General features: G+C 62.3%; 40 protein-coding genes. 17 read left to right on the top strand and 23 right to left on the bottom strand.

The window, feature by feature from the left end; genetic code table 11:
• Window positions 1-365 precede the first annotated feature (365 nt).
• Both metE and JFT44_RS26590 read right to left on the bottom strand, forming a co-directional pair.
• Complete coding sequence (gene metE / locus JFT44_RS26595; RefSeq protein WP_057959871.1) at window positions 366-2,654, bottom strand: 5-methyltetrahydropteroyltriglutamate--homocysteine S-methyltransferase; 2,289 nt, start codon at window positions 2,652-2,654, stop codon at window positions 366-368.
• Window positions 2,655-2,773: 119 nt separating this feature from the next.
• Window positions 2,774-3,547 (bottom strand): M12 family metallopeptidase, encoded by a 774-nt coding sequence (locus JFT44_RS26590; protein WP_076964783.1) that lies wholly within the window; start codon window positions 3,545-3,547, stop codon window positions 2,774-2,776.
• Between the two features lie 285 nt (window positions 3,548-3,832).
• On the opposite strand from JFT44_RS26590, the gene JFT44_RS26585 reads away from it, so the two are divergent.
• From JFT44_RS26585 to JFT44_RS26560, 6 genes are all read left to right on the top strand, one after another.
• A complete protein-coding gene (locus JFT44_RS26585; protein WP_057438683.1) occupies window positions 3,833-4,930 on the top strand; it encodes a carboxynorspermidine decarboxylase in 1,098 nt (365 codons plus the stop codon).
• A 29-nt stretch (window positions 4,931-4,959) separates the two neighbouring features.
• Window positions 4,960-6,204, top strand: a complete 1,245-nt coding sequence (locus tag JFT44_RS26580) for a saccharopine dehydrogenase family protein (protein ID WP_057438684.1) — start codon at window positions 4,960-4,962, stop codon at window positions 6,202-6,204.
• A 1,630-nt stretch (window positions 6,205-7,834) separates the two neighbouring features.
• Window positions 7,835-8,185, top strand: coding sequence for a DUF6124 family protein (locus tag JFT44_RS26575; protein ID WP_198831415.1), 351 nt, complete (start codon window positions 7,835-7,837; stop codon window positions 8,183-8,185).
• Window positions 8,186-8,307: 122 nt separating this feature from the next.
• Complete coding sequence (locus JFT44_RS26570; protein WP_057438686.1) at window positions 8,308-8,814, top strand: sigma-70 family RNA polymerase sigma factor; 507 nt, start codon at window positions 8,308-8,310, stop codon at window positions 8,812-8,814.
• Complete coding sequence (locus tag JFT44_RS26565; protein WP_076964782.1) at window positions 8,811-9,770, top strand: FecR domain-containing protein; 960 nt, start codon at window positions 8,811-8,813, stop codon at window positions 9,768-9,770. The genes JFT44_RS26570 and JFT44_RS26565 overlap by 4 nt, the downstream gene beginning before the upstream one ends.
• A 100-nt stretch (window positions 9,771-9,870) precedes the next feature.
• On the top strand, window positions 9,871-12,315 hold the full coding sequence (locus tag JFT44_RS26560) for a TonB-dependent receptor (protein ID WP_076964781.1): 2,445 nt from the start codon (window positions 9,871-9,873) through the stop codon (window positions 12,313-12,315).
• Between the two features lie 72 nt (window positions 12,316-12,387).
• Here JFT44_RS26560 and JFT44_RS26555 read toward each other — a convergent pair whose 3' ends face one another.
• Window positions 12,388-13,572, bottom strand: coding sequence for a sugar transporter (locus tag JFT44_RS26555; RefSeq protein WP_057959876.1), 1,185 nt, complete (start codon window positions 13,570-13,572; stop codon window positions 12,388-12,390).
• Window positions 13,573-13,659: 87 nt separating this feature from the next.
• Window positions 13,660-14,658, bottom strand: coding sequence for a bile acid:sodium symporter family protein (locus JFT44_RS26550; protein WP_076964780.1), 999 nt, complete (start codon window positions 14,656-14,658; stop codon window positions 13,660-13,662).
• An 84-nt stretch (window positions 14,659-14,742) separates the two neighbouring features.
• Between JFT44_RS26550 and JFT44_RS26545 the strand changes: the two genes are divergently transcribed.
• Window positions 14,743-15,531 (top strand): helix-turn-helix transcriptional regulator, encoded by a 789-nt coding sequence (locus JFT44_RS26545; protein WP_076964779.1) that lies wholly within the window; start codon window positions 14,743-14,745, stop codon window positions 15,529-15,531.
• Between the two features lie 548 nt (window positions 15,532-16,079).
• On the opposite strand, the gene JFT44_RS26540 is transcribed toward JFT44_RS26545, so the two are convergent.
• A complete protein-coding gene (locus JFT44_RS26540; protein ID WP_076964778.1) occupies window positions 16,080-17,108 on the bottom strand; it encodes a LacI family DNA-binding transcriptional regulator in 1,029 nt (342 codons plus the stop codon).
• Between the two features lie 213 nt (window positions 17,109-17,321).
• Here JFT44_RS26540 and JFT44_RS26535 point away from each other — a divergent pair, with 213 nt between their 5' ends.
• Both JFT44_RS26535 and JFT44_RS26530 read left to right on the top strand, forming a co-directional pair.
• Window positions 17,322-18,653 carry an MFS transporter gene (locus JFT44_RS26535; protein ID WP_076964777.1) on the top strand — a complete coding sequence of 444 codons (1,332 nt, stop codon included), beginning with the start codon at window positions 17,322-17,324 and terminating at the stop codon, window positions 18,651-18,653.
• A gap of 13 nt (window positions 18,654-18,666) precedes the next feature.
• Complete coding sequence (locus tag JFT44_RS26530) at window positions 18,667-20,022, top strand: amidase (RefSeq protein WP_076964776.1); 1,356 nt, start codon at window positions 18,667-18,669, stop codon at window positions 20,020-20,022.
• Window positions 20,023-20,064: 42 nt separating this feature from the next.
• Here JFT44_RS26530 and JFT44_RS26525 read toward each other — a convergent pair whose 3' ends face one another.
• The 7 genes from JFT44_RS26525 to JFT44_RS26495 form a co-directional block, all read right to left on the bottom strand.
• On the bottom strand, window positions 20,065-21,300 hold the full coding sequence (locus tag JFT44_RS26525; protein WP_076964775.1) for a Zn-dependent hydrolase: 1,236 nt from the start codon (window positions 21,298-21,300) through the stop codon (window positions 20,065-20,067).
• A complete protein-coding gene (locus JFT44_RS26520; RefSeq protein ID WP_057438692.1) occupies window positions 21,297-21,788 on the bottom strand; it encodes an L-2-amino-thiazoline-4-carboxylic acid hydrolase in 492 nt (163 codons plus the stop codon). The genes JFT44_RS26525 and JFT44_RS26520 overlap by 4 nt, the downstream gene beginning before the upstream one ends.
• Before the next feature lie 116 nt (window positions 21,789-21,904).
• The gene (locus tag JFT44_RS26515; protein WP_076964774.1) at window positions 21,905-23,044 is read right to left on the bottom strand and encodes a branched-chain amino acid ABC transporter substrate-binding protein; all 1,140 of its coding nucleotides are present in this window, start codon (window positions 23,042-23,044) and stop codon (window positions 21,905-21,907) included.
• Between the two features lie 84 nt (window positions 23,045-23,128).
• Complete coding sequence (locus JFT44_RS26510; protein WP_076964773.1) at window positions 23,129-23,845, bottom strand: ABC transporter ATP-binding protein; 717 nt, start codon at window positions 23,843-23,845, stop codon at window positions 23,129-23,131.
• Entirely contained in the window at window positions 23,838-24,611 is a 774-nt protein-coding gene (locus tag JFT44_RS26505) for an ABC transporter ATP-binding protein (protein ID WP_029292970.1), read from the bottom strand. Before JFT44_RS26505 ends, JFT44_RS26510 begins: the two co-directional genes overlap by 8 nt.
• Window positions 24,608-25,708, bottom strand: coding sequence for an ABC transporter ATP-binding protein (locus JFT44_RS26500; RefSeq protein WP_057438695.1), 1,101 nt, complete (start codon window positions 25,706-25,708; stop codon window positions 24,608-24,610). Before JFT44_RS26500 ends, JFT44_RS26505 begins: the two co-directional genes overlap by 4 nt.
• Entirely contained in the window at window positions 25,705-26,652 is a 948-nt protein-coding gene (locus JFT44_RS26495) for a branched-chain amino acid ABC transporter permease (RefSeq protein ID WP_057438696.1), read from the bottom strand. Before JFT44_RS26495 ends, JFT44_RS26500 begins: the two co-directional genes overlap by 4 nt.
• Before the next feature lie 198 nt (window positions 26,653-26,850).
• Here JFT44_RS26495 and JFT44_RS26490 point away from each other — a divergent pair, with 198 nt between their 5' ends.
• From JFT44_RS26490 to JFT44_RS26475, 4 genes are all read left to right on the top strand, one after another.
• Window positions 26,851-27,756 carry a LysR substrate-binding domain-containing protein gene (locus JFT44_RS26490; protein WP_076964772.1) on the top strand — a complete coding sequence of 302 codons (906 nt, stop codon included), beginning with the start codon at window positions 26,851-26,853 and terminating at the stop codon, window positions 27,754-27,756.
• A gap of 229 nt (window positions 27,757-27,985) precedes the next feature.
• The gene (locus tag JFT44_RS26485; RefSeq protein WP_057959884.1) at window positions 27,986-28,438 is read left to right on the top strand and encodes a thiol-disulfide oxidoreductase DCC family protein; all 453 of its coding nucleotides are present in this window, start codon (window positions 27,986-27,988) and stop codon (window positions 28,436-28,438) included.
• 67 nt (window positions 28,439-28,505) lie between these two features.
• A complete protein-coding gene (locus JFT44_RS26480; protein ID WP_076964771.1) occupies window positions 28,506-28,934 on the top strand; it encodes a hypothetical protein in 429 nt (142 codons plus the stop codon).
• 151 nt (window positions 28,935-29,085) lie between these two features.
• Window positions 29,086-29,529 (top strand): hypothetical protein, encoded by a 444-nt coding sequence (locus JFT44_RS26475; RefSeq protein ID WP_057438703.1) that lies wholly within the window; start codon window positions 29,086-29,088, stop codon window positions 29,527-29,529.
• 103 nt (window positions 29,530-29,632) lie between these two features.
• Here the strand turns inward: JFT44_RS26475 and JFT44_RS26470 are convergent, their stop codons facing one another.
• The 11 genes from JFT44_RS26470 to JFT44_RS26420 all read right to left on the bottom strand — a co-directional run bounded on the left by JFT44_RS26470 (window position 29,633) and on the right by JFT44_RS26420 (window position 41,223).
• On the bottom strand, window positions 29,633-30,610 hold the full coding sequence (locus tag JFT44_RS26470; RefSeq protein ID WP_076964770.1) for a LysR family transcriptional regulator: 978 nt from the start codon (window positions 30,608-30,610) through the stop codon (window positions 29,633-29,635).
• A 51-nt stretch (window positions 30,611-30,661) separates the two neighbouring features.
• Entirely contained in the window at window positions 30,662-31,591 is a 930-nt protein-coding gene (locus JFT44_RS26465) for a peptidylprolyl isomerase (RefSeq protein ID WP_076964769.1), read from the bottom strand.
• Window positions 31,588-32,064 (bottom strand): YbjN domain-containing protein, encoded by a 477-nt coding sequence (locus JFT44_RS26460; protein WP_057959892.1) that lies wholly within the window; start codon window positions 32,062-32,064, stop codon window positions 31,588-31,590. Before JFT44_RS26460 ends, JFT44_RS26465 begins: the two co-directional genes overlap by 4 nt.
• Window positions 32,065-32,086: 22 nt before the next feature.
• Window positions 32,087-32,713, bottom strand: a complete 627-nt coding sequence (locus JFT44_RS26455; RefSeq protein ID WP_076964768.1) for a DNA repair protein — start codon at window positions 32,711-32,713, stop codon at window positions 32,087-32,089.
• Between the two features lie 17 nt (window positions 32,714-32,730).
• Window positions 32,731-34,422 carry a putative porin gene (locus JFT44_RS26450; protein ID WP_076964767.1) on the bottom strand — a complete coding sequence of 564 codons (1,692 nt, stop codon included), beginning with the start codon at window positions 34,420-34,422 and terminating at the stop codon, window positions 32,731-32,733.
• Window positions 34,423-34,462: 40 nt separating this feature from the next.
• Window positions 34,463-35,167 carry an energy transducer TonB gene (locus JFT44_RS26445; RefSeq protein WP_076964766.1) on the bottom strand — a complete coding sequence of 235 codons (705 nt, stop codon included), beginning with the start codon at window positions 35,165-35,167 and terminating at the stop codon, window positions 34,463-34,465.
• Window positions 35,164-35,583 carry a biopolymer transporter ExbD gene (locus tag JFT44_RS26440; protein WP_057438708.1) on the bottom strand — a complete coding sequence of 140 codons (420 nt, stop codon included), beginning with the start codon at window positions 35,581-35,583 and terminating at the stop codon, window positions 35,164-35,166. The genes JFT44_RS26445 and JFT44_RS26440 overlap by 4 nt, the downstream gene beginning before the upstream one ends.
• 11 nt (window positions 35,584-35,594) lie before the next feature.
• Window positions 35,595-37,394: a DUF2341 domain-containing protein gene (locus JFT44_RS26435; protein ID WP_057438709.1), complete on the bottom strand. Its 1,800-nt coding sequence runs from the start codon at window positions 37,392-37,394 to the stop codon at window positions 35,595-35,597.
• Between the two features lie 25 nt (window positions 37,395-37,419).
• Entirely contained in the window at window positions 37,420-39,009 is a 1,590-nt protein-coding gene (locus JFT44_RS26430) for a ShlB/FhaC/HecB family hemolysin secretion/activation protein (RefSeq protein ID WP_076964765.1), read from the bottom strand.
• A gap of 62 nt (window positions 39,010-39,071) precedes the next feature.
• Window positions 39,072-39,674 (bottom strand): transposase, encoded by a 603-nt coding sequence (locus JFT44_RS26425; protein WP_057438711.1) that lies wholly within the window; start codon window positions 39,672-39,674, stop codon window positions 39,072-39,074.
• Between the two features lie 1,069 nt (window positions 39,675-40,743).
• A complete protein-coding gene (locus JFT44_RS26420) occupies window positions 40,744-41,223 on the bottom strand; it encodes an Lrp/AsnC family transcriptional regulator (protein WP_057959148.1) in 480 nt (159 codons plus the stop codon).
• 160 nt (window positions 41,224-41,383) lie between these two features.
• Between JFT44_RS26420 and JFT44_RS26415 the strand changes: the two genes are divergently transcribed.
• The 4 genes from JFT44_RS26415 to JFT44_RS26400 all read left to right on the top strand — a co-directional run bounded on the left by JFT44_RS26415 (window position 41,384) and on the right by JFT44_RS26400 (window position 47,416).
• Window positions 41,384-43,198 (top strand): tyrosinase family protein, encoded by a 1,815-nt coding sequence (locus JFT44_RS26415; RefSeq protein ID WP_083743139.1) that lies wholly within the window; start codon window positions 41,384-41,386, stop codon window positions 43,196-43,198.
• Complete coding sequence (locus JFT44_RS26410) at window positions 43,195-44,928, top strand: hypothetical protein (RefSeq protein ID WP_057959146.1); 1,734 nt, start codon at window positions 43,195-43,197, stop codon at window positions 44,926-44,928. The genes JFT44_RS26415 and JFT44_RS26410 overlap by 4 nt, the downstream gene beginning before the upstream one ends.
• Window positions 44,929-44,999: 71 nt before the next feature.
• A complete protein-coding gene (locus JFT44_RS26405; protein ID WP_076965322.1) occupies window positions 45,000-46,598 on the top strand; it encodes a hypothetical protein in 1,599 nt (532 codons plus the stop codon).
• Complete coding sequence (locus JFT44_RS26400; protein ID WP_090412746.1) at window positions 46,595-47,416, top strand: hypothetical protein; 822 nt, start codon at window positions 46,595-46,597, stop codon at window positions 47,414-47,416. The genes JFT44_RS26405 and JFT44_RS26400 overlap by 4 nt, the downstream gene beginning before the upstream one ends.
• Window positions 47,417-47,690: the final 274 nt, after the last annotated feature.

The raw sequence follows: 47,690 nt of genomic DNA, 5'->3' as shown, positions 1-47,690 counted from the left end.
CATGGCCGATGCATTCCTTATCGGCGCTTTGGTGAAGGGGTGGGACGAAGTCTCCCACGGTCTGTACTGGCTAGAGTCAGATGCTGGCTTTTAGTCCCACCACCCCTACAAGTCTAACCATACAAGCTGGCTTGCCTGCGATGGCGGTGGGTCAGTTGCCAGAAGCAGTGAATGGGCTGTCGCTATCGCGGGCAAGCCCGCTCCCACAGGGGTCTGCGTGTGGTAGAGAATTTGGGTACCGCCACAATTCAAATGTGGGAGCTGGCTTGCCTGCGATGGCGGTGGGTCAGTTGCCAGAAGTAGTCACTGGACTGCCGCTATCGCGGGCAAGCCCGCTCCCACAATGGGATTTGTGTCAGCCGCAGTTACGCCCATTCAGCGCGCAATTGCCGGGCAGCTGTAACCATGTGAATCAACGCCGCTTCCGTCTCCGGCCAGGCGCGGGTCTTCAGGCCGCAGTCGGGGTTGACCCATAGGCGCTCGGCCGGGATGCGCTGGGCGGCTTTGCGCAGCAGGTTGGCCATTTCCGAGGCGTCGGGCACCCGGGGTGAGTGGATGTCGTAGACCCCCGGGCCGATGTCGTTCGGGTAAGCGAAGGCTTCGAACGCGTCCAGCAGTTCCATGTCCGAACGGGAAGTCTCGATGGTGATCACGTCGGCATCCATCGCCGCGATGGACTCGATCACGTCGTTGAATTCGCTGTAGCACATATGGGTATGGATCTGGGTTGCGTCACGCACACCCGAGGCGCACAGGCGGAACACTTCGGTGGCCCAGTCCAGGTAGTGCTGCCACTGGGCCCGGCGCAGGGGCAGGCCTTCACGGAACGCCGCTTCATCAATCTGTACGATCTTGATGCCCGCCGCTTCCAGGTCCACCACTTCGTCACGGATCGCCAGCGCCAGTTGCCGGGCCTGCACTTCGCGGCTCACGTCTTCGCGGGGGAATGACCACATCAGCATGGTCACCGGGCCGGTCAGCATGCCCTTCATGACCTTGTCGGTCAGGCCTTGGGCATAGCGGATCCACTCCACGGTCATGGCTTTCGGGCGGCTCAGGTCGCCGAAGATCACCGCCGGTTTCACGCAGCGAGAGCCATAGCTCTGCACCCAGCCAAAGCGGGTAAATACATAGCCGTCCAGCTGTTCGGCAAAGTACTCGACCATGTCGTTACGTTCGGCTTCACCGTGCACCAGCACGTCCAGGCCAAGGTTTTCCTGCACTTCAACGGCGTGCTTGATCTCGCTGTGCATCGCCTCGACATATTCGGCCTCGCTTAACTTGCCGGCCTTGAACGACTGGCGCGCCAGGCGGATCGACGCGGTCTGCGGGAACGAACCAATGGTGGTGGTCGGGAACAGCGGCAAGTCGAGGCCGGCGCGCTGCTGGGCGATGCGCTGGGCAAACCGCGACTGGCGCTGGCTGTCCTTGGCGGTGATAGCCGCCACGCGGGCCTGGACCGCCGGTTTGTGGATACGCGGCGAGGCCCCGCGGGCCGCTTGCACGGCGCGGCTTTGGGCCAAGGCAGCAAGCACGTTCGGCGCTTCGGGCTGGTTGATGGCCTGGGTCAGCACCGCGACTTCTTCACACTTTTGTACGGCGAAGGCCAGCCAGCTTTTCAGCTCGGCGTCGAGCTTGTCTTCACGCCCCAGATCCACCGGGCTGTGCAGCAGCGAACAGGACGGCGCAACCCACAGGCGATCACCCAGGCGTTCATGGGCGTGCTGCAAGGTAGCCAGGGCATTTTCCAGGTCGCAGCGCCAGACGTTCCGACCGTTGACCACCCCCAAGGACAGCACCTTATAGGCCGGCAGACGGTCGAGAATCGTCGGGTACTGGTCAGGTGCGCGCACCAGGTCAATGTGCAGGCCATCGACCGGCAAGTTGGCCGCCAGGCCGAGGTTTTCTTCGAGCCCGCCAAAGTAAGTGGCGACCAGTTTTTTCAGCGGGTCACGCTGGATCAGGTTGTAGGCGCGTTCAAACGCGTTTTTCCAGTCCTGGGGCAGATCCAGCACCAGGATCGGCTCGTCGATCTGCACCCATTCCACGCCCAGGTCCGCCAGGCGCTGGAAGATCTGCCCGTACAGCGGTAGCAGGCGGTCGAGCAGGTCGAGCTTGTCGAAGTCACCGCCCTTGGCCTTGCCCAGCCACAGGTACGTCAGCGGCCCGATCACCACCGGCTTGACGGTGTGCCCCAGGTCGCGGGCCTCCTGGACTTCTTCGAACAATTGGTCCCAGCCCAGGTGGAACTGCTGGTCCGCGCTGAATTCAGGCACCAGGTAGTGGTAGTTGGTGTCGAACCACTTGGTCATTTCCTGGGCGTGGGCACCGCCGCAGCAGCTGTCGCTGACGCCACGGGCCATGGCAAACAGGGTCTTGAGGGTGGCATGCCCGTCAGCCGGGCGGAAACGCTCGGGGATCACACCAAACATCAGCGAGTGGGTCAGCACCTGGTCGTACCAGGCAAAATCCCCAGCCGGCAGCAACTCGATGCCGGCCTGTTTCTGCAAGTCCCAGTGGGTCTTCCGCAATTCACGGCCGACGGCGCGCAGACCGGCTTCGTCCAGCTCACCCTTCCAAAACGCTTCCTGCGCTTTTTTCAGTTCACGATCGCGTCCAATGCGCGGAAATCCAAGGGAATGAGCGACAGCCATGACAAAAACTCCAATGTGTTGGTATGGGAGCTATTGTCGGCAGCGGGTCATAATGAGACAAACTCATTTTACTGTAGATGATCACGAATATCGCTCATGATCGACCTGCCCCAGGCGTTTTATGGAGACGGCTGAACGTGACGGAAGTCCCACCAACTGGCAGAAACTGGTTTTTTCTTGACCTCGGGTGGATAGAGCGAGCGGACAAAGTTGATATCACCCTCGGAGAGCTCATTGTTGTCCCCAATAGCATCTCCACTGTTGAGCCAGGATGAATTGAAACCATAATGCATGATGGATTTACGATCATAGTCAGATGACACAACATCGGAAACCAACGGCCCAAAATTCGCTTTTAGTTCTTTCTCCCCACCTTTATCCATGTAGGTTTTCTTGACTTCGGACCAATTGATATCCAAATCATTGTTTTCGTGCTGATGTTCATGTTGCAACCCCAAAACATGACCGAACTCATGCTGGATCGTACCGGCGTTATAAGCATTCGGCCCACCCTTGAGGCCGATGACCATTGTAGGTTTGTCGGGCGGTACATAGAGCGAGCGGGTACCCAAGTACGAATGCCCACCGGAAATATCGTTGTCTGCGGCAATCCGGATATCCCCGTCGGCGGCGTCAGTGAACTCAAAGTGCAGATTGACGTGAGGCGCCCATTTGTTGATGTTGGCTTTGGTAAACTCTTCTTGCGCTTTACTCATGCCCATCAGGGAAATTCTTATGACTGAGTGTTGTGGCCATAACGCCGAAGCTGACGCCACCCCACGCTTTTGCCTGGAAGACGCAGCAACCTCCCCCTTGGCAGTTTGATCGGCGTTCTCGTTGGGCAGGTAGTCCGGTGGATAGACAGATAAGTGAGCGTTCAGTTGGACAGTCAAAGTCGTAGCTCCAGCAGCGATGTATTTCCCATTACGTCGTAATTCGGCGCTATAGGTTCCACTGGGGCCATGACAAGGGTTTACGCGTGACGATCAAGCGTGCGCCTGGCGACTAAACCACTGCCTGACCGCCTGGCCACAGGGTTATGGACCCATTTGCTGACCAATACCTGAGTGGCCTGTAGGCCCAAGCCTGCAAATTCCGCTGACTAACCTTTCGATCCTGAGCAAGTGCGGGCACAATGCCTGTCCTTTTTTGGCAGGCTCCGCCGCAGGCTCTGAAAAATGATCAAAACCCCGTATTACCTCATCGACAAACAGAAGCTTCTGGTCAACATGCAGAAGATCGCCTACGTGCGCGAGCAGTCCGGCGCCAAGGCGCTGCTGGCGCTCAAGTGCTTTGCCACCTGGTCGGTGTTCGACCTGATGCAGGAATACATGGACGGCACCACGTCCTCGTCGCTGTACGAGCTCAAGCTCGGTCGCCAGAAGTTCGAAGGTGAAGCCCACGCCTATAGCGTGGCCTGGGCCGACGATGAGATCGAGGAGATGCTCGACAACTGCGACAAGATCATCTTCAACTCCATCAGCCAGCTGCAGCGCTTTGCCGAGCGCAGCGAGGGCAAGACCCGCGGCCTGCGCGTCAACCCGCAAGTGAGCAGCTCCGATTACCTGCTGGCTGACCCGGCGCGCCCCTTCAGCCGTCTGGGCGAGTGGGATCCGGTGAAGATCGAAGGCGTGATCGAGCAGATCTCCGGCTTCATGTTCCACAACAACTGCGAGAACGGTGACTTCAACCTGTTCGACCAGATGCTGAACACCATCGAAGAACGTTTCGGCGCACTGCTGCACAAGGTCAACTGGGTCAGCCTCGGCGGCGGCATCCACTTTACCGGCGAAGGCTATGCCATCGACGCGTTCTGCCAGCGCCTCAAGGCCTTCTCGCAGAAGTACGACGTGCAGGTGTACCTGGAACCCGGCGAAGCAGCGATCACCAACAGCGCCTCCCTGGAAGTGACCGTGCTCGACACTCTGTACAACGGCAAAAACCTCGCCGTGGTCGACAGCTCCATCGAAGCCCACCTGCTGGACCTGCTGATCTATCGCCTCAACGCCAAACTGGCGCCAAGCGATGGCGAACACACCTACATGGTGTGCGGCAAGTCGTGCCTGGCCGGTGATATCTTCGGCGAATATCAATTTGATCAGCCGCTGGCCATCGGCGATCGACTGTCGTTCATCGACACGGCAGGCTACACCATGGTCAAGAAAAACTGGTTCAACGGCCTGAAAATGCCGTCCATCGTAGTGAAACAACTCGACGGTACAGTCGAAGTGGTTCGTGAATTTGGTTACGACGACTACCTGTCCAGCCTTTCGTAAAGCGGACAGATAAAGGAGAGATAAAGCAATTGAAAAAGAACGTTCTTATCATTGGTGCAGGAGGTGTCGCCAAGGTGGTGGCCCACAAGTGCGCGCAGCACAACGACGAACTCGGTCGTATTGCTATCGCGTCGCGCAACATCTCCAAATGCCAGGCCATCATCGACAGCGTCAAGGCCAAGGGTAGCCTCAAGGTACCCGCGCAGATCCAGGCCTTTGCCCTGAACGCCCTGGACGTGGAAGCGACCAAGGCACTGATCCGCGAAACCGAATCGCAGATCGTCATCAACGTCGGCTCCGCCTTCCTCAACATGTCGGTACTGCGTGCCTGCATCGATACCGGCGTGGCTTACCTCGACACCGCCATCCACGAAGAGCCGGGCAAGGTCTGCGAGACCCCGCCGTGGTACGGCAACTACGAGTGGAACCACCTGGAGGAATGCAAGCAGAAGAACATCACTGCGATCCTCGGTGTGGGTTTTGACCCAGGAGTGGTCAACGCCTATGCGGCGCTGGCGCAACAACAGCATTTTGACCGCATTGATTCGATCGACATTCTCGACGTCAATGCCGGCAGCCACGGCAAATATTTCGCCACCAATTTCGACCCGGAAATCAACTTCCGCGAATTCACCGGGCAGGTGTGGAGCTGGCAGAACAGCCAGTGGACCAGCAACACCATGTTCGAAGTAAAACGTACCGACGACCTGCCGGTAGTGGGTTCACAGAACCTGTACCTGACCGGCCACGATGAAGTGCACTCGTTGTCGAAAAACCTCGACGTGCCCAACGTGCGGTTCTGGATGAGCTTTGGCGAACACTACATCAATGTGTTCACCGTACTGAACAACCTCGGCCTGCTCTCCGAGAAACCGGTCACCACCGCCGAAGGCCTGGAAGTGGTGCCTTTGAAACTGGTCAAGGCCGTGCTGCCTGACCCGTCCTCGTTGGCACCGGGCTACACCGGCAAGACCTGCATCGGCGACCTGGTCAAGGGCACCAAGGATGGCCAGCCACGCGAGCTGTTCATCTACAACGTGGCCGACCACGAAGACGCCTTTGCCGAAACCGAAAGCCAGGGCATCTCCTACACCGCCGGCGTACCACCGGTAGCCGCTGCGCTGCTGGTGGCCCGTGGCGAGTGGGACGTGCAACGCATGGCCAACGTTGAAGAACTGCCAGCCGAGCCGTTCCTCAAGGCACTGGACGTGATGGGCCTGCCGACCCGTATCAAGGACGAAAAAGGCGACCGCGCCTGGGATGCTATCGCCTGATAGCGTCTTGATTGACGGATCGCTCCCACGTCCTGTGGGAGCGATCAAAAACATTGCCCGGATCGTTGCATGGGCGGATATCAATGTTGCCAGTGCCTAAGCTATCGCAGGCAAGCCAGCTCCCACAGGGTTTATCGGTGTTTGCAGGATCTGCGCACATTCACGTGGGCGTCCTACAGCGAACTCGTCATGCCAGCTGGCCCAAATTAATGTGGGAGCTGTCGAGCCCCAGCGAGGCTGCGATGGCGGCAGTATTGCTGGCATTGATGCTGGCTGACCCACCGCTATCGTAGCCTCGCTAAAGCTCGACAACTCCCACAGGGTTTATCGGTGTTTGCGAGATCTGCGTCTTTGAACGCTGGAGCTCTGGAGCGAGCACGCTATTAACGCTGCCCCAAAACAATGTGGGAGCTGTCGAGCCCCAGCGAGGCTGCGATGGCGGCAGTACTGCTGGCATTGATGCTGGCTGACCCACCGCTATCGTAGCCTCGCTAAAGCTCGACAACTCCCACAGGGTTTATCGGTGTTTGCGAGATCTGCGTCTTTGAACGCTGGGGCTCTGGAGCGAGCACGCTATTAACGCTGCCCCAAAACAATGTGGGAGCTGTCGAGCCCCAGCGAGGCTGCGATGGCGGCAGTATTGCTGGCATTGATATTGGCTGACCCACCGCTATCGTAGCCTCGCTAAAGCTCGACAACTCCCACAGGGTTTATTGGTGTTTGTGGGATCTGCGCACCTTAACGCGGGCGTCCTACAGCGAACACGCAATGCCAGCTGACCCAAATTAATGTGGGAGCTGTCGAGCCCCAGCGAGGCTGCGATGGCGGCGGTACTGCTGGCATTGATATTGGCTGACCCACCGCTATCGTAGCCTCGCTAAAGCTCGACAACTCCCACAGGGTTTATCGGTGTTTGTGGGATGTGCGCACCTTAACGCGGGCGTCCTAAAGCGAACACGCAATGCCATCTGGCCCAAATTAATGTGGGAGCTGTCGAGCCCCAGCGAGGCGGCGATGGCGGCAGTATTGCTGGCATTGATGTTGGCTGACCCACCGCTATCGTAGCCTCGCTAAAGCTCGACAACTCCCACAGGGTTTGTCGGTGTTTGCGGGATCTGCGCACCTTAATGCTGGCGTCCTACAGCGAACACGCAATGCCATCTGGCCCAAATCAATGTGGGAGCTGTCGAGCTCCAGCGAGGCTGCGATGGCGGCGGTACTGCTGGCATTGATGCTGGCTGACCCACCGCTATCGTAGCCTCGCTAAAGCTCGACAACTCCCACAGGGTTTATTGGTGTTTGTGGGATCTGCGCACCTTAACGCTGGCGCACCAGATGCTTCCTACATCCGTTTCAGGTTGTCCCTCGGAAAGGTGCTGACTAACCTTCCCGTTGCCGCTGCCAAATCAGCGGCCGGATTTGACCGTCCGACCAAACCAGTACGCTACAGCACCCCAGACCTATTTCAGGCGTTTTTCTTATGTCTGATGTATCGTGTCGCGGCAGCTGTGCGCGGGATACCTTCGGGTATGCCGGAATCACTGGTTTCCGGTCGGTCAACCCGCGTACAGCTGCCACCCTACTCGTTTGACCGCGAACGGTGGCAGCTCCACCTACCAGGAGCTTCACCATGATCAAACACAGCCCCAACCCCCCACCCAGCTACGATGCCAGTCTTCTGCGCGATGCGGTGGATCGTGCGATCAACCACTATCTGCACCCCGAGCCCCCCACCCCAACCGCTCAACCCAGCGACCCGGCGTCAGCAGCATTATTTACCGTGCGCACCGACCTGGACGCCGAAACCCTGCTGATCAATGCCTCGCAAGACCTGGCGTCGATCAACGTGATCGCCACGCACCTGGCCTTTGAAGTCGACGGTACGCACCGCAGCGTGGCGCTGGGCCTTTGCCGGATGCTCGAAGGCGTGCAGCTAATGGTCGACCAGGCGCTGGATGGCTGCGCACAACCGGCCCTGTAGAGCTGGAATGCCGTTTTATGTAGGAGCGAGCTCGCTCCTACAACTACCGGTTGTTGCACCCCCCCTCGCACAAAAGGTAGTATTGAGAACGATTCACAATACCACCCTGAGAAAGTCGACCCGTGCAGTCACCTCCAATCCGCAAGCTGGGCTTCTTTTTCAACGACCATCACCGTTGGCTGCTGCAACATATCCAGCATCGCGTGCGTAACCATGCCGATGCCGAAGACACCGCCGCCGATACCTTCTGCCAGATGCTCGCCGCCCGGGTCGACCCCGACAGCATCGAGCAACCCCGGGCCTATCTCTCGACCATTGCACGCCGGCTGATTTTTGATCGTTACCGCCGTAGCCGTCTGGAAACCGCCTACCTGGAACGCCTGGCCGCTGCCCCCGAAGCCTTGGCGCCCTCCCCCGAAGACCAATTGCAACTGATCCAGGCCCTGGTGGCGATTGACCGTGCCCTCGACGGCTTGCCGCTGATCGTCAAGGCCACGTTCCTTTATAGCCAGCTGGACGGCATGAGTTACGTGGCGATTGCGCGCAAGTTGCAGTTGTCCGAGCGCACCGTCAGCCGCTACATGAAACAGGCCCTGCGCCAGTGCTACCTGGCCGAGCTGGCCCCGTGAGCAAGGCGCGCCTGGACCCGGTCAGCGAGCAGGCCATCGACTGGATGGTGCGCCTGCGCGCCGGCAAACCGGATGCGCGGATGCAGGAGCGCTTCAATGCCTGGCTGGCCCTGGACCCGGCTCACGCCCAGGCCTGGGCCCGTTTGCAGGAGCGCCTGGGCGGCTCGTGGAACACCCTGCGCACCCTCGAAAAACGCCTGCCCGGTGAAGCGCGGCAAGTGCTGTTGCAGCCCCATGGTTCGCGGCGTGACGTGCTGCGCGCCATCGGCGGCCTGGGACTGCTGGGCGGCGGCCTATGGCTGGCGGCGCGCAGCCCGCTGGGCGACAACCTGTTGGCCGACCTGCACACCGCGCGCGGCCAGCGCCAGACATTCACCCTGGCCGATGGCAGCCGCCTGAGCCTGAATGCGCAGAGCGCGGTGGATGTGCAATTCGACCCACACCAGCGCCTGATCATCCTGCGCCACGGCGAACTGGTGATTCAGGTGGCGGCCGACGCGCAACGGCCGCTGCGCGTGCGCACTGCCCAGGGCAGCATCCAGGCCCTCGGCACGCGCTTCCTGGTGAGCCAGGAACCGCAGGCTACACGGCTGGTGGTGCTGGAACACTCGGTGCAGGCGACCCTGCGCAACGGCGTGCAGCGCACCGTGCTGGAGGGCCAAGCCGTAATGCTGCAGGCCGATCGCATCGAGCCGCTGGCCGGCAACCAGGGCTTCCGGGCCGACTGGCTCGCCGGGCACCTGAGTGTGCTGGACGACTCCCTGGAACAGGTGGTCAACGCCCTGCGCCCGTACAGCCGTGGTTTTGTGCGCGTCGATCCTCAGGTGCGCGACTTGCGCGTGCAGGGGGTGTTCCCCCTCAACGACCCGCACCGCGCCTTCGGCGCCCTGGCCGAAACCCTGCCGATCCGGGTCGATCACTACAGCCCGTGGCTGACCCTGATTCGCGCCAAATAACCCGGGCAACATTTTTTATGCAAATAACTCTTATTTGTGTCCGGTTTTCATTTTTCGTCCCACCTATCTCCTGACACGTCCACACCTTCAGGAGAATGCTGTGCTCAACCCTTGGCCCCACGCCCTTTCTGTCGCCGTTGCCCTGGCAACCCTGGCGAGCCCTGCCCTGGTGCAGGCGCAAAGCCTGTCTTTCAACCTGCCGGCCGGCCCGCTGGCGCAAACGCTGAACGCCATTGCCAGCCAGAGCGGGCGCATTGTGTCCCTGGACCCGGTGCTGGTGCAGGGCAAGCAGGCCAATGCCGTGATTGGCCAGATGCCGGCCGAACAGGCCATGGACCGTGCGTTGTCGGGCAGCGGCTTGCAGTTGCGCATCACCGAGCAAGGTAATTTCAGCGTCGAGCCTGCCACCGACACGGGCAGCGCGCTGCAATTGGGCGTGACCTCGATTGTCGAGCACAGCATCGACCCCACCACCACCGAAGGCAGCGGTTCCTACGCCGCACGCGCGGTGACAATCGGCAAGGGCACCCACACCCTCAAGGAAATCCCCCAGTCGATCACGGTGATGACCCGCAAGCAAATGGATGACCAGGACCTGGTCGACCTCAAGGACGCCGTCAACCACACCACCGGCCTGGTGGGCGTGCAAGGTGTGGGCAAAGGCATGATCATCACCTCCCGCGGCTTCCAGATCGACGACTGGCAGTACGACGGCGTGCCGATCCCGCGCAATACCTACGCCCTGGGCAACTGGGCGACCCAGGACATGATTTTCTTCGACCGCCTGGAAGTACTGCGCGGCGCCTCCGGCCTGCTGCAGGGCACCGGCAGCCCCGGTGGCGCAATCAACCTGGTGCGCAAGCGCGGGCAGACGGCGCCCACCGTGGCCCTTACCGCCAAGGCCGGCAGTTGGGACCACTACGGCCTGCAACTGGACGCCGGCGGCCCGCTGAACCAGAGCGGCACGATCCGTGGGCGGATGGTGGCCGACGAAGACCAGAGCGATTCGTTCATCGACTACGAATGGAGCAAGACCCACTCGCTGTACGGCGCCCTGGACTTCGACCTGCAGGAAGACACCACCCTGGGCCTGGCCGTCAGCCGCACCAATGCCGAATCCCGGCCGATGCTGCGGGGCCTGCCGCGCTACAGCACGGGCAAGTCGATTGACCTGTCACGCTCCACCTTCAGCGGCTCGCGCTGGAACCACTCGCAGATCGACGTCACCACCCTGTATGCCGACCTGGAGCATCGCTTCAACGACGACTGGAAGTTCAAGGTCGGCGCGGTGCGCATGAGCGAAGAAAACACCTCCACCCACCAGCGCGTGCAGAGTACCGGCAACGGCATCAACGCCGACGGCACCGGGTTGACCTATGCCGATTGGTACACCGATTTCGACGGCACCAAGATCGGCCTGGACACCCACCTCACCGGGCGTTTCGAAGCACTGTCCATGGCCCAGGAAATTACGCTGGGCGGCAACTATTCCAAATACACGTCCAACGACATCATTGCCCGGACCTTCAATAAAAGCACCGACAACATCTTCGACATCGACAACAACCGCCCCGAAATCAGCTACGAGGGTCTGATGAACACCCCCGGCGGCAGTGCAACACCGAGCAAATACGACATCCGCCAAAAAGGCCTGTATGGCAGTTGGCGCGTCAAGCCCATCGACCCGTTGACCCTGGTACTCGGCGCCCGTGTCAGTTGGTATGACTACAGCTATACCTCCTCGGGCATCGCGGCGGTAACCCACGCCACCACCGTCAACGACCCCAGCACCACCAACGAAACCGGCGAAGTCACGCCCTACGCCGGGATCGTCTACGACCTGAGCCGCGAGTGGGCGGTGTACGCCAGCTACACCGACGTGTTCGAGCCACAGACCCAGCGCAACCTCAGCGGTGCGGTGGTCAAGCCGGTGATTGGCAGCAACTACGAAGTCGGGCTCAAGGGCGAACTGCTGGACGGGCGGGTCAATACCTCCCTGGCGCTGTTCCGCTACGACCAGGAAAACCGTGCGATCACCGACTACTCCCTGGGTGAAATCTGCGGCGGCACGTACTGCGCCACAGGCTCAGGCAAAGTCCGCAGCCAGGGCCTGGAAGCTGAAATCAGCGGTGAAGTGTTGAGCGGCCTGCAACTGTTTGCCGGCTATACCTACAACACCACCAAGTACCTTGAGGACCGGGATAACAAGGGCAAGGTATTCAGCCAGTGGACGCCCAAGCATATGTTGCGGGTGTGGGGCGACTACCAGTTCAGTGGCGACTGGAGCAAGGTCAGCGCCGGGTTGGGCTTTACCACCCAGAGCCATACCCTGGGGTATGAGTACAACTATGACGTGGCGGGCTACACGGTCTGGAACGCGCGGCTGGCGTATCAGATGACGCCGGAGGTGGGCTTGGCGGTCAATGCCAACAACCTGTTCGACAAGACCTACTACGCCTCAGGGTACAACCAGTTGAATGGCAACAACTTCTACGGCGATCCGCGCAATGTGATGTTCAGTGTGAAGTACACGCCGCAGTTCTGATGGGCTGACACAACGATGGCGCTCCTGTGGACGCCATCGCTGGCGAGCTGGCTGCTGCGAACGCCGCTCACCTTATTCGCGTGGTCCACCCTGCCCAAACCGATAAATCGACAGGCAGTACAACCCCAGCGCCGCCACCGCCAGCAAGCCCCCCGCCGCGCCAATCCAGGCAAAGCCGAAATGCCCGCCGACCCAACTGCCCAGCAGCGCGCCGCCGCCGATGCCGATGTTGTAGATCCCGGAAAACATCGCCATCGCCACATCGGTCGCGTCCGGTGCCAGCACCAGGACCTTGGACTGCAGCGCCAAGCCAAAAGCCATGATCGCCATGCCCCAGAACACGCTCAGCACCACCAGGTACGAAACGTCACCACTCAACGGCAACAACAGCCCCAGGCACAGCGCCAGCACCGACACGGCCACCAGCAAAAAGCGGTAAGGGTTGAAACGGTGCAGCAAGCTGAACAGTAACGACCCCATGATCCCCGCCCCGCCAAACACCAGCAGCACCAGGGTCACCGCATTGCCCCCCAGGCCCGCGACGCGTTCGACGAAGGGTTCGATATAGCTATAGGCGGTGAACTGGGCCGTGACCACCATGGCCGTCAACACGTACAGCGCCACCAGCGCCGGGCGCTTGAACAGCATCGGCAGGCTGCGCAGCGAGCCGGAGTTCTGGCTCGGCAACAGCGGCAAGGTGCGCGCCAGCCAGAACACCAGCACAGCGGCAAACCCGGCGATCACAATAAAGGTGGTGCGCCAGCCCATGGCCTCGCCCAGCAGACGGCCCAAAGGAATGCCCAGGACCATCGCCAGTGAGGTGCCCGTGGCCAGCAAGCCCAGCGCCTGCACCTGCTTGCCCGGCGGCGCCAGGCGTACCGCCAGGGAGGCGGTGATCGACCAGAACAGCGCATGGGACAAGGCAATGCCGATGCGACTGACCATCAACAAGCCAAAACTGTTGGCCACGCTGGAGAGGATATGGCTGGCGATAAACATGCCGAACAGCACAATCAGCAACTTGCGCCGCTCGACGTTGCGGGTCAGCAACATCACCGGCAGCGACGTCAATGACACCACCCAGGCATAGATGGTGAGCATCAGGCCGACCCGGGCGATCGGCATGTCGAAGCTGGCGCCGATGGCACTGAGCAGGCCGACCGGGACGAACTCAGTGGTGTTGAACACAAAGGCCGCCAGCGCAAGGGCGATGACCGGCTGCCAGTTGGCTTGAGGTGTGGTGGTGGAAGTACTCATCGACAGGTCGTTTTACTCAGTTGCGCGCCGATCCTGACGGCCCGATGCCTGCCCTTGAGCGGCGCCGAAAAATAGTAACACGATGGCTCAGGGATCGACTTGCGCCATGATCTCGGGAATCGACTCCGGGCGCTTGGCATAGCGCTGGGCCAGTACCGCGCAGACCATCAACTGGATCTGATGGAACAGCATCAGCGGCAGGATCAGCACGCCCATGGTGCTGCCGGCAAACAACACCTGGGCCATTGGCACCCCGGTGGCCAGGCTTTTTTTCGAGCCGCAGAACAGGATGGTGATGCGGTCTTCCTGGTTAAAACCGAACGCCTTGCCCAAGAGCGCGGAAGCCATCAGCACCAGCGCCAGCAGGATGCAGCAGGCCACCACCAGGCCGCCCAGCTCCCACAGGGGGATCTGGTGCCAGATGCCTTCGTTGACCGCCTCGCTGAAGGCGCCGTAGACCACCAGCAGGATCGAACCCTGATCGACGAATTTCAGCCAGTTTTTATTGCGCCCCACCCACGCACCGATCCAGCGTCGGGCGATCTGCCCGGCAATAAACGGCAGCAGCAATTGCACGCTGATCTTGAGAATCGCATCCACCGTGGAGCCGCCGTCGCCATGCACATTGAGCAACAAGGCCACCAGCAACGGCGTAAGGAAGATACCGAACAGGCTGGACGCCGCCGCGCTGCAAATCGCCGCCGGGATATTGCCCCGCGCCAGGGAAGTAAAGGCAATCGCCGACTGCACCGTGGCCGGCAACGCACATAAGTAGAGCATGCCCATGTACAGGTCTTTGCCGATCATCGGCGACAACAGCGGCTTGAGCGCCAGGCCCAGCAGCGGGAACAGCACGAAGGTCAGGCTGAACACCAGCAGATGCAAACGCCAGTGCCCGGCACCGGCGACGATGGCCTGGCGCGACAGCTTGGCGCCATGCAGGAAAAACAGCAGCGCGATGGCCAGGTTAGTCACCCAGCCAAACGCCACGGCGGCCTGGCCGCTGACCGGCAACAAGGAGGCGAGAACCACCGTGGCAATCAGGATCAGGGTGAAGTTATCAGGTAAAAACCGGGGGCGTTTCATTAGCTGTTCTTCCAGGGGTTGCCAGGGCGTCGTGGCGACTCTAACGTAACGGCTGCTTACCGACTAACGCCAATGAGCCAGTAAATGCCGCCAAAAGGACATGAAAAGGCCGTTCGCCGCAGCATCCCCGGGCTCGCCAGCCTGCCGCGCCCGGTGTATGGCCGCACCGAATCCCTGCCCAACCGCGCCCTGACCCGCCGCCATAGCCACCCGTGGGTGCAGTTGTCGTACGCGATCTGCGGGGTACTGGAAATCCACACCAGTGCCGGGCGCTTTGTCGCCCCGCCGCAGCGCGCGGTGTGGATCCCGGCGGGAGTGCCCCACCGCGTGTTCAGCTCGCCCCACACCGAAATGCGCAGCCTGTACCTGGACTGCAGCGTGACGACCTGGGCCGTGGAACGTTGCCAGGTCCTGGCGGTAAGCGACCTGCTGCGCGAGTTGATCCGCCGTTTCAGCGAACTGCCGGTGGAATATGCCGAAGACGGCCCGGACGGGCGCCTGGCCCTGGTGCTGCTGGACCAGTTGGCCGCCGCGCCGCAGGTTGACCTGATGCTGCCCCTGCCTGTGGACAGCCGGCTGCGACAGATCTATCGCAGCCTGAGCCTGCACCCGGAACAGGCGACGACCCTGGGGCAGTGGAGCCAGAAGTTAGGGGTCAGTGAGAAAACCTTGAGCCGGTTGTTCTTGCGCGATACCGGCCTGACCTATCGCGCCTGGCGCCAACGGCTGCGACTGCTCAGCGCCCTGCCCGACCTGGAACGCGGGGAACGGGTGACGGATGTAGCGCTGGGCTGTGGGTATGAATCGGTTTCGGCGTTTATCGCAGCGTTTCGCCAGCAGTTTGATGCGACGCCAGGGGAGTTTTTTCGCTGATTGAATACCGCGGCTTTTGACCGTCCACAATCCCCCTGTGGGAGCGGGCTTGCTCGCGAAGGCAGTGTGTCAGTCGATAAATTCAGTGACTGAACCACCGCCTTCGCGAGCAAGCCCGCTCCCACAGTGGATCTTGGCCGGGCACAGAGTTTTGTGCCACACCACCCATCAAATGTGGGAGCTGGCTTGCCTGCGATGGCGGTGGGTCAGCCGCCAGCAACAGTGACTGAACTGCCGCCATCGCGGGCAAGCCCGCTCCCACAGGGGATCTCACTGGAGCAGATGATTTTGGCCCCACCACAAATCAAATGTGGGAGCTGGCTTGCCTGCGATGGCGGTGTACCTGTCATCAATGAGAGTGACTGGACCACCGCTGAATCGCGGGCAAGCCCGCTCCCACAGGGGATCTTGGCCGGGCACAGCGTTTTGGCCACACCACCCATCAAATGTGGGAGCTGGCTTGCCTGCGATGGCGGTGTACCTGTCATCAAAGAGAGTGACTGGACCACCGCTGAATCGCGGGCAAGCCCGTTCCCACATTTTTGACGTCAGCGCAACAAAGACGAACTCGCCCGCACCTGCAGTTGCGGCGCCACCTTGATCGACTCGACAGCCTCGCCCTCGATGCGCTTGAGCAGCAGTTCAACCGCATGGCGGCCCATCTCTGCCAAGGGCAGGCGCACGCTGGTCAGGGGAACCATCAGTTCATTGGCCAGCGGTATGTCATTGAAGCCCACTACAGCAATGTCCTTGCCCGGCATCAAGCCCTTGTCACGCGCGGCGCCCATCAGGCCGATGGCCAGGAAGTCATTGACCGCAAAAAACGCCTGGGGCCGTGGGTTCAGGCTCAGCAGATACTCGCCCTGGCGATGCCCGGTCAGGCTGTCAAAAGGACCATTGAGCGTCCACTCCGGGCGTAGCGTGATGCCTTGCTCACGGTAATAGCGGGTAAACCCACGGGTGCGATCCGCCCCGGTCGAGGCGTGCCGCTCACCCGCCAGAATGGCCACATCGCGACAGCCCAATTGGTACAAGTGCTCCGCCGCCAGCCAGCCGCCCAACTCATCGTCACTGCACGCCGCCAGATGCCCGGCAATCTGCCGGCTGACCAACACGTAGGGGATGTGCTTGCGCGTCAACAGGTCGAGCAGCGGCTGGCTTTCGCCCACATGGGAGTCACCGACGATCAGCCCGGCCACCGAGCGGCGCAAGGCGTGCTCGGCACGCGCCATCTGGCGTGGCTGCTGGTCGTCGGTATTGGAAACGAAGGTGAGGTAGCCGGCCTGTTCGGCGGCACTGTCGATGCTGTCATAAATGGTCGCCATCACCAGGTCGGTGAGCCTGGGCATGAGCACACAGATTTCCTGGCTTTTGCGCAACTTCAGGCTCGATGCCTGGGTGTTCGGCCGGTAATCCAGCTCTTTGGCCAATGCACGAATGCGCGCCACCACTTCGGCCGAGGCCGCTCGCTCGACCCCGGCCGGGTCGCCATTGAGTACCCGGGACACCGTGGACACATGCACGCCCAGTGCGGTCGCCATGGATTTCAGGGTGGCAGGGCGAGATGGGCTCGGCATGGTGGAGAGGCTTCCAACTGTCTGATATTTAGCGCGCAGATTCTACCCGAACGGGCGTGTCGCAGCCGCAGGTAAATTTTTACCCAAACGTTTGACTAAAATTTTTACGAGCCTTACATTTCGCCAACCCAAACGTTTGGGCAAACAATAAAAAATACGCCGGACGCGGCCGACTTTTTGACTTCTGCCATCATTTTGAAGAGTCAGATCCTTATGAACAGCCCCGCTATCCCGTCTTTCCGCTACCAGATTTTCTTCCTGATCATGCTGATGGCACTGCTCAACTACATCGACCGCGGCGCGATTGCCTATGCGTCGGCGAGCATTCTGCCCGAGTACGGTTTCGACAAGGCCGACTGGGGCAACGTGCTGGGATACTTCGGCTACGGCTACATCCTGGGGGCATTGGTCGGTGGCATTCTGGCCGACCGTTTTGGTGCCAAGCGCATCTGGCTGATCGCCGGCGCCACGTGGTCGATCTTTGAAATTGCCACGGCCTTTGCCGGTGACTTCGGGCTGGCGTTCCTCGGCGGCTCGGCCATGGCTGGTTTCGCCACGATCCGCGTGATGTTCGGGTTTGCCGAAGGTCCGGCGTACTCGGTGATCAACAAGAGCGTGGCCAACTGGGCCACGCCCAAGGAGCGCGGTTTTGTGGTTTCGGTCGGCCTGCTCAGCACCCCCTTGGGGGCACTGCTCACCGCACCAGTGGCCGTGGGCCTGCAAACCCTGACCGGCAGCTGGCGCAGCATGTTCGTGGTGCTGGGCGTGGCCAGTCTGGCGCTGCTGATCTATTTCATGACCCGTTTCACCAACACTCCGGATGAAAACCCGCGGGTGTCCAAGGCCGAACTCGACTTCCTGCGTAGAGAGCGCGCCGAAGCCGCCAATGCCTCGACCCCCACCACCAGCGTCGCGCCGGTCTGGCACTTCTTCAAGAACAAGGACCTGCTGCTCAATGCCATCGGTTACTTCTCGTTTGTGTACGTGACGTTCCTGCTGCTGACCTGGACCCCCAAATACCTGCAGGATGAGTTCCACTACAACCTGTCGTCGCTGTGGTACATGGGCATGATCCCGTGGACCGGCGCCTGCTTCACCGTGCTGCTGGGCGGCAAAATATCGGACTGGCTGCTGCGCCGCACCGGCAACCTGAAAGTCGCCCGCAGTTGGCTGGCCGCGACCTGCCTGCTGCTGACAACCCTGTGTTTCATCATGGTGTCCCAGGCCCAGACCGTCTGGGGCGTGATTGCCTTGATGACGTTGGCCAACGCCTTGAACGCCCTGCCCAACTCGGTCTACTGGGCCGTGGTGATCGACACTGCGCCGTCCAATCGGGTTGGCGCCTACAGCGGCATGACGCACTTTATCGCCAACACCGCTTCGTTTATCGCCCCGATGCTCACGGGCTACCTGACCGTGCATTACGGCTATTCGTCGATGTTCGTGGCCGCCGCAGTGGCCACGGCGCTGGGCATGAGCGCGATGCTGATGGTGCGCCCAGGCGGTCGCCAGGTCGCCCCACCCTCTGTACCTGCAGCTGTTTGATGGAGTTGTTTATATGAGCCCGGTGAAGCCTACCCACGCTGGATATTTTTGCGGTCAGTCGATCATCACGCTGGCCGCGCGCCTGCGGACTGGCAGCGTGACCAGTGTCGAGCTGACGCAAGCCGCCCTGGACAGCATCGAGCGCTTGAATCCGCGATTAAATGCGTTCGTTCAAGTCGATGCCTGCGTCGCCCTGGCCCAGGCGCGCAAGGCCGACGCGCTGTTGGCCCAAGGCCTGGACCTGGGCCCGCTGCACGGCATGCCGGTCGCGGTCAAAGACAACATCGACACGTTTGACTACATCACCACCTACGGCTCCGCGCATTTCGAGGGTTTCCAGCCGGACCGCGATGCCCTGTGCGTACAGCGGGTGCGCGAAGCCGGGGCGGTGATTATCGGCAAGACCCTGACCCACGAATTTGCCTACGGCCCGACCGGCGACCGCTCGTTGCAAGGTGCTGCACGCAACCCATGGGATGCCCGTTGCATCACTGGCGGCTCCAGCGCCGGCAGTGCGGCGGCGGTGGCCAGCGGCATGGTGCCGCTGGCCCTGGGTACCGACACCGGCGGCTCGATCCGGATCCCTTCGGCCTTGTGCGGCACGGTCGGCTTCAAGCCCTCGTTTGCCTGCGTGCCGGTGGACGGGGTGTTCCCGCTGTCATCGAGTCTCGACCACGTAGGCCCCATCGCCAACCATGTCGAAGATGCGCGCCTGTTGTTCGAGGTGTTGGCCGGACGCGCCGGTACGCCTGCAACCCACCCGCAGCCGCTGCGGGTTGGCTGGATGACTTGCCCCAGCTTCGGCCCGGTCGACGCCGATGTGCATCAGCAGGTCTATGGGGCGGCGCAGCAGCTGTTTGGCGACGCACTGCAGGAGACCGACGAACTGCACCACCTGGCGGCGGGCATGAAAGACACCCTGCTGACACTGCAACGTGCCGAGGCCTTCGAGGTGCATGCCGAACGCATGCGGGATGCGCCGCATAAGTTTGAACAGGAGGTACGCGAGCGTCTTGAGGTATCGGAGGAAGTCAGAGGCTGGCAATACATTCGCGCACAGGCCAGCCAGGCGCAGTACAAAGCGGCGATGGCGCGCCTGTTCGAACAGTATGACTTGCTGGTTTCGCCCAGCGTGCCGATTACCGCGACCGAGGTGAATGCACGCGAGGTGCGGGTGGGCGAACAGGACATTGATGTACGCGCCGCCGTGCTCAGCTATACCAGTGCCTGGAACCTCACCGGCCTCCCCGCGCTCAGCCTGCCGGCGGGGCACGTCAGGGGCATGCCGGTGGGGTTGCAGGTGATTGGCGCCGCTGGCGCGGATGATCGGCTGTTGCAGGTGATGAGCAGGCTGTTTGTGCGGGAGTAAGGGCAAGACCCCACAGGTTGAATGTGGGATCAGGTCTTCAGCCTATTCGCCTGACGAAGCCAGAATCGCCTGCAACAACACATCCGCCCCCGCTGTGGACCAGTGCGGGTGGATCTCTTCCGCCTCGTTATGGCTCAAGCCATCCACACACGGCACAAAAATCATCGCCGTCGGCGCGACCTGGTTCAGGTAGCAGGCATCATGCCCGGCTCCGGAAATCATGCGCCGATGGCTATAGCCCAAGGCCTCGGCCGCAGCCTGCACCACGTCCACGCAGTCTTTGTCGAAGGCAATCGGTGCGTACTGGAAGATCTGCTTGACGCTGGCCTGCAAGCCAATCCCCTCGGCGATGCGCGCCACTGCTGCGTGCAGTTGCTGATCCTGCACGGCCAGCACCGCTTCATCGGGATGGCGGAACTCGACGCTGAAAAACACCCGCCCCGGCACCACGTTGCGCGAGTTGGGGAAGATATTGGCCATGCCCACCGTTGCCCGCCCTTCGGCGCCTTGGGCCAGGCCGATCTGGTTGACCGCCTCCACCACCCGGGCAAAACCCAGCAGTGCATCCAGGCGGTGATCCATGGGCGTGGTGCCGGCATGGGCACTGCGCCCGCTCAGCTCGACTTCATACCAACGCTGGCCCTGGGCGCCGGTGACCACACCGATGGTCAGGTCCTGGGCCTCAAGGATCGGGCCTTGCTCGATATGCAGTTCATACGCCGCATGCACCGCCTGGCCGCCCACGGGGTGCGGGCCGGCGTAGCCGATCTGTTGCAGCGCCTGGCCGATGCTCACACCGGCCTTGTCTTCGCGGGACAAGCCGTACTCCAGGTCAAACACCCCGGCATACACCCCCGAAGCAATCATCGCCGGGGCAAAGCGCGAGCCTTCTTCGTTGGTCCAGTTGACCACCTCGATCGGCCGGTCGGTCTCGATGCCCAGGTCGTTCAAGGTGCGCAGCACTTCCAGGCCGGCGAGTACGCCGTAGATGCCATCGAACTTGCCGCCCGCCGGTTGCGAGTCACCGTGGGAGCCGGTCAGCACCGGGGCCAGGTGCTCATGCCGGCCGGCGCGGCGGGCGAAGATATTGCCCATGGCGTCCACACGGATGCTGCACCCGGCCGCCGTGCACCAGGCCACGAACAGGTCGCGGCCGCGCCGGTCTTCGTCGGTCAGGGCCAGGCGCGAGACGCCGCCCTTGGGCGTGCCGCCGATCTGCGCCATTTCCATCAGCGAGTCCCACAGGCGCTCGCCGTTGACCCGGGCCAGGGCGCTCACGAGCGCGGCTCCCGGGGCTTGGCGTGGTAGCGGAAGTCACAGCTTGGCGCGCCGCCCATGATGGTCTGGGTGCGCGTCAATTCAATATTGGGGTTGTAGCCGACGATAAACAGCTCGTCGCGGTTGCACGACAACAGGTGGCCGATCTCGCCCAGGCCCATCTCGTGGTACATCTCGGCATAGCGGCAGCGCTTGACGTCATAGTCGTAATGCTCGGCGTCGCTGGCGATGATCTCGACTTTCAGCGCGTCGTCCTTTTCCCACAGCACTTGCAGCTCAACGAAGCTCTTGAGGTCGGCGCCCTGCTCTTCCTGGGCGGCAAAATGCTTGCCGGCCTGGATCGCGGCGTTGCCCACCGCTTCGCCAATCACCGCTGCGGCAAAGGCCTTGCCCTGCTCGCGCACGAGGATTTCGTAGATCGGCTTGATGATCTCGGCTTCGATGCGCCGGCGGGCCAGGATGCCCAGTTCACCTTCGAGTTTGCTCATTGCATGCCTCATTCAAATGGCTACGAAGATCCAATGTTGGTGCTCCACATGTAGGAGCTGTCTCGCCGGGTGAGACAGCCCCCACTTGGGACGCTCCTACGCTTAGATCCAGCGCGTTACTTTTTGCCGCCAGCCACGCTTACCGGTTGCCATTGATTGGCCTTGACCTGGTAAACGGTGAACGACGGGTTCTGTAGATTGCCCTGGGCATCGAACGCGAGGGTCCCGGTCACGCCCGGATAGCTGATGGCGCGCAGGACCGGCAGGTACTTCTGCGGGTCGGTGGAGTTGGCCTGTTCGATGGCGGCGATCAGCACGCCGACACCGTCATAGGCAAACGGCGCATGCAGCTCGATATTGCTCTTGAAACGCGCCTTGTAGGCGCCTTCAAAGGCCTTGCCACCCGGCATCTGTGCCACGGCCAGGCCCGGCTCCAGGGCGATCACGCCCTCGCCTTCGTTCTGCGCCAGTTGCAGGAAGGTCTGGCTGACAAAGCCGCCCGCGCCCATCAACGGTGCCTTGATCCCCAACTGCTTGATGCGTCGGGCCAGCGGTGCAGCCTGGGAGTCGACGCCGCCAAAGAAGATCAGGTCGGGGTTTTGCCCACGGATATTGGTCAGCACCGCACTGAAGTCGATGGTCTTGTCGTCCACGTATTCACGGGCAACCACCTTGGCGCCACCGGCCTCGATGGATTTGACGAACTGGTCCGCCAGGCCCTGGCCGAATGCGGTGCGGTCGTCGATCACGGCGATACGCTGCGCCTTGAGGGTCTTGAGCGCGTAGTCGCCGGCGACCTGGCCGCCGTCATCGTCATGGCCCATGATCCGGAAACTGGTATCGAAACCTTGCTGGGTATAGGCGTGACCGGTGGCCACTGGCGCGACTTGGGCAATCCCGGCGTCATGGTAGACCCGCGCGGCCGGGATGCTGGTGCCGGTGTTCCAGTGACCGACCACGCCGACTACGCCTTCGTCCACCAGGCGCTGGGCCACGGTGACGGCGGTGCGTGGGTCGGACTGGTCGTCTTCGGAAACCAGTTTGTACGTGACCGCTTCGCCGTTGATTTTCGGATGCTTGGCGTTGGCCTGGTCAATGGCCAGTTGCGCGCCGTTCTCCAGGTCTTTGCCGATCCGCGCCGACGGGCCGGTCAAGGGCCCGGCCAGGCCGATCAGGACCGTCTGGTCGGCCTGGGCCACACCGCTCAGGGCCAGGCTCAACAACAGTACGCGTTTGAAGGGGGCAGTCTTGTTCATCAGTTTTTCCTGTTTCTCATCAGGCCCTCATGGCCTGTGGGGTGGGCGAAACACGCCGGGCGTCCGGTGGCGTTTGTTATGGGGTTATTCACCGAGGTAGGCACTGCGCACCTCGGGGTGGTCGAGCAATTGCGCGCTGGCGCCGCTGAGGCTGATGCGCCCGGTGTCCATCACGTAGGCGCGGTCAGTCACTTGCAGCGCAAGGCGCGCATTCTGCTCCACCAGCAGCAGGGTCATGCCCTGGCGGCAGACATCATCAATCACCTGGAACAGCTTTTCGACCATGATCGGCGCCAGGCCCATGGATGGCTCGTCGAGCACCAGCAGCCGCGGCTTGGACAGTAGCGCACGGGCCAGGGCGAGCATCTGCTGCTCGCCCCCGGAGAGCAAGCCGGCCGATTGCTGCAAGCGTTCTTGCAGGCGCGGGAAGTGCTCGAACAACTGGCGGATTTCCAGGTTCACCTGGTGCGGGTCGCGGCGCAGGAACGCCCCGGCCTGGAGGTTTTCCAGCACGCTCATGCGCGCAAAAATGCCGCGCCCTTCGGGCACCATGGCGATGCCCAGGGTCAGGCGCTCATGGGGCGCCAGGCTGAGGATCGAGCGCCCGGCAAAGCGGATCTGCCCCGCAGCGGCCGGCAGCAACCCGGTCAGGGCCTTGAGGCTGGAGCTTTTGCCGGCGCCATTGGCACCGATCAGCGTCACCCGTTCGCCTTCATTGATATGCAGGTCCAGGGACTTGACCGCCTCGATGGCGCCGTAGCGCACCTTCAGGCCGTCAATCTGCAACAAGGCTTCAGACATGGGCGCCGGCTCCCAGGTAAGCCTGGATCACTTGCGGGTGGCGGCGCACTTCAGCAGGTGCGCCCACGGCGATCACGCGGCCGTAGTCCAGCACACTGATGCGGTCACACACGCCCATCACCAGCTTCACGTCATGCTCAATCAGCAGCAGGGTGTGGCCGTCGTCGCGGATCTTTTCCAGCAGGCTGCGCAGCTGCACTTTCTCGCTGGCATTCATCCCGGCAGCCGGCTCGTCGAGGGCCAGCAGGCGCGGCTCGGTGGCCAGGGCGCGGGCAATTTCCAGGCGCCGCTGATGGCCGTAGGACAGGCTGTCGGCGCGGTAGTGGGCAAACCCGGCGAGGCCGACATAGGCCAGCAAGCGGTGGGCGTGGGCGCGGGTCTGCGCCTCTTCCTCGCGCCCACGCGAGTGCCCGCTCAAGGCCGCCCACACGCCGTTATGGGTGCGCACATGGCGCCCGACCATGACGTTTTCCAAGGCGCTCATGGCGTTGAACAGGCGGATATTCTGGAACGTACGCGCAATGCCGGCGCGGGCCACCTGGTGCACCGCCGTGGGCTGGTACTCCTGGCCGTCGAGTTGAAAGCGCCCGGAATCCGGGGTGTACAGCCCCGTCATCACATTAAAGAAGGTGGTCTTGCCGGCGCCATTGGGCCCGATCAGGCCGTAGATTTCCCCGGCCTCGATACTCAGGCTCACGTCATCGAGCGCAGCCACGCCGCCAAACTGTTTATTGACCTTCTCGATCTGCAATAACGGATGATTCAAGGTGCACCTCCTGTGCGGCTCGGCCAGAGGCCGGCGGGTCGATACAGCATCGCCAGAATCAGCGCCAGGCCGTAAAACAGCTGGCGGATAATCTCCGGGTCCACCAGCACCTGGCCAAACAGCGCCTGCTGCAAGGGGCCCATGCTGGCGCGTAACGCTTCGGGCAAGGCTGCGAGCAACACGCAGCCCAGAATCACCCCGGGGATATGCCCCATGCCGCCGAGCACCACCATGGCCAGCACGGCGATGGACTCGTTGAGGGTGAAGGATTCCGGTGAAACAAAGCCCTGGAACGAGGCAAACAGCGCCCCGCTGATACCGCCGAACGCCGCGCCGATGGCAAATGCCAGCAGCTTCAGGCGCAAGGTATTGAGGCCCATGGCCTGGGCCGCCTCTTCATCCTCGCGGATCGCCATCCAGGCGCGGCCGATGCGCGAGCGCTCTAGGCGAATGCAGGCAAACAGGATCAGCACCACCAGCGCGGCGAACAGGTAGTAATAGAGGTAGACCGAGGGCAAGCGCAGGCCGAACAGTTCCTGGGTACGCCCCAGGTTGACCCCCAGTAGCGTCACCGGGTCGACCTGGGCGATGCCCTTGGGACCATTGGTGAGGTTCACCGGGCGGTCGAGGTTGCGCAGCAGGATGCGGATGATTTCGCCAAACCCCAGGGTGACGATGGCCAGGTAGTCGCCGCGCAGGCGCAGGGTCGGCGCCCCCAGAATCACGCCGAACCCGGCCGCCAGCAGCGCGGCCAGCGGCAAGATCAGCCAGATCGAGGTGTGCATGCCCTCCGGCAGCAGCGCCAGCAAGGCTGGGAACTGTTGCACCAGATGGGGCGATGACAGCAAGGCCGCCAGGTAGGCGCCCACCGCGTAGAAGGCGATAAAGCCCATGTCCAGCAAACCGGCATAGCCCACCACGATATTCAGGCCCAGGGCCAACATGATGTACAGCAGGGCAAAGTCCAGGGTGCGCACCCAGGTATTGCCGCCGGCATGCCCGACAATCCAGGGGGCCAAGACCAGGGCTAGGGCGAACAGCAGCAGCCCCAGGCTGGCGCGTTTGCTCGAAGGGCTCACAGCGGTTGCCAGGCTCATGCGCGGGTCGCCAATCGTTCGCCCAACAACCCCTGGGGCCGCAACACCAGCACCGCGATCAACACGATAAACGCGAACACGTCCTGGTAGTTGCTGCCGAACACACCGTTGGTGGCAGCCCCCAGGTAGCCGGTGCCGAGGGCTTCGATCAGCCCCAGCAGCAGACCGCCGAGCATCGCGCCCTTGAGGTTGCCGATGCCGCCCAGCACCGCCGCGGTAAACGCTTTGATCCCGGGCAAAAAGCCCATGTAGAAATGCGCGCTGCCATAGTTGCTGGCCATCATGATGCCCGCCAGCGCGGCCAGGGCGCCGCCGATGGCGAAGGTCATGACGATGATGCGGTTCGGGTTGATGCCCATCAGGCTCGCCACTTGCGGGTTCTCGGCCACGGCGCGCATGGCCCGGCCAAAGCGCGTGCGCTCTACCAACAGCAGCAAACCGAGCATCAGGCTTAACGCCACGCCAATGGTGGTCAGTGCGGTGGCATTGGTCACGGCGGCGTGGGTGGCATCGCCAGCGAGTACTTCGATAGGTTCCAGGGGCAGCAATTGCGGGAACATCTGCGGGTTACGGGTCCAGACCAGCATCGCCACGGTCTGCAACAACAACGACACGCCGATCCCACTGATCAACGGTGCCAGGCGCGGCGCGTTGCGCAAGCGCCGATAGGCAACACGCTCGATCACCACCGCCAGCACCGCACAAAAGGCCATGGCGATCATCGCCGCCGTCAGCAGCAACAGCACCGGTGGCATATCCGGCCAGGCTGCCTGCAGCACGCGGATCACCGACAGGCCTACCAGTGCGCCGATCATCAACACATCGCCATGGGCAAAGTTGATGATGCGCAAAATGCCGTAGACCATGGTGTAACCCAAGGCGACCAGCGCGTAGAGACTGCCCGACAGCAAGCCGTTAAGCAGTTGCTGGATAAACGCATCCATGAGAACCATCAACTCCCTTTACAAAAAACGTCGTGGCCAAGGCGCACCGACTAAAAAGCCCGAGCGCGGAACACTAGTTATTTATTCTGTTTTTATCAAATATCTGAAGGGAATATGGTTATACCAACTACAAAACCCCCTATACACGGGATCTTTTTGCGCTTTATTTATCTTTTTACTTAGTATTTAATTCAATACATGAATAATTTAGAACAGTTAGCCAACGATCCGCCTCTACGGGCCGTGCGTACTTTCGAGGCCTTTGCCCGCCACGGTGGTGTCAATGCCGCCGCCCGCGAGTTGGGGGTGTCGCCCTCGGCTGTCAGCCATCAGTTGCACTTGCTCGAGAGCTTCCTGCAACAGCCGCTGACGATGCGCCAAGGCCGCAACCTGGGCCTGACCGAAGAAGGCCGCGAGTACTACCGGGCGATTCGCTCGGCATTCGCGGTACTGCGCAGCGCCACCGAACACGTGCGCGAGAAAAGCGCGACACGCCAGGTCACCATCAGCCTGATCCCGATGTTCGCGACCAACCTGTTCATCCCGAGCCTGGCGCAGTTTTTGAGCGCCAACCCGGCACTGGATATCAACATCACCTACGCCAACCACCGCAGCTACCCCAGCGATGCCGCCGACCTGTCGATCCGCTTCGGCACCGGGCACTGGCCGGGTTATCACAGCGAGCCCCTGATCAGCGGCGCGGTCACGCCGTTCTGCAGCCGCGAATTCCTCCAGCGCCACGGCCCTATCGACAGCCCCCAGGCCCTCAGCGAACTGCCCCTGCTGCACGACGAAGAGCGCGGTACCTGGGGCCAATGGTTCGATGCCGCCGCGATCAGTCACAACAACACACACAACGGCCTGCTGCTGGAGGACGGCCAGTTGACCCTGGTCGCCACCCGCACCGGCCTGGGCTGCTCGCTGCTGCGCGCGCCGTTGGTGGCGCCACTGGTGGCTACGGGTGAGCTGGTGCAATTGTTTGACCTGCAGGTGGATGACGGTCGCCAGTATTACCTGTGCCGCCGAGCCACCAGCGAGCTGTCGAGCGAGGGCAATAACCTGTATGACTGGATCAAGGCCCGCTTGGGCCACAGCCCCGTGTAGGGGCACGTCATGCACGAACGGCATCCCTGTGGCGAGCGGGCTTGCTCGCGCTGGGTCGCGTAGCGGCCCTAAAAATGGGACTGCTGCGCAGTCCAACGCGGGCAAGCCCGCTCGCCACACTTTATTTGTGCTTACCAACTGAACAGCATCGCGTTTTCCGGCCCGTGTATCATCAGTGCGGGCTCGCCGGTATGATCCGAGGCTCCAGAGCCTCATTGGACCCACCCTTATGCCCGGCGCCTTTACCCGCCCCACTCCCGCCCCCTTGCTCAGCCAGGGCGAGACGGTGGTGCTGTTCGACGGGGTCTGCAAACTGTGCAATGGCTGGGTCAGGTTCCTGATCCGCCATGACCGCCACCGGCGTATTCGCCTGGCGGCCGTCCAGTCGCCCGAAGGCCAGGCACTGCTCGCCTGGGCCGGCTTGCCCCTGGATCAATTCGACACCCTGGCGGTGATTCGCGACCAGCACTACTGGGTCCGCTCCAACGCAGTCCTGCAGATCATCGCCCTGCTGCCCATGGCCTGGCGGCCGCTACAGTTGCTGCGGGTACTGCCACGGGTACTTCGTGACTGGGCCTATGACCGCATCGCTCGTAACCGCTATCGGCTTTTTGGCCGGTACGACAGCTGCCTGCTGCCCGATCCTGATCATGCGCAACGCTTCTTGAAAACCCCGCGATGAGTACGGATCGTGCTGGTATGATGCCGCGCTTTGAAAAACCAGCTGTAGACCTGCGAGGAAATGCACCTTGAGTAACGACGCAAAAATGACCGGCGACCTGTTCGAAGTGGACAAGCGCCTGTCGCTCAAACCCGTGGTGGACTTCAATAGCTACCTGCAGTCGGCTTTTGGTGATGGCCCTTGCACCTGCACGCGCTGCGTGGCCAGCGCGGGTGACGAGAAAGGTTACGAGTATCAGCACAGCTTCGACTTCCAGGGCCAGGTAACCCACCGCCGCTTTGCGCTGACCGCTGGCAGCGATGTGTTGCAGATGCTGAAGAAGGCCTGGCTGTCGTACACCAAGGCGGAACTGCCGGGTCACGGCGAGCTGGCGTTGGACACGGTAAAGGAGTTTGTCGAACCGCAGTTGCACAAGCGTCTGCTGCCGTTGTTGCTGGCCAGCGGGTTGGTCAAGGATGTCGAGGGTGGGTTGCACATTCAGCCTGTAGTCGCCTAGGGACCGACCCGGGATACACGCGCCCGGAACGACACCAGATCACTGAAACGATTTACTGTTAATAGTGACAGTAGATTCCTAGTACTCCTCAAGTTATTAATTAACCGTAAAGCCTCTACGAACGGTTTAAATCAACTCTGAGGATTCACTAATGCCAACCCCCCAACCGCACAATACAACCGGCCATTTAACGGCGGACATTGATGGCCGCGCCTACACCGCCGAGTCTGTTTCACTTAACCTTTATAGTTCATCCATTATTGCCGGCGGTCCGATTGAAGGTATCTTGAAAGAGGGGATTTTCTTTACTTTCCCGGACCACATCAAGCCGGGCACATACGAAATGAACAGGGATACCCTTGTAGGTGCCTGGTACAACCCAGGGCAGAATCAGAATAGCTGGTACGCTGACAACAACGATGAGGACAAGATGGAGGTTATCTCTGTTTCATTGGAAGCCGAACCTTCATTAGAAATTTCTTTCAAGTTTTTTGCGGTCAATTCTGCGGACACGCAACAGCGTAAAAAAATTATCGGCGTCGCGAAGTTCGAAGGCGCCTCGCAACAAGGTACGGTGCAATACAAGACTCAATAACACTATGAGCGCCCAAGTCTGTCTATCGCTGGAATATCCCATTTGTAAAAAGGGCCGCGCTTGTTAGCGCTGGCCCTTTTTTTGTTCGCGCCATTGAGCGGCGTCAGCCAAACCACTCGCGCCGCTCCTCAAAGGTGTTGACCACCATTGCCACAATCATCTGCACCTCCTGTGGATGCGCCGCCGCGGCATTGACCGCCATCCACACCTGGCGCTGCATGTCCTGGGCAAACAAGCCCGGCAACGCCATCAAGCCCCGGTCGAAACAACTCATGTAACGCGGCAGCAAGCCAATGCACGCGCTGCAGCGGATCATCTCCAGCATCAGCGGATACGCCTGCACCTGCACCACCCCCGCCAAGCGCTGTTGCACCACTCGGTTCCACGGCGCCAATGCCTTGACCAAGCCGTCAGGCTGCCATTGCACCAGCATGTAGTCCGCCAAGTCATCCACACTGTCCGGGCGTGCGGCCAGGCGTGAGTAGCGTTTGGCGATATGCGGCAGGTAATCCAGGCAGGCCAGTGCCTGCGGTGGGTGGGTCGCAAAGCCCGGTCCCGGCTGCGGCGAGTCGACGCCCGCCAGCCACAGCACCACGTCGGCTTCCACTGTCTGCACGGCCTGCGGACTGTCGATACAGACAATCTCCAGGCGCACACTGGCATTGCGGCGCAGCAGGGAGATCAGGTCGCGCCCGAGGATGTCATGCAGGATGGTCTCGGCCACTGCCAGCCGAATCAACGGTTGTTCCTGCACCGGCACCCGCCGTTCATTGGCCAGGGTCACCAGCCGCGCCTGGAGCTGCAGGCCGTCACGGCTCAGCGCCAGGACATTGCCCTGGTAGCTGAACAGTGAACGGCGCATCTGTGCTTCCAGTAACGCCAGGCGTTTGCGCAGCAATGTGGCCTTGATGTTCAGGCTGCGGGCCGCCTGCATGAAACAGCCGCAGCGGGCGCTGATCAGGAAGTAGCGCGCCACCTCCGGGTCGATGCCCGCAGCCAGGGCCAGCCAGGCTTCCCGGGGTTCGCCGGGCGCGCGGTAAGGCGTCATGCCGTGGGGTGCTGCAGGTTCTAGATAGTCCATGGGGGGAACTCCCTGTCTTATTGGGTCTGTGCATCCATGCGTACAGCCTGTTTATTCCAGTACTTTGTTCAGTTGCGCCCCGTCGATGCTCAAGGTCGCGGTGTTGAGCATGCCCTCCAGATAGGCCTTGGCGATCTGCTCCTGGCGCTGGGCGCGCAGGGCCTCGGTCAGGCGTGGGCGCAGTTCTTCGAGGCTGGCGGTGCGCGCCGGTTGGTGCTCGGTCAACTTGAGCACATGGAACCCCGCCGCGCTGTGCACCGCATCCGATACCGCACCCGGCTTGAGCCGCGCGACCACGTTGCGCACCTCTGGTACCAGTTGCTGCAAGGGTTGCAGGCCCGAATCACCGCCGCGCCCGGCGCTGCCGGCGTCCTGGGAGTACTGGCTGGCCAGCCCGGCAAACTCCGCCGGGGCCGCCTGGGCCCGGCGGCTCAGTTCCTGGGCCTGGCGCCGCACGGCCTCGGCATTTTGCGGGTCGTCCACGGCGAGGAAGATCTGGCTGACCCGGTACAGCGGCGGTGTCATCCACTGGGCCTTACCGCTGTCATAGGCCTGCTGCAACTCGGTGGCGCTGGGGTAGTCGGCCGGCACCTGGCTGACCGACAGCAGGTAGTCGCGAAACACGATCTGCTCGGTGGCGGCGCGGGTCTGTTGCTCGACGTCCGGGCGTTGCCGCCAACCTTGGGCATCGGCCTGTTCGAGCACGGCCTTTTGCGCCAGGCGCGAGCGGATCCAGGTTTCCAGAGCACCCCGATTGGCGCGCAACTGCTCGCGCGATTCGGCCGGCAAGGTGGCCAGCAATGCCTGCAGTTCCGGCACGGCCACCTGTTGATTGCCCAGGCGTGCCACCGCCGGGCCCTCTGCGCCGATCACCGGGGCCGGTTGCTGGGCCGCGACCGGGTCGCTGCCCGAGCGCAGGCCCAAGCCCACCGCCACCCCCAACAGGGCCAGCGCAGCTACCACCAGGGTTGGTTTTTTCACAGCGCCGGCGCCTCTTCGCGGGTTTCAACCTCAGGTACACCCTGGGCTTGCAGGTGCGCGGCGGTCTGGCTGTATTCACGCAGGTAGACGATAAATTCCTGCAACAGCCGATCCCACAACTCCAATTGGCTGCGCAGGTACAGGGCACCGACGCCAGCCACCATCACGTCCATCTCCATCAGCAGGAACTCCCCCTGCACCGACAGCCGGGCAAAGCGCCGCGAGGTGTTCCAGACCGGGGCCAGGCCTGCGGGCAACTCGCCCTGGACCCGCAGCGCGCAACTGTAGGTGAAATCCACATAGGCGCCCTGCTCCGCCGCCGGGTTGCCGAAGCGCACGGCAAAACCGATGCCCTGGCTGGCGCTGAGCAGTTGCACGATGCCGTTCTGCTCGCTCTGGTTGACCCGGTAGCCGGCCTCTTGCAGCAACTCGGTCAGGCGCTGGGGGGTCACGCTGCTCATCAATTCGCTCATGGTTAACTTCTTCCTTGGTTGATCAGTGATTAAGCGCCGCCTGGGGCGCATCGAAACGGCTGTTGTACAGGCCATCGCCAAACCCCTGGGCCAGTTCTTCAAACTTGACCCGCGCGCCGCTGGCGAACGGTTGGCGAATGCTCATGACCTCGGCCACGTCGATTTTTTCGTAGGCCGCGAGCAACGCTTGGGCCACGCCATACATCTGTTGATTCTTGGCTGAACATTGCTGCACTTGTGTGTCACGTTCAGCCAGTTGCGCCTGCAGGCGCGCGCGCTCGGTTTCTTTGCCACGGGCCAGCACCAGCAGCTCGTCATAAGCCTTTTTGAACTTGCCGGTCTGCTCGGCACTCGCCGCCACTTGCGCCTGGGCCTGGCTGTGCAGGCTCTGCTGCTGGCCGGCCAGTTGCTCGGCCACGCCTCGGGCCTTGTCCAGCTCCAGGCTCAACTGCTTGATCTGCACCTGGGCCTGCTTGGCCTGGTTTTCGGCGGCAATCCGTGCAGCGGCGGCCTGGGCCTGTTCGCTTTGCAGTGCCTGCAGCTGCGCGGTGGTGCTGCGCAACTGGGTGCGCAGGCGCTCCTCCATGCCTTCGGCCGAGGCGCCGGTGGCGACCAGGGCCAGGACCAGTCCGCAAATTCGCATGTTCATGGGTATCTCCCGGCGCGTCAGAAGCGCGTATTCAGTTCCAGTTGCATCACATCGACTTCAAACGGCGCGCCATACACCTCTGAGGCGCTCAGCCAACGGGCGCTGGCGTAGATGTTCTTGTCGATGCCGTAGTTGCCGCCAATGAAGTAGCCCTTGGCGTTGGTGCCGCCGAGGTGGAAGGACGAGTCGTTGAAGCCGTCCGGCAAGGCATCCGGCTGGATGTACTTGTAGCCAGCCAACAGGTTCCAGTCGCCGGCCTTTTTCATCTCCAGGGCGCTGCCGAGGGTGAACTGAACCATCAGCGCATTGCCGCCACTTTCAAACTGGCCCTTGCTGTTGATGTTGTTGACGATCTCGCCTTCGCTGCGCTTGAGCATTTCGCCCTTGTCGTAGGCCAGGTTGTGAATGAAGTTGGCCTGGCTGCGCAGCTTGAAGTCTTGGGGCAGTTCGCTGTCCCACACCAGGTTCAGGTCCAGCACATCGAACTTGGAGGCCAGGCCCACGTATTGCGGTTGCGGGGTCAGGCCCGGGGTTGCCGGGTTGGCGTTGATATTACGCAGCAGGAACACGCTGTTGCCCTTTTGCATAAAGGCCACGCGCGAGCCGTCGGTGTCGCAGCCCGGCGCGCCGGCCCATGGCGAGCAAGGGCTGGAGCGCTGGCCTTCGATGTCGTCGAAGCGGTAGTAGGCCAATGCGCCCTTGAGGCTGTTGCTGCGGTTGATCTTCCAGTTGGCGCCGATCTGCCCGCCGAACAGCCATTTGGTGTCGCTGTCTTCCTTGTCGAAACCGTTGCTGCTGGCGGTGTCGGAAGTGTACTCCACCGGGAACGCGCCCAGCGTGCCGAACAGGCCCCATTCGTTGTTGAGGCTGTGGTTGAAGATCGCCGCCACGCCGTCGAAGTTGAGGTCGCTGGAGTACATCATGTCGGTGGAATAGAACGGGTTGGCGATCCGCCCGCCCGTCAGGGTCAGGTCCTGGGTGGCCTTCCAGGTCAGGTAGCCCTGGTCGAGCCAGATATCTTTCTTGCCAAAGCCGCCGCCCAGGGTCTGGGTGGTGGACACCGGGTTGTTGTCGGAGCCGGTGCCGATGCGGATGCCTGCGGTCCACTCCGGCGAAATGATCGCCTTCATCCCCAGGCGTGCGCGCAGGCGGAACAGGTTCTCGCGGTCTTCACGGGTGTTGAGCAATGGCGGCAGGCGGGTGTTGGTGTCTTTGTTGACGTCGTAGGGGCCGTTCTCGTTGAGCTTGGCGTAATCGACGATTTCGTTGCTGTTGTTGCCAGAGAAAAACCGCGACTCGTCACGCAGACGGATGTCGCCATCGAAGCTGATACGCGAGACCCAATCCGGGAAGGTGTTGGGCTGGGCCCAGTTTTCCTGCTTGGCAGTGGCCATGACTTCGGCCTTGACCTGGTCGCGGATCTGATCACGCACGGCGGCCGGCACGTACTGCACCCGCACATCCCCAGGGGCCGCCGCAGGCCCGGTGGCGGCCACTGCGGTTTGGCGCGCCTGCACCGCCTCTTTCTCGGCCTGGGCGATCAGCCCTTCGGCCTGTTCCTGCTTGAGCACACCTTGCTGCACCAGCAGGCGGATCAGGTTGATCGTGGCGTTTTCCGAAGGCCCGGCCGGGGCGGCCGTTGCCTGGCCAACCAGGGTCGCGATGACCATGCCGACCGCCAGGGTCACTCGATTCACGTGGGAAATCATCTGCACACAACTCCTGTAGAAAACTGCAAAAAAGGTTGGCTCACTCCGGGCGTCGGCCCTTGAGGGACAGGCGCACCGGCAACGTCAGGGAGGCCGGTGTGCGTTCTTTCAAACGGGGCGTGGCCCGCAGTGCCGCCAGTACCTGGGCGTCGGTGTCGGCATCGCCGCTGGACTGGGCCAGCTCTACACGCGTGACCTCGCCATCGCCGCTCAGCCACAGGTCGGCCTGCACCGCATAGGCCTTCTTGCGCAACTCCGGGTCTTCGCGCAGCAGGCGCTGGAACACCCCGGCCAGGTACTGCTTGAACGTGCCCGTGCCCAGGCCGCCCCCACCGGAGCCGGCCATGCCGCCGCCCTTGCCGGCCCCCACGTTGAAACCGTCGTTACCGGCCTGGGCATCACCGTCGATCTGCATCGGGTTGGCCAGGTCGTCGGCGGGACTCGGGGGTGCCTCTTGCTCCGGCTTGACCTCCTCCGGCGCAGGCGTGGGCTCAGGCTCGGGGATCTTTTCCTCGACCTGGGGCTCGGGCTCCTTGGGCGGTTCCGGGGGCGGCGGCGGTGGTGGCGGCAACGGGATAATCATCGGCACCTTGGGCGCTTCGCGGCGCACGCCGCTCATGTCATTGGCCCACTGCCACAGGAACCACGCGGCCACGGCGCCCACCAGCAGGCCGGCGCCCCACTTCAGCGGGCGCAGCGGCGACTTCTTCACGGGCGTGGGTGGGATCGGCATCTGTGCGGTCATGATGGTTTGCCAGTGACCAGGCCGACCTGGGACAGCTCCAAGCGGCGCAGCAAATCAAGCACCTCGATGACCTTCTGGTACTGCACCGTGGCATCGCCGCGCACAATCACCGGAAACTCCGGGTTCAGGGCCTTCTCGATACGCAGGCGTTCTTCCAGTTCCCCCAGGGTTACCGGGTAGGCGTCGAGGAATACCTGGCCGCCGTCATTCACCGAAATCGCCTTGGTCTTGGCCTCGGACAACGACACCGAGGCGCTGGCCTTGGGCAAGTGGATCTGGATCCCCGAGACCTGGGCCGTGGCGGTGAGGATAAACATCACCAGCACCACCATCAGCACGTCCACCAGGGGCGTGATGTTGATGCTGTCGACGGCGGCGTCTTCGTCATCGTCGTGGGAGGCATTCACAGAAGCCATGCTGATTCTCCTCAGGCCGGTACGTGGGCTGGCTGGGCGCGCCGATGCGCGGCTTCGCTGGACTGGCTCTCGCCGTGCATCTCGGCCAGGCGGGTGATGAACTCATCGACGAACACCCGCATGTCGGCACTGACCTCCTTGTTGCGGGTGATCAGGCGGTTGTAGCCAAACAGTGCGGGGATCGCGACAAACAGGCCCATGGCGGTGGCCAGCAACGCAGCAGCCATGCCCGGGGCGATCGCATTGATGTTCACGTCGCCGGCCATGGCCGTGCCGAGGAACACCACCATGATCCCCAGCACCGTACCGAGCAGGCCGATATACGGGCCGCCGGCAATGGCGTTGGACAGGGTCGAGAGCTTGGCGCTGAGCTGCTGGTTTTCCCGGGTGCGCACGCCGTCCATGGAGCAACGGATGGCTTCGATGGTGGCTGCCGAGACCGAGCTGGTGTCGGCGCCCTGGGCGCGGCGGGTGCGGATTTCCTGGACGGCGACGCGGTACAGGCGCCATAACGACGAGTGGCTGAGGCGCTCGGCCAGGATCTGGTCGTCGTAGTACATCTCCAGGCGGGTGCCGATCTGCGCGAACTGCTCGCGGAAGATCTCGTTGGCACTGCTGACGCGGCTGACCATGCGGTTCTTGCGGAGCATGATGACCCACGACTGGACCATCATCGCCACCAGCACCAGGATGATCACCCAGGCGTCGATAGGCACGGCCTTGAGCAAAAAGCCCAGGCTGCCGAAACCAAAGCCCGACTGTTCTTCATCCACGCCATAGGCCAGCAGTTTCGACTCAGAACCCTGGGCGCTGGCATCGGCCAACAACGCCCCCGCCGGGCGTGCGACTTTGGACAGGCGCAGCTCATCCATCGCCCCGGCAAAGGGCAGCAGGCCGCCGGTGGACTCCGGCAGGTCGGCGCCAATGGCCAGCTGGGAATTGAACGCCGGCATCGCCAGCGCCAGGGTCGCGGTTTCGCGGCCGTTGACATACAGGGTCACGGCGTTGCCAGCGGCCGTAAAGGCCAGGTGTTGCCATTGGCCGGGGTTCAGCGGCTGGGTCGATACCGCACGCTGGCCGTCGATCTCGACAAACGGCATGCCCTGGTTCAGGCCCAGCACCAGGCTGCTGCTGCCTTCACGGCGGGCCAGCACCACTTGCTCACCGGCGGCCTGGTCCAGGCGCAGCCAGGCACTGAAAGTAAAGGCGCCGCTGGCGGTGTGTTGCAACGACGGACTGGCCGGCAACAGCAACGGCTGGCCGCTGAACTGCAAGGCCCGCCCGATCACGCCGTCGATGCTCGCACCGGTGGCGTTCAGCGCGGTGTTGCCATAGGCCGTGGTGTCACGGGCCGGCGTGCCGTTGGCGCCCTCGAAATGGTAGAGCGCGGTGTAGCTCGGATCGAACGTCAGTTGGCCGTTGCCGGTCGCCGGGGCCTTGTCGTTGCCGTAGTACATCCACAGGTCCTGACGCTGGCCGCCTTCGATCTTGGGCACATCGACCCAGATCAACGCCATGCCCATCAGCGGGTCGAAGCTCTCGATCTGGTGATTGAACACGGTCTTGTCGTCGGCGCTGACAAAGCGCAGGTCGGCGCCGTCTTCCTTGACCCCGTCGAAGGTGAAGTTGCCGGTGTGCAAGCGCACCAGCAAGGCAGTACGGCCCAGCGCCTGATTGATCGCGGCGCCTTGGGGGGTGGTGTCCAGCGAGATCTGTTTACGGTAGTGCCAGTCGTCCTGCCACCAGGCTTGGGCGGTGGCCGGGAGCACGAAGCCCAGGCAGATCAACAGGCTCAGAAATAGGCGTTGCATGTGAAGGGTTCTCCGGAAAAAAGGGTCAGAAAGTCGCCTGCACACTGAAGTGCAGTCGCGAGTCCTGTTTCTGGGTGTTCGGTCCATCGAGCAGCGGGTAGCCCCAATCCAGGCTGCCGGACAACCACTTGCTCAAACTGGCACGGGTGCCGAGGCCGACGCTGGCCAGGCTGTATTCGTCTTCCTGCTCGGGCAGCGGGTCATGCAGGCGCAGGCGCGCGCCTTCGGCAAACGCGTAGAAGCGCCACTCCTGCACATAGCTGCCGAGGAACTTGGCCAGGGATGGCGTACGCAATTCCTGGGAGAGCAAGTAGCCCTCATCCCCGGTGCGTTCAGCGGCCAGGTAGCCACGGATCGACGTGGCGCCACCGGCCGAATACTGCTCGTTGGAGACCAGCGGGCCAGACGCCAGTTGGAACGCGGTCTTGGTCGCCGACTGCCAGTCGCCGGTGAAGGTGTAGGTGTAATTCAGGTCGCCCTTGAGCACGGCAAAGCTGGGGCTGGCCTGGTCGCGTTTGTACTGGAATTCTTCGGCGTCGCTGCCGTAACCAAAAAACGCACGGGTTCCGACCACCAGGTTCAGGCCCAGGCCCAGCTGCGCCTGCTCGGTGTAGCGGTAGCCGTTGTAGCCGAAGGTCAGTGGCGCGTACTTGAGCGGGATCTGGTCGCGGCTGGCGCCGAACTGCATCTGCTCCTCGAAGTCCTTTAAGTCCACCCCTACCGATAACGAGTTGGCCCAGACACCACTGGCCGGCAGGTTGTAGATCGCCGAGACGCCGTAGGAGTGCCCCTTGCCCAGCACGTTGCTGCCGCCGATGGTGGCGATATTGCTGTCGGACTGATAACCGGAGAACTGCACGGTCCAGCGCTCGTTGAGCGGCGCGCTGTAGGCGCCGGACCAGACCTTGGCGTTTTCGCTGTCCTGGGGCGCAGTAAAGAAGGTCAAGGACACGCTGTGGCCCAGTTGCCAGAGGTTGTCGTAGCCCAGGGTCGCGACACTGCGCAGCTTCTCGGTGTCGGCACTGTAGTCGTTGTTCAGGCCGAGGCTGGCGTGCCAGGGGTTCTGGTCCTCCACTTGCAGGTCCACATCCATGGTGCCGGGGCGCTGGCCCTCGCGCACCAGCGGCGTGACCTGGCGCCCTGCCCCGCGATTGAGGCCGGCGAGCTGGGTCTGCACCGTGGCAAAATCCGGCACCGCCCCCTCCTTCAGCGCCGAAACTTCTTCGCGGATCTCTACCGGCGAATAGTGCTTGGCCCCCACCACCCGCACTCGGCCGACCTTGGTCTCGCTGACTTGCAGGTAGACGATGCCGTCATCGACCTTCTGCTCGGGCAATTCGACAAACACCGACTGATAACCGCGCGCCTGGTAGATCTTCTGCAAGGCATCGCGGGCGCCTTCGATATCGCTCAAGGTCTTTTGCGGGCCCAGGAACGGGTACACCGCCTCTTCGATCGCCCGAGCGTCGAGCACCGTATTGCCGCGCACAAAGTACTCATTGACGTCTACCCGCCGCACCGCGGCCTCGGACGCGCCACCTGGCTCATCGGCTGACACCGGCAGCGCCAGTGTCAGCCAGCACAGCGCCAGCGTTGATTTGAACAGATGCGTCACACCGCCCCCTGGATTACTCGAATGGCTGGCCTTCACGGTTGTTGGCACCACGTTCGGCCGACTCAATTGCTGGATGTCGAGGTATTGGCATGCCGTGCCAGCCAGGTATGCAGCAGCGCGAAGTTCAAGGAGAACTCCGGCATGTGCAGCAAGGCGCCACAGAACACTTCACCGATGATTTTCTGGATCAACTGCACCGCCCGTGGGTTGCCCAGGAGCGTGGCGATATCGCGCTGCAGAACGTGGATGCCCCACACCCGCTGGGTCAGGTCGAGGCCGACGAACCAGCGGAACAGCAGGTTGTAGTTGAGTTGCTCGTGCAGTTGCTGTTCGCTGGGCACCGAATAGAGCAGTTGCAGCAGCAGAATCTGCAGCACCGTGCGCGGGGCGATAAGCATGCCAGGCTCGGCATTCAGGGCCTGCAGCAAGTCGTGGTGCTGCTCCAGCACCTCGTCGATCTGCGGGCGCAGCAACACCAGGGAGTGACCGGCAGGTATATAGCTGGACACCTCTTTCAAAGCGCCTTGCCAGTCCTCCTGGGACACGATCCAGACCCAGGGCGCGCCATAGCGATAGACCGACACCGGCTTCTTGCGGGCGGCTTCGACGATCTTCGACAGGCGCTGATCGAGTTCCTGCATGCCTACTTTCGAGTAGCGTTCCATAGTTCCCATCCGCCCCACTCCTGGCCTGTTTCGCGTGCTTGAGCGCGTTACATAGGCAAGACGGAGGGACGGGGGGACTACCGAACTTTTGTCATAAAAGCTTCATTCCGCAGGGCTGATTGTCGGGCGTCGTCAGCAACCCAATGAGGGAGAGGGCTTGTTCGCGATGGGCGTAGGTCGCTACACAGCTCTTTGGTGGTTCTTTGGGGTTGTGTACATATCCGTTGCTGCGGTCATGGCGGCTATTGGTTCCGCTCTTACAGCGGGTCACTTTTGGAAAAGAGCCCGGAGTGCCGGCCCAGCCAAAAGTAACCAAAAGGGCTCTTGCCCCACCACTCGGCACCTCGCCTAGGCTCGGCATGCCCGTCATCCGACATTGATTTGGGGGGCCGCCGCGATGGGCCATCCATGGCCCAGCGCGGCTAACCCGGCGTCCTGCCGGGTTACCCCCCAAATCAATATCGGATGACGGCCAGCGTGGTTTAACGGGGCGCCTAAGATCAAAATCACAAGCAAAGCGAGGCGGCCTGACAGCCGACCTGATCGTCGAGGCGTACGCGTACCTCTGTGGGAGCTGGCTTGTCGGGTCGCCGCATCGCTGCGATGACGGTGTATCAGTCGATAAATGTATTGGCTGATGAACCGCCATCGCAGCGATGCGGCGACCCGACAAGCCAGCTCCCACAGGGGAATGCAGCTTCGCGCTCTGGCTTTGCTGTTGCTCTGCTTTTGATCTGGCTTTTGATCTTAGGCGCCCCGTTAAACCACGATGGCCGCAGGCAGGTATTGCGCAGTGGGCACCCCGGCATGGATGCCGGGGTAGCCGCGACACGGCCATGGATGGCCGATCGCGGCGGGCCCACGGAGCAATGCCTGACTGCGGGCATGCCGAGCCTAGGCGAGGCACCGAGTGGTGGGGCAAGAGCGTTTTGCTTACTTTGGCGCTCTTCAAAGTGAGCCGCCGTAAGGGCGGAACCCTAAGTGGCCGTAACCGCAGCAACGGATATGTACACACCCCCCAAGAACCACGAAAGAGTTTATGTAGATACCTATGCCACAAACCGCGCGTCTACAGATCCGGAGGCAAATGCTGCACACCCTGCAGCGGCAGTTCATAAGACTTCTTCACCGTGCGCACCACCAGCGTCGACGAATAAGTGCGAATCGGAATATCGCGGTAAGTGTCGAGAAACCGATAGATATATTCGGTGTACTCCGTGGCATCGCGAAACTTGGCCACCATCACAAAATCGAACTCCCCGGTCATCAGGTAGCAGTCCTGAATCTCCGGGCGGGTGGCCAGGATGTGTTGCATCTTGCGATCAATGTCGTTGCTGTCCTTGTCGAGCTTGATCAAAAAGAACGCCGTGACCTGGATCCCCAGCTTTTTTTCATCCAGCACCGCGACTTTCGCCTTGATGATCCCCGCGCTCTCCAGGCGCCGGATGCGCCGGTAACAACTGGTCGAGGACAGCCCCACGCTGTCGCTGAGCAGGTCCAGGCTCTGGGTACAATCCTTCTGCAATTTGCCGAGAATTTTCAAATCCATGGCGTCTGTCATTATTTCCACTTCTTCCTTGAGAAAACTGCAATGAATCCGCCGTAACGGGCGGCCAATTTGCACAAATCACTGCACAGTGGCCCGTTACTATCAATTCCAGCTTAGCAGCCCCGAAAGATCCAGCATGGGGCGGCGTGAGAGGGATCTTATGATAGTTGCGAAACCGACATGGACCGCTGATATCCAAGGGCTTTTCACCGCGCCTTACTGGATACCGCCCGCCGAGCGCGGCCAGGTCGCAGGCTCGTGGGTGCGTTGCATGAATGCCTACGACGTGTTCCTGGAAGACCCCGATTCGGTCAAGACCTGGTCCGAAACCATCTACCAGCACCTAGCCTCACGCAACATGCCGCTGACCCTGGATGACCGGCAGTTCTGGCCGATCGACGCCCTGGAAACCTTCCGGTTGTGGGTCAACCAGGGCTGGCGCCTGAACAGTTTTTCGCCGTTCGATATCGCCGAGCGCATCCCACCGCCAGACCTGCCGCACCCGGTCAGGCGCGTGCGCCAGGACATCCGCGCGCTGAGTCAGGAACAACTGGACCTGTACCGCGCGCGGCTCGATGACGTGATGCAGATCGGCAACCCGGACAGTGGCTCGCCGTGGCAGCGCTATGCCTATATCCACAGCAACTGGTGTCTGCATTATCAGGAGGCCTTTGCCCTGTGGCATCGCGCTTACCTGCTGTACCTGGAAGCCTTGATTGACTACCCGATCCCGTACTGGGACTGGATGGCCGAAGACGCCAGTGTCGATGGCAGCCCCCAGGCCGGTTTGCCCCAGGCGTTTCTCGATGAAACCTATGTGCATCCCCGCAGCGGCGAAGTACGGCCCAACCCATTGCGTTATGCGGCGGCCAAGGATGGGCGCTCGAAGGTGTGTGCCTCGGGCAATGTCGAGGGCGTGGATTGCCGCTTTGTGCAACGCAACCCGCTGTTCTACACCAAGGGCGACTCACAACGCGTCAAACGCACCCAGTTGTATGGCATGAGCCGGATTTTCCAGCAGCAGGTGGTGGATGCCTTGACGTTCAAGACCTTCAGCCAGCCCCAGGGCGTGCCGGGGTATCCCTGGGCCAATATCACCGAGTTCGATCCGCCGCAAAAAGACGAGTTGTACCCCAATCGCACACTGAATTTCGATGGCCTGTACGAGCAGCCCCACGACAACTATCACGGCTGGATCGGCGGCGATATGGCCGATAACGCCTACACCGCGTTTGACCCACTGTTCTGCTCTTACCACGCCAATATCGACCGCGTGCTGGAGATCTGGATCCGCGCCAACCCGGCGGCGCAGTACACCACCCAGTGCCTGCTCCAGCCGTTTGCCGGCAACCAGGCCGAGACGGTCACGTTCACCAGTGCCGATGCCTGGCGCTACACCACCCTGGGCGATATGGCCCAGGACAGCCGGCACATCGGCTACGACTACGGCACCCCGGTGGCGCCGCCGTTCGGTGCACGACGCGCCAGCGCAAAAGCGTGCTGCCCGCACAGTGCCGCGCCTGCCCAGGAGCAGGCCCAGGCCAGCGGCCCGTGGGTAGTGTTCGACCATGTGCGCTGCACCCACGACACCTACCTGATCGACGTTTTCCTCAACCAGGCCGACGCCACGCCCCAGCAGGTCAGCGCTGAGAACCCGCACTACGTCGGGCGCTTCAGCCGGATCGGCATGGGCCTGGTGGATGACAAGGGGCGCTGCATCCCCCATGGCGTGTGCCGCGCGCTGAATGCCGCGCGCAGTGTCACGGCATTGCACCTTGGCCCCACGGACGAGCTGCAGTTGAGCCTGCTGGTCACCCATCTCGATAGTGGCCGGGTATTGGCGCCGCAAGAGTATGCGCCGCTGCCTGGCTTTATCGCCCAACTGGTGTGGGACGACCCGCGCCAGACCGTTGCCGACCCTCCCCCGAGTGCCGGTTGCTGCTCCGTTTCTACCCCCCATGGAGATCTGACATGAGCACGCCCTTCAAGCAATTCACCTCCCCCGCCGGGCAAGCGCCAAAGGACTACAACAAGCTGGGCCTGGAAGACCAGTTGCCGCAATTTGAAACCGACTGGAACAACGACGTCACCGGCTGGACCGAAGCGGCGATCATCGGCAACCCATGGTCGGGCCTGTACGACGCGCCACGCTCGGGCTATTACAACCCGCTGGTCGAGGGCTATGGCGACACCACCCCGCCGGCGATTACCTGGCAACCCTTTCCCAACCGGCTGTGGACGTTTTTTTATAGCAACGGCACGGCGGTGATTCCGCAACTGGGCGGCAAGGCCATGACCCTGCAACAGGTCATGGAACTGACCGACAATGGCCAGATCACCATCAACGACACCCTGTACACCCTGTACGACCCGGACAAAAAAGGCACCCTGCTGCAACTGCCGGTGACCCGTTGCCCGAGTATCGACTGGAACGGCAAGTACAAGGACTTCTCACCCTCGGGCCCACGGGGCTGGCTGGACGAGTATTGCGAGTGGTCGATTGTCCGCGATGCCAATGGCGACATGCGCAAAATCACCTTCACCAGCGAAAACCCGGCGTACTTCCTGGCCATGTGGCGCATCGACCCGAATGCCGTGCTGGGGCTGTATCGCGACTACATAGACCCGAACGTCCAACTCGAAGACCTCTACCTGCGCTACGCCACCAACTGCCCGACCGGCAATGCCGGGGATCCGGTGATTGACCCGACCACGGGCCTGCCCGCCTACGACACTGTCAACAAATGGAACGCCGGCACCGCCTGTACGCCCGGCCAGTTCGGCGGCGCGATGCACCTGACGTCCGGCCCCAACACCCTCAGCGCCGAGGTGTACCTGGCGGCGGCGGCCACGATCATGCGGCCCCTGAAAAGCAGCCAGAACCCTCAGTCGCTGATCTGCTGCGCGCAATATGGGCAGAACTATCGCAACTCCGACCCGCATATCGGTTTTGCGGCCAATGAGGCGGCCATCAGCAACCGTATCTCCCTGACCAATCCCATCGCCCTGTACCTGCAGCAACCGACCAACTTCAGCGCGTGGAAAGGCCCGCAGGGGCAGGATGTGAGTCAGTACTGGCGCATTACCCGCGGCACCGCCAAATCGGCGATCAATGGCTCCGACCAGATCCTCCAGGCGGTGTTCGAGGTGCCGCAAAGCGCGGGGTTCTCGATCAATGACATCACCATCAACGGCCAGGCCGTGGACTATGTGTGGGTGATTGCCCAGCAACTGCTGGTGGGCCTGAGTGTGACCGTCATGCCGAGCACCACGGCGGCGCCGTCTCCTTGCGTACAAGACCGGGTCAATGGCCTGCAACCCTGGCCGGTGCAGTTATTGCCGCTGGACCTGTTCTACGGCCAGTCGCCTACCGACCTGCCGGCCTGGCTGGCCCCTGGCAGCAGCGGGCAGTTTGTCCTGGTGGTGCAAGGCGCCGATCTGCAGACCACCGCCGCCACGGCGAGGATCCAGTTCAGCAATCCCGGGGTGACGGCACAGGTCACGAAGTTCATGCCCGACGCCTCGGCCATTCCCGGCCAGACCAACGCGGGCGGCACCCAGGGTTACATCATGACCATCAGCGTCGCGGCGAACGCGGCGCCGGGGCTGGTGACGGTACGCGCGCTCAACCCGGGCGAGGCGGATAACGTCAGCGCGGCGGACCACCCGTGGGAATCCGGGCTGGCGCTGGTGCCATCCACCTAAGCCCCCCCTGTGGCGAGGGTGCAAGCCCCTCGCCACAACAAGCCCCCCTCATTTCTGCAAGGAGCGCGATGATGTCCAGGTTTCGCTTGAGTCGTCTGCTGCTGGTCAGCACCCTGCTGTCACTGTTTATCCTGCCCTTGGCCCACGCGTCCGATGCCGATAACTGCGTCCAGCAGCAACTGGTGTTCAACCCCAAGAGCGGCGGGTTTATGCCGGTCAACAACTTCAACACCACCGGCCAGAGCTTTATGAATTGCTTTGGCTGGCAATTGTTCATCGCCCTGAACTGGCCGGTGGACCCCGGCTGGCCGGCCAATGCCAGCCTGGCGGGCGAGCCGGACAGAACCATCACCGTCGCGCAATTCGGCGTGCCCACCACCGCCGGACAGCCCATGAGCGTGGCGCCGGTATGGGCCAGCTACAAAGACGCCAATGAGATTTTCCTGCCCGGCGCACCCAAGCCCAGCGGTTGGGGGGTGCAAACCCTGGTGCCGCCCAATTGCAGCAGCCAGGACAGCCTCCAGGCCCTGTCGGTAGGGGCGCGTAAATTCATGAATGCCACCTCGGAAAGCGCGACCAACGCCAAGCATCGCTTCCACTTGTCCAGCGGCACCCTGGCGTCGATTCCCGACCCGATCATGGAAGCCGCCGGTGGCTGGCTCACGGACCAGACCGGCAACCTAGTGTATTTCGAACGCAAGGTGGGCAAGGCCGAGTTCGACTACATCGTCGACAACGGTCTGTACGATGCCGCCAATCAACTGATCGTCGCGCAAAACAGCGATGGCAAACACCCGGCCGGCCTGTCGCTGCCCGCCGGTGAGCTGATGCGCTCGATGCCCACCACCCCGCTGCCCCAGGAGCAACTGGGCGCCCTGGAACTCAAGGCCGCCTGGCGCATCCTCACCGGCCAGCCCCAACTCTACGGGCGCTACCTGACCACTGTGGCCTGGCTCAAGAACCCCGCCACCCTGCAATGCACCCAACAGGTGGTGGGCCTGGTGGGCCTGCATATCATCAACAAGACCCAGAGCTCACCGAACTTTATCTGGACCACCTTCGAGCACGTGGACAACGTACCGGAACCGGGCCAGGTGCCCGCGCAACAACTGCCCCCGGACGGCTACACCTTCAACAACCCCAACTGCACCGGCGGCCCCGATGTGTGTACGCCGAACGTGGCGCGCATCCAGTGCAAACAGCACCACCCGGATCGCGAATGCACCGAACCCTATCCACGGGACCAACCGGTGCAGACCACCCGCGAACACCCACTGTCGTCGGACATGCAGGCGCTCAACGGCGCAGTGCAGGCCAGCTTCGCCCAACAGACCAACGGCCAGTCGGTGTTCCAGTACTACAAGCTGATCAATGTACTGTGGATCACCGCCCCGACGCCGCCCGACCCCGAGCCGGGCCCGAAGGCGAAGGTTCCCCTGTCCTACGGTGCTTTTATCAGCGACAGCAACGTACCCGTGGCCAATACCACCCTGGAGACCTACGTCCAGGGCATGAACTGCAATGACTGCCATCAGCAAGCGACCATTGCCGGCAGCGCCACCCTGGCCTCGGACTTCTCGTTCCTGTTCAACAACGCCGATTCGGCCAAGCAAACGAGCCTGATCAAACGCGTACATGCCTTCGAAACCCTCAAGGACGGCCAACCATGAAACGCTCCCTCGCCACCCTGCTGCTCGCCCTGTCAATGGCCCTCGCCCCCCAGGCCTTTGCCCATTCGGCCCATGAACTGCACGCCCAGAACAACGGCGCCGATGCCGATGCACCGGGCAACCACGGCATGTTCATGGTCGGCTCGCAGACCCTGTTCCTGGTGCACATGCCGATGTTCACCACGGAAAAGCACATGTACCAGATCGTCCTGCAGGCCAGCCTGCCGGCTGACGTAATGGCCAAGTACCAGGCCCTGCGCGCGGCCAACCCGAGCAAGCCGTATAACCTGATCAACGTCGATAACGACACCTTCACCCTGCCCCAACTCAAGGCCGGCGAAGTGACCGCGTTCAAGGCGACGATCTATGACGGCTACTCCAATGATGGCGGCGGCACCCCGGGGCCGGTGCTGTTTGACAACGTGCCGGTGACGGTCGAGGCGGTGGTGATCTACCGGCCGTTCAACCTGGGGATCGAGCGGCCCAAACAGATGGTGTACACCCTGTTTGGCCGGGGTAATGAGGCGCACCTGACGCACTACATCGCCCAGGATCCGGACTTCCAGGAAATCATCACCCTGCCTGGGCCACCGGCGCCGTTTTCGGCGGCGCAATTGGTGTCTACGGTGGATTTGAATTTCACCACGGTGCAGTCGTTGCCGATTGTGTGTCAGTCGCCGCTCAAACCTGGGGTCTATCCGACCTTGCTGGAGGGGCGTGCGGATGCGCCAGTGGCGCTGGACCTGGGGCCGGCGGCGCAGCGTGTGTGGTATTCGACGGGGAATTTGTTGAACAGGACCGATCCTTGCCAGCCTTGAGTGGGTATAAGGCAGCTTCGACATTTGATGTGTGATGTGGCAGGGGTTTTTCTGCTTCGCCCGGGTCGCGGTGGGAGCGGGCTTGCCCGCGATGGCGGTGGGTCAGCGGCATCGCGGCATAGGTATCTACACAGCTCTTTTCTGGGGTTGTGTACATATCCGTTGCTGCGGTCACGGCCACTTAGGGTTCCGCCCTTACGGCGGCTCACTTTGGAAGAGCGCCAAAGTAAGCAAAGCGCTCTTGCCCCACCACTCGGTGCCTCGCCTAGGCTCG

It is taken from the genome of Pseudomonas sp. MF5691 (genome assembly GCF_016405645.1).
Lineage (GTDB): Bacteria > Pseudomonadota > Gammaproteobacteria > Pseudomonadales > Pseudomonadaceae > Aquipseudomonas > Aquipseudomonas shahriarae.
Note: the sequence above shows the minus strand (reverse complement) of the source record. Positions and strands in the feature narration are given on the sequence as shown.

Excerpts from the sequence above, each read along its gene's own strand:
- JFT44_RS26495 (WP_057438696.1), bottom strand. The coding sequence starts at position 26,652 with ATGGATGCGTTTATCCAGCAACTGCTTAACGGCTTGCTGTCGGGCAGT.
- JFT44_RS26475 (WP_057438703.1), top strand. The coding sequence starts at position 29,086 with ATGCCAACCCCCCAACCGCACAATACAACCGGCCATTTAACGGCGGAC.
- JFT44_RS26490 (WP_076964772.1), top strand. The coding sequence starts at position 26,851 with ATGAATAATTTAGAACAGTTAGCCAACGATCCGCCTCTACGGGCCGTG.
- JFT44_RS26425 (WP_057438711.1), bottom strand. The coding sequence starts at position 39,674 with ATGGAACGCTACTCGAAAGTAGGCATGCAGGAACTCGATCAGCGCCTG.
- JFT44_RS26550 (WP_076964780.1), bottom strand. The coding sequence starts at position 14,658 with ATGAAACGCCCCCGGTTTTTACCTGATAACTTCACCCTGATCCTGATT.
- JFT44_RS26485 (WP_057959884.1), top strand. The coding sequence starts at position 27,986 with ATGCCCGGCGCCTTTACCCGCCCCACTCCCGCCCCCTTGCTCAGCCAG.
- JFT44_RS26400 (WP_090412746.1), top strand. The coding sequence starts at position 46,595 with ATGAAACGCTCCCTCGCCACCCTGCTGCTCGCCCTGTCAATGGCCCTC.
- metE (WP_057959871.1), bottom strand. The coding sequence starts at position 2,654 with ATGGCTGTCGCTCATTCCCTTGGATTTCCGCGCATTGGACGCGATCGT.
- JFT44_RS26545 (WP_076964779.1), top strand. The coding sequence starts at position 14,743 with ATGCCGCCAAAAGGACATGAAAAGGCCGTTCGCCGCAGCATCCCCGGG.
- JFT44_RS26440 (WP_057438708.1), bottom strand. The coding sequence starts at position 35,583 with ATGGCTTCTGTGAATGCCTCCCACGACGATGACGAAGACGCCGCCGTC.
- JFT44_RS26460 (WP_057959892.1), bottom strand. The coding sequence starts at position 32,064 with ATGAGCGAATTGATGAGCAGCGTGACCCCCCAGCGCCTGACCGAGTTG.
- JFT44_RS26515 (WP_076964774.1), bottom strand. The coding sequence starts at position 23,044 with ATGAACAAGACTGCCCCCTTCAAACGCGTACTGTTGTTGAGCCTGGCC.
- JFT44_RS26555 (WP_057959876.1), bottom strand. The coding sequence starts at position 13,572 with ATGAGTACTTCCACCACCACACCTCAAGCCAACTGGCAGCCGGTCATC.
- JFT44_RS26510 (WP_076964773.1), bottom strand. The coding sequence starts at position 23,845 with ATGTCTGAAGCCTTGTTGCAGATTGACGGCCTGAAGGTGCGCTACGGC.
- JFT44_RS26530 (WP_076964776.1), top strand. The coding sequence starts at position 18,667 with ATGAGCCCGGTGAAGCCTACCCACGCTGGATATTTTTGCGGTCAGTCG.
- JFT44_RS26470 (WP_076964770.1), bottom strand. The coding sequence starts at position 30,610 with ATGGACTATCTAGAACCTGCAGCACCCCACGGCATGACGCCTTACCGC.
- JFT44_RS26415 (WP_083743139.1), top strand. The coding sequence starts at position 41,384 with ATGATAGTTGCGAAACCGACATGGACCGCTGATATCCAAGGGCTTTTC.
- JFT44_RS26575 (WP_198831415.1), top strand. The coding sequence starts at position 7,835 with ATGATCAAACACAGCCCCAACCCCCCACCCAGCTACGATGCCAGTCTT.
- JFT44_RS26540 (WP_076964778.1), bottom strand. The coding sequence starts at position 17,108 with ATGCCGAGCCCATCTCGCCCTGCCACCCTGAAATCCATGGCGACCGCA.
- JFT44_RS26535 (WP_076964777.1), top strand. The coding sequence starts at position 17,322 with ATGAACAGCCCCGCTATCCCGTCTTTCCGCTACCAGATTTTCTTCCTG.
- JFT44_RS26435 (WP_057438709.1), bottom strand. The coding sequence starts at position 37,394 with ATGCAACGCCTATTTCTGAGCCTGTTGATCTGCCTGGGCTTCGTGCTC.
- JFT44_RS26410 (WP_057959146.1), top strand. The coding sequence starts at position 43,195 with ATGAGCACGCCCTTCAAGCAATTCACCTCCCCCGCCGGGCAAGCGCCA.
- JFT44_RS26450 (WP_076964767.1), bottom strand. The coding sequence starts at position 34,422 with ATGATTTCCCACGTGAATCGAGTGACCCTGGCGGTCGGCATGGTCATC.
- JFT44_RS26520 (WP_057438692.1), bottom strand. The coding sequence starts at position 21,788 with ATGAGCAAACTCGAAGGTGAACTGGGCATCCTGGCCCGCCGGCGCATC.
- JFT44_RS26455 (WP_076964768.1), bottom strand. The coding sequence starts at position 32,713 with ATGAACATGCGAATTTGCGGACTGGTCCTGGCCCTGGTCGCCACCGGC.
- JFT44_RS26585 (WP_057438683.1), top strand. The coding sequence starts at position 3,833 with ATGATCAAAACCCCGTATTACCTCATCGACAAACAGAAGCTTCTGGTC.
- JFT44_RS26405 (WP_076965322.1), top strand. The coding sequence starts at position 45,000 with ATGTCCAGGTTTCGCTTGAGTCGTCTGCTGCTGGTCAGCACCCTGCTG.
- JFT44_RS26420 (WP_057959148.1), bottom strand. The coding sequence starts at position 41,223 with ATGGATTTGAAAATTCTCGGCAAATTGCAGAAGGATTGTACCCAGAGC.
- JFT44_RS26500 (WP_057438695.1), bottom strand. The coding sequence starts at position 25,708 with ATGAGCCTGGCAACCGCTGTGAGCCCTTCGAGCAAACGCGCCAGCCTG.
- JFT44_RS26445 (WP_076964766.1), bottom strand. The coding sequence starts at position 35,167 with ATGACCGCACAGATGCCGATCCCACCCACGCCCGTGAAGAAGTCGCCG.